General features: G+C 39.2%; 52 protein-coding genes, 4 tRNA genes, 1 pseudogene and 1 other annotated feature. Of the genes and pseudogenes, 10 read left to right on the top strand and 47 right to left on the bottom strand.

Going from position 1 to position 57,671, the window contains the following annotated elements; all coding sequences use genetic code 11:
• Positions 1 to 138: 138 nt before the first annotated feature.
• Positions 139 to 336 carry a hypothetical protein gene (locus tag AC1DEF_RS06170; protein ID WP_014459743.1) on the bottom strand — a complete coding sequence of 66 codons (198 nt, stop codon included), beginning with the start codon at positions 334 to 336 and terminating at the stop codon, positions 139 to 141.
• Positions 337 to 643: 307 nt separating this feature from the next.
• Between AC1DEF_RS06170 and AC1DEF_RS06165 the strand changes: the two genes are divergently transcribed.
• Positions 644 to 1,426, top strand: coding sequence for an SDR family oxidoreductase (locus AC1DEF_RS06165; RefSeq protein ID WP_097823188.1), 783 nt, complete (start codon positions 644 to 646; stop codon positions 1,424 to 1,426).
• Between the two features lie 22 nt (positions 1,427 to 1,448).
• Here AC1DEF_RS06165 and AC1DEF_RS06160 read toward each other — a convergent pair whose 3' ends face one another.
• From AC1DEF_RS06160 to AC1DEF_RS06145, 4 genes are all read right to left on the bottom strand, one after another.
• The gene (locus AC1DEF_RS06160; RefSeq protein ID WP_097823187.1) at positions 1,449 to 2,219 is read right to left on the bottom strand and encodes an SDR family oxidoreductase; all 771 of its coding nucleotides are present in this window, start codon (positions 2,217 to 2,219) and stop codon (positions 1,449 to 1,451) included.
• A gap of 104 nt (positions 2,220 to 2,323) precedes the next feature.
• Positions 2,324 to 3,286, bottom strand: coding sequence for a quinone oxidoreductase family protein (locus tag AC1DEF_RS06155; RefSeq protein ID WP_097823186.1), 963 nt, complete (start codon positions 3,284 to 3,286; stop codon positions 2,324 to 2,326).
• A gap of 119 nt (positions 3,287 to 3,405) precedes the next feature.
• Entirely contained in the window at positions 3,406 to 4,920 is a 1,515-nt protein-coding gene (locus AC1DEF_RS06150; protein ID WP_477727321.1) for an acetyl-CoA hydrolase/transferase family protein, read from the bottom strand.
• A gap of 132 nt (positions 4,921 to 5,052) precedes the next feature.
• Positions 5,053 to 5,697 (bottom strand): LytTR family DNA-binding domain-containing protein, encoded by a 645-nt coding sequence (locus AC1DEF_RS06145; RefSeq protein ID WP_097823184.1) that lies wholly within the window; start codon positions 5,695 to 5,697, stop codon positions 5,053 to 5,055.
• 158 nt (positions 5,698 to 5,855) lie between these two features.
• Between AC1DEF_RS06145 and AC1DEF_RS06140 the strand changes: the two genes are divergently transcribed.
• Positions 5,856 to 6,536 (top strand): DUF421 domain-containing protein, encoded by a 681-nt coding sequence (locus tag AC1DEF_RS06140; protein ID WP_028408225.1) that lies wholly within the window; start codon positions 5,856 to 5,858, stop codon positions 6,534 to 6,536.
• Between the two features lie 33 nt (positions 6,537 to 6,569).
• Here the strand turns inward: AC1DEF_RS06140 and AC1DEF_RS06135 are convergent, their stop codons facing one another.
• The 4 genes from AC1DEF_RS06135 to AC1DEF_RS06120 form a co-directional block, all read right to left on the bottom strand.
• Positions 6,570 to 8,057 carry a DHA2 family efflux MFS transporter permease subunit gene (locus AC1DEF_RS06135; RefSeq protein WP_050690644.1) on the bottom strand — a complete coding sequence of 496 codons (1,488 nt, stop codon included), beginning with the start codon at positions 8,055 to 8,057 and terminating at the stop codon, positions 6,570 to 6,572.
• Positions 8,058 to 8,336: 279 nt separating this feature from the next.
• Positions 8,337 to 8,894 (bottom strand): 3D domain-containing protein, encoded by a 558-nt coding sequence (locus tag AC1DEF_RS06130; protein ID WP_013057420.1) that lies wholly within the window; start codon positions 8,892 to 8,894, stop codon positions 8,337 to 8,339.
• 621 nt (positions 8,895 to 9,515) lie between these two features.
• Positions 9,516 to 10,400 carry a superoxide dismutase gene (locus tag AC1DEF_RS06125; protein ID WP_097823183.1) on the bottom strand — a complete coding sequence of 295 codons (885 nt, stop codon included), beginning with the start codon at positions 10,398 to 10,400 and terminating at the stop codon, positions 9,516 to 9,518.
• Positions 10,401 to 10,540: 140 nt separating this feature from the next.
• Complete coding sequence (locus AC1DEF_RS06120; protein WP_097823182.1) at positions 10,541 to 11,371, bottom strand: glycosyl transferase family 2; 831 nt, start codon at positions 11,369 to 11,371, stop codon at positions 10,541 to 10,543.
• 230 nt (positions 11,372 to 11,601) lie between these two features.
• Between AC1DEF_RS06120 and AC1DEF_RS06115 the strand changes: the two genes are divergently transcribed.
• Positions 11,602 to 12,267, top strand: a complete 666-nt coding sequence (locus tag AC1DEF_RS06115) for a cupin domain-containing protein (protein ID WP_097823181.1) — start codon at positions 11,602 to 11,604, stop codon at positions 12,265 to 12,267.
• 54 nt (positions 12,268 to 12,321) lie between these two features.
• Here the strand turns inward: AC1DEF_RS06115 and AC1DEF_RS06110 are convergent, their stop codons facing one another.
• From AC1DEF_RS06110 to AC1DEF_RS06100, 3 genes are all read right to left on the bottom strand, one after another.
• The gene (locus AC1DEF_RS06110) at positions 12,322 to 12,564 is read right to left on the bottom strand and encodes a hypothetical protein (protein WP_223268895.1); all 243 of its coding nucleotides are present in this window, start codon (positions 12,562 to 12,564) and stop codon (positions 12,322 to 12,324) included.
• A gap of 43 nt (positions 12,565 to 12,607) precedes the next feature.
• On the bottom strand, positions 12,608 to 13,204 hold the full coding sequence (locus tag AC1DEF_RS06105; RefSeq protein WP_097823180.1) for a hypothetical protein: 597 nt from the start codon (positions 13,202 to 13,204) through the stop codon (positions 12,608 to 12,610).
• Positions 13,205 to 13,288: 84 nt separating this feature from the next.
• The gene (locus AC1DEF_RS06100; RefSeq protein WP_097823179.1) at positions 13,289 to 13,996 is read right to left on the bottom strand and encodes a Type 1 glutamine amidotransferase-like domain-containing protein; all 708 of its coding nucleotides are present in this window, start codon (positions 13,994 to 13,996) and stop codon (positions 13,289 to 13,291) included.
• Positions 13,997 to 14,104: 108 nt separating this feature from the next.
• Here AC1DEF_RS06100 and AC1DEF_RS06095 point away from each other — a divergent pair, with 108 nt between their 5' ends.
• Entirely contained in the window at positions 14,105 to 14,608 is a 504-nt protein-coding gene (locus tag AC1DEF_RS06095; RefSeq protein WP_097823178.1) for an immunoglobulin-like domain-containing protein, read from the top strand.
• Positions 14,609 to 14,650: 42 nt separating this feature from the next.
• On the opposite strand, the gene ileS is transcribed toward AC1DEF_RS06095, so the two are convergent.
• The 4 genes from ileS to AC1DEF_RS06075 form a co-directional block, all read right to left on the bottom strand.
• Entirely contained in the window at positions 14,651 to 17,749 is a 3,099-nt protein-coding gene (gene ileS / locus AC1DEF_RS06090; protein ID WP_097823177.1) for an isoleucine--tRNA ligase, read from the bottom strand.
• A 52-nt stretch (positions 17,750 to 17,801) separates the two neighbouring features.
• Positions 17,802 to 18,044, bottom strand: a binding site (T-box leader).
• Between the two features lie 89 nt (positions 18,045 to 18,133).
• Entirely contained in the window at positions 18,134 to 19,120 is a 987-nt protein-coding gene (locus tag AC1DEF_RS06085) for a GIY-YIG nuclease family protein (protein WP_097823176.1), read from the bottom strand.
• Positions 19,121 to 19,222: 102 nt separating this feature from the next.
• Positions 19,223 to 20,104: a phosphorothioated DNA-binding restriction endonuclease gene (locus tag AC1DEF_RS06080; RefSeq protein ID WP_097823175.1), complete on the bottom strand. Its 882-nt coding sequence runs from the start codon at positions 20,102 to 20,104 to the stop codon at positions 19,223 to 19,225.
• A 334-nt stretch (positions 20,105 to 20,438) separates the two neighbouring features.
• Positions 20,439 to 21,731 carry a sunset domain-containing protein gene (locus AC1DEF_RS06075; protein WP_411970505.1) on the bottom strand — a complete coding sequence of 431 codons (1,293 nt, stop codon included), beginning with the start codon at positions 21,729 to 21,731 and terminating at the stop codon, positions 20,439 to 20,441.
• A 677-nt stretch (positions 21,732 to 22,408) separates the two neighbouring features.
• On the opposite strand from AC1DEF_RS06075, the gene AC1DEF_RS06070 reads away from it, so the two are divergent.
• On the top strand, positions 22,409 to 23,365 hold the full coding sequence (locus AC1DEF_RS06070) for a patatin-like phospholipase family protein (protein WP_097825347.1): 957 nt from the start codon (positions 22,409 to 22,411) through the stop codon (positions 23,363 to 23,365).
• 196 nt (positions 23,366 to 23,561) lie between these two features.
• Here the strand turns inward: AC1DEF_RS06070 and AC1DEF_RS06065 are convergent, their stop codons facing one another.
• The 4 genes from AC1DEF_RS06065 to AC1DEF_RS06050 form a co-directional block, all read right to left on the bottom strand.
• Positions 23,562 to 25,274 (bottom strand): TcaA NTF2-like domain-containing protein, encoded by a 1,713-nt coding sequence (locus tag AC1DEF_RS06065; RefSeq protein ID WP_477727320.1) that lies wholly within the window; start codon positions 25,272 to 25,274, stop codon positions 23,562 to 23,564.
• Positions 25,275 to 25,353: 79 nt separating this feature from the next.
• A complete protein-coding gene (locus tag AC1DEF_RS06060) occupies positions 25,354 to 26,262 on the bottom strand; it encodes a phosphotransferase (RefSeq protein WP_097825345.1) in 909 nt (302 codons plus the stop codon).
• 195 nt (positions 26,263 to 26,457) lie between these two features.
• Positions 26,458 to 26,964 (bottom strand): hypothetical protein, encoded by a 507-nt coding sequence (locus AC1DEF_RS06055; protein WP_176521359.1) that lies wholly within the window; start codon positions 26,962 to 26,964, stop codon positions 26,458 to 26,460.
• A 51-nt stretch (positions 26,965 to 27,015) separates the two neighbouring features.
• Positions 27,016 to 27,945: an ADP-ribosylglycohydrolase family protein gene (locus AC1DEF_RS06050; RefSeq protein ID WP_097825343.1), complete on the bottom strand. Its 930-nt coding sequence runs from the start codon at positions 27,943 to 27,945 to the stop codon at positions 27,016 to 27,018.
• A 150-nt stretch (positions 27,946 to 28,095) separates the two neighbouring features.
• Between AC1DEF_RS06050 and AC1DEF_RS06045 the strand changes: the two genes are divergently transcribed.
• Together AC1DEF_RS06045 and AC1DEF_RS06040 are read left to right on the top strand one after the other, a co-directional pair.
• Positions 28,096 to 28,584, top strand: a complete 489-nt coding sequence (locus tag AC1DEF_RS06045; RefSeq protein ID WP_029322303.1) for a DinB family protein — start codon at positions 28,096 to 28,098, stop codon at positions 28,582 to 28,584.
• A 52-nt stretch (positions 28,585 to 28,636) separates the two neighbouring features.
• Positions 28,637 to 29,206 carry a DUF6434 domain-containing protein gene (locus tag AC1DEF_RS06040; protein WP_097825342.1) on the top strand — a complete coding sequence of 190 codons (570 nt, stop codon included), beginning with the start codon at positions 28,637 to 28,639 and terminating at the stop codon, positions 29,204 to 29,206.
• Positions 29,207 to 29,320: 114 nt separating this feature from the next.
• On the opposite strand, the gene AC1DEF_RS06035 is transcribed toward AC1DEF_RS06040, so the two are convergent.
• The 6 genes and pseudogenes from AC1DEF_RS06035 to AC1DEF_RS06010 form a co-directional block, all read right to left on the bottom strand.
• Positions 29,321 to 30,823, bottom strand: a complete 1,503-nt coding sequence (locus tag AC1DEF_RS06035) for a malate:quinone oxidoreductase (protein WP_013083523.1) — start codon at positions 30,821 to 30,823, stop codon at positions 29,321 to 29,323.
• A gap of 761 nt (positions 30,824 to 31,584) precedes the next feature.
• Complete coding sequence (locus tag AC1DEF_RS06030) at positions 31,585 to 32,181, bottom strand: DUF4352 domain-containing protein (RefSeq protein ID WP_097825341.1); 597 nt, start codon at positions 32,179 to 32,181, stop codon at positions 31,585 to 31,587.
• A gap of 235 nt (positions 32,182 to 32,416) precedes the next feature.
• Positions 32,417 to 32,772, bottom strand: a pseudogene (locus AC1DEF_RS06025) (Imm3 family immunity protein).
• 70 nt (positions 32,773 to 32,842) lie between these two features.
• Complete coding sequence (locus AC1DEF_RS06020; RefSeq protein WP_097825340.1) at positions 32,843 to 33,583, bottom strand: DUF4261 domain-containing protein; 741 nt, start codon at positions 33,581 to 33,583, stop codon at positions 32,843 to 32,845.
• A 197-nt stretch (positions 33,584 to 33,780) separates the two neighbouring features.
• The gene (cdiI, locus tag AC1DEF_RS06015) at positions 33,781 to 34,164 is read right to left on the bottom strand and encodes a ribonuclease toxin immunity protein CdiI (protein ID WP_097825339.1); all 384 of its coding nucleotides are present in this window, start codon (positions 34,162 to 34,164) and stop codon (positions 33,781 to 33,783) included.
• Position 34,165: 1 nt separating this feature from the next.
• Positions 34,166 to 35,716 (bottom strand): CdiA family toxin C-terminal domain-containing protein, encoded by a 1,551-nt coding sequence (locus AC1DEF_RS06010; protein ID WP_477727319.1) that lies wholly within the window; start codon positions 35,714 to 35,716, stop codon positions 34,166 to 34,168.
• Between the two features lie 227 nt (positions 35,717 to 35,943).
• Between AC1DEF_RS06010 and AC1DEF_RS06005 the strand changes: the two genes are divergently transcribed.
• Positions 35,944 to 38,076, top strand: coding sequence for a GDYXXLXY domain-containing protein (locus tag AC1DEF_RS06005; protein ID WP_097825338.1), 2,133 nt, complete (start codon positions 35,944 to 35,946; stop codon positions 38,074 to 38,076).
• Between the two features lie 220 nt (positions 38,077 to 38,296).
• Here the strand turns inward: AC1DEF_RS06005 and abc-f are convergent, their stop codons facing one another.
• The 6 genes from abc-f to AC1DEF_RS05975 form a co-directional block, all read right to left on the bottom strand.
• Positions 38,297 to 39,925, bottom strand: a complete 1,629-nt coding sequence (gene abc-f, locus AC1DEF_RS06000; protein ID WP_097825337.1) for a ribosomal protection-like ABC-F family protein — start codon at positions 39,923 to 39,925, stop codon at positions 38,297 to 38,299.
• Between the two features lie 370 nt (positions 39,926 to 40,295).
• Positions 40,296 to 41,618 (bottom strand): alpha-glucosidase/alpha-galactosidase, encoded by a 1,323-nt coding sequence (gene melA / locus AC1DEF_RS05995; RefSeq protein WP_013057450.1) that lies wholly within the window; start codon positions 41,616 to 41,618, stop codon positions 40,296 to 40,298.
• A gap of 26 nt (positions 41,619 to 41,644) precedes the next feature.
• Positions 41,645 to 42,475, bottom strand: coding sequence for a carbohydrate ABC transporter permease (locus AC1DEF_RS05990; RefSeq protein ID WP_014459693.1), 831 nt, complete (start codon positions 42,473 to 42,475; stop codon positions 41,645 to 41,647).
• A complete protein-coding gene (locus tag AC1DEF_RS05985; protein WP_097825336.1) occupies positions 42,475 to 43,407 on the bottom strand; it encodes a carbohydrate ABC transporter permease in 933 nt (310 codons plus the stop codon). Before AC1DEF_RS05985 ends, AC1DEF_RS05990 begins: the two co-directional genes overlap by 1 nt.
• 89 nt (positions 43,408 to 43,496) lie before the next feature.
• Positions 43,497 to 44,756: an ABC transporter substrate-binding protein gene (locus AC1DEF_RS05980; protein WP_097825335.1), complete on the bottom strand. Its 1,260-nt coding sequence runs from the start codon at positions 44,754 to 44,756 to the stop codon at positions 43,497 to 43,499.
• A 311-nt stretch (positions 44,757 to 45,067) separates the two neighbouring features.
• On the bottom strand, positions 45,068 to 46,102 hold the full coding sequence (locus AC1DEF_RS05975; protein WP_097825334.1) for a LacI family DNA-binding transcriptional regulator: 1,035 nt from the start codon (positions 46,100 to 46,102) through the stop codon (positions 45,068 to 45,070).
• Between the two features lie 333 nt (positions 46,103 to 46,435).
• Here AC1DEF_RS05975 and AC1DEF_RS05970 point away from each other — a divergent pair, with 333 nt between their 5' ends.
• A complete protein-coding gene (locus AC1DEF_RS05970; protein ID WP_097825333.1) occupies positions 46,436 to 47,191 on the top strand; it encodes a hypothetical protein in 756 nt (251 codons plus the stop codon).
• Between the two features lie 77 nt (positions 47,192 to 47,268).
• On the opposite strand, the gene AC1DEF_RS05965 is transcribed toward AC1DEF_RS05970, so the two are convergent.
• The 4 genes from AC1DEF_RS05965 to AC1DEF_RS05950 all read right to left on the bottom strand — a co-directional run bounded on the left by AC1DEF_RS05965 (position 47,269) and on the right by AC1DEF_RS05950 (position 51,519).
• On the bottom strand, positions 47,269 to 47,631 hold the full coding sequence (locus tag AC1DEF_RS05965; protein WP_255255825.1) for an alpha/beta fold hydrolase: 363 nt from the start codon (positions 47,629 to 47,631) through the stop codon (positions 47,269 to 47,271).
• A 232-nt stretch (positions 47,632 to 47,863) separates the two neighbouring features.
• Positions 47,864 to 49,000 (bottom strand): glycerate kinase, encoded by a 1,137-nt coding sequence (locus AC1DEF_RS05960; protein ID WP_097825332.1) that lies wholly within the window; start codon positions 48,998 to 49,000, stop codon positions 47,864 to 47,866.
• Between the two features lie 22 nt (positions 49,001 to 49,022).
• A complete protein-coding gene (locus AC1DEF_RS05955; RefSeq protein ID WP_097825331.1) occupies positions 49,023 to 50,291 on the bottom strand; it encodes a GntP family permease in 1,269 nt (422 codons plus the stop codon).
• Between the two features lie 127 nt (positions 50,292 to 50,418).
• Positions 50,419 to 51,519: a sugar diacid recognition domain-containing protein gene (locus tag AC1DEF_RS05950; protein ID WP_255255824.1), complete on the bottom strand. Its 1,101-nt coding sequence runs from the start codon at positions 51,517 to 51,519 to the stop codon at positions 50,419 to 50,421.
• 158 nt (positions 51,520 to 51,677) lie between these two features.
• On the opposite strand from AC1DEF_RS05950, the gene AC1DEF_RS05945 reads away from it, so the two are divergent.
• The gene (locus tag AC1DEF_RS05945) at positions 51,678 to 52,862 is read left to right on the top strand and encodes an iron-containing alcohol dehydrogenase (RefSeq protein WP_097825329.1); all 1,185 of its coding nucleotides are present in this window, start codon (positions 51,678 to 51,680) and stop codon (positions 52,860 to 52,862) included.
• 32 nt (positions 52,863 to 52,894) lie between these two features.
• Here the strand turns inward: AC1DEF_RS05945 and AC1DEF_RS05940 are convergent, their stop codons facing one another.
• The 11 genes from AC1DEF_RS05940 to AC1DEF_RS05890 all read right to left on the bottom strand — a co-directional run bounded on the left by AC1DEF_RS05940 (position 52,895) and on the right by AC1DEF_RS05890 (position 57,596).
• Positions 52,895 to 53,074, bottom strand: a complete 180-nt coding sequence (locus tag AC1DEF_RS05940; protein WP_477727318.1) for a DUF805 domain-containing protein — start codon at positions 53,072 to 53,074, stop codon at positions 52,895 to 52,897.
• A 34-nt stretch (positions 53,075 to 53,108) separates the two neighbouring features.
• Positions 53,109 to 53,246, bottom strand: a complete 138-nt coding sequence (locus tag AC1DEF_RS05935) for a DUF805 domain-containing protein (RefSeq protein WP_255255822.1) — start codon at positions 53,244 to 53,246, stop codon at positions 53,109 to 53,111.
• Between the two features lie 160 nt (positions 53,247 to 53,406).
• Positions 53,407 to 54,408, bottom strand: coding sequence for a DUF3231 family protein (locus tag AC1DEF_RS05930; protein WP_097825328.1), 1,002 nt, complete (start codon positions 54,406 to 54,408; stop codon positions 53,407 to 53,409).
• 255 nt (positions 54,409 to 54,663) lie between these two features.
• Positions 54,664 to 54,942: a hypothetical protein gene (locus AC1DEF_RS05925; RefSeq protein ID WP_028408159.1), complete on the bottom strand. Its 279-nt coding sequence runs from the start codon at positions 54,940 to 54,942 to the stop codon at positions 54,664 to 54,666.
• 462 nt (positions 54,943 to 55,404) lie between these two features.
• Positions 55,405 to 55,815, bottom strand: coding sequence for a hypothetical protein (locus tag AC1DEF_RS05920; protein WP_097825327.1), 411 nt, complete (start codon positions 55,813 to 55,815; stop codon positions 55,405 to 55,407).
• 480 nt (positions 55,816 to 56,295) lie between these two features.
• The gene (locus tag AC1DEF_RS05915) at positions 56,296 to 56,502 is read right to left on the bottom strand and encodes a hypothetical protein (protein WP_016766132.1); all 207 of its coding nucleotides are present in this window, start codon (positions 56,500 to 56,502) and stop codon (positions 56,296 to 56,298) included.
• Between the two features lie 48 nt (positions 56,503 to 56,550).
• Entirely contained in the window at positions 56,551 to 56,898 is a 348-nt protein-coding gene (locus AC1DEF_RS05910; protein WP_025753676.1) for a hypothetical protein, read from the bottom strand.
• A 211-nt stretch (positions 56,899 to 57,109) separates the two neighbouring features.
• Positions 57,110 to 57,181 (bottom strand) — tRNA-Glu (locus tag AC1DEF_RS05905).
• A gap of 39 nt (positions 57,182 to 57,220) precedes the next feature.
• Positions 57,221 to 57,297: transfer RNA gene (locus AC1DEF_RS05900), tRNA-Ile, on the bottom strand.
• Positions 57,298 to 57,366: 69 nt separating this feature from the next.
• Positions 57,367 to 57,459 (bottom strand) — tRNA-Ser (locus AC1DEF_RS05895).
• A 63-nt stretch (positions 57,460 to 57,522) separates the two neighbouring features.
• Positions 57,523 to 57,596 (bottom strand) — tRNA-Pro (locus AC1DEF_RS05890).
• Between the last annotated feature and the right edge of the window lie 75 nt (positions 57,597 to 57,671).

The raw sequence follows: 57,671 nt of genomic DNA, 5'->3' as shown, positions 1-57,671 counted from the left end.
TCACTCCTCGCAATTGCACCTGCTAGATAGTATTTAATGTATACTATACCATAAATAACTATACGAGGCTTAAGCATGCCTTTTAAGCAATTGGTCACAAAATAAAAAACATCTCTTTGGATGTCTTTACGTTATCTTTTATCTTACTTCGTCTTCTTCACCTTTTACATATTTAAAAAATGAATCAATCATTTCGTTTAAAAAATCATTGCGATCTTCAAAATTCATAATTTCTAAAAATTCCACAATATCCTTATCTAAGCTAATAGAAGCGGGAACATAAGCAGCCGCTTCCCTTCTTTGCGGGAATGGAATCACATTATCTTTCTTCTTCATAAAACACCGTCCTTTTTCTGTGCTTTACTAGTGTAAGCTTTCAAGGAACGATTTGCAAGTCCCTCTGATGTAAAATTTTATATAAACATTCTTCTGAAAAGACAGGGTATATCTTTAGCTACTCAAGTAGGCTCATTTGATATTAGCTTTTTCATGTTCTGGCGTCATATTAATAATTCGCCGCTGTTTTCTCTTTTCCTTTTGGCATCTTTTAGCAAATTTAAACACAAATATTTTAAAAGAGGTTTTTATTTCCTTCGTATAGGCTAAAGAAAGGAAACAACATTTTTATATGGAGGGGTTACAAATGATTGCATTAACTGGGAAAGTTGCGCTTGTGACGGGAGCGGCATCTGGAATTGGACGTGCTTCAGCCATTACATTAGCTGAACAAGGAGCGCGCGTTGCTCTTTTAGATTTAGAGGAAGAAAAATTACATGAAGTAAAAGAGACCATCATGTCGAGCGGCGGAGAGTGTATAGCCATTAAAACAGACGTCTCTGACTCTGAAAGTATAAAAGAGAGTATCGAAACGATCAGCAGCCTATGGAGTCAATTACATATTGTTTCTATTAACGCAGGCATCAACGGTACGTTCTCTTCTATTGAAGAACTATCACCAGAAGATTGGACAAAAACAATTGATACAAATTTAACAAGTACTTTTTTAACCGTGAAGCATTCTATTCCTTATTTGAAAGCTCAGGGAGGAAGCATTATTATTACTAGCTCGATTAACGGCAACCGTACATTTTCAAATATCGGCATGAGCGCATACAGTTCCTCAAAGGCTGGCCAAATGGCTTTCGGCAAAATGGCAGCTCTTGAACTTTCTACATACGGAATACGGGTAAACGTCATTTGTCCAGGAGCAGTTGATACAAATATTGAAAGCAATACATTCCGTCAAGAAGACAAATTAAAAGAAGTGGCGATTCCAATTGAATATCCAAATGGCAATCAGCCGCTTGCTAAACGCTCAGCTAAGCCCGAAGAAGTAGCAGATTTAATCTTCTTTTTAGCTTCTGACGCGTCCAAACATATTACCGGAAGTGAAATGTTTATCGACGGCGGAGAATCGCTGCTGTAACGTACAAGCCCCTGCGTCAACGTCAGGGGCTTGTTTTTTTACTTTTATGAACAACGTCTACTCCACCCGAAGCGGATATAATGCTGCCTGTAATCATATCTGAGTTTTCATCACAAAGAAACTCAATAATACGCGCAATGTCTTCTCCCGTACCTGATCGGCCCACAGGCGTTTCCTTGTCTTCTAGTAATCTTGCTTTTATAATATCACTTTCTTTCATGTCCCCTACAATATCTCCGGGACAGACCATATTGACCGTAATCCCGTATTCGGCTACTTCTAGAGCAAGCGATTTGGTCAGAGAAGCTAGCCCTGACTTAGCGGCACTAAAAGCCGCGCGGTACATCCATCCAGGGGTATGCTCTACATCTTGAAAACCGTATGTAATAATTCTTCCAAACTGCTGCTTTTTCATAATAGGAACAACCGCTTTTACAAAGTGAAAAACGGAGCTTAAATTCCCTTCCAGCATTTCATACCATTCACTGTCTGTGTACTCTATTAATTTTTTTCTTTCAAATACATACGGACCTGCATTATTAATTAAAACATCAATACGTCCAAATTGCTCCATAGCCTGCGCAACGACGTGTTCAATATCTGCTTTATTCGTTATATCTCCTTCTACAAACTGTACGTTGTCTTTATATTGATGCCATTCTTCTTGCAGTTCTCGCACTTTATTTTTATCACTTCGAAAATGGACGGTAACGGAATACTGCTTTTTTAAAAACTGTTCTGTTACCTTCTTGCCAATACCTTTATGACCCGCTGTAATCAATGCATGTTTCATCTACCTTCACCTCTTTCACTCTACTTATCTACTATATATATTAGACAGCTCCTTAGTTTCTCCTTTACTAACAGAAAAAAGCCCTTGACTAAAGGGCCTTTCTTTTACGGTCTTAACAAAATTTTCCCTGTACTTTTCCGGCTTTCAAGCAGCTCATGTGCTTTTGCTCCGTCTTTTAAATCGAATACCACGGGATCAGTTAGCACAAGCTGACCTTTACTGATCCACTCAAACAGCTGCTGTGAACGTACTTTGCGTTCTTCATAAGATACAAGCACGTTCCATAAGTCTCCGCCTGTAAGCGTTTTAGAGGTATCCATCAGCATACGCGGGTCGACCGGGGCCGGATCGCCTCCTGCCATTCCGTAAAATACCACGGTTCCGCCTGTTTTTACGGCTTCAAAGCTTTTTTCTAGCGTAACTCCTACAGATTCATAGGCAACATCTGCGCCTCGCTTCGTTACTTCTTTCGCTTGTTCCACCCAGTTATCTTCGTATAAAAAGACATAGTCAGCACCTGCTTGAGCCGCTGCTTTTGCTTTTTCAGAAGATGACGTTAAGCCAATGACTTGTCCGCCTAATAGCTTGGCAATTTGAACTAAAAGCTGACCTACACCTCCAGCAGCTGCGTGAACAAGTACATAATCGCCGGGCTGAATGCTGTAGCTGTCTTGTGTTAAATAGTGAGCCGTTAACCCTTGTAAAAGCACAGAAGCAGCTGCGTCAAATGAAATATCGTCAGGTACGGCAATGATTTTATCTTGCGGCACGGCAACAAGCTCTGCATTTGCAAAAGGTACATCAGCAAACGCAATACGGTCTCCTACGTTAACGTGACTTACTTCTGCTCCTACTTCTTCTACCACACCTGCTCCTTCATATCCTAAAATATACGGAGGTGTACCCGTTAAGTGGTAGTTCCCTTTTCTTCGGTACACATCAGCAAAATTAAGTCCAATTGCTTTTGTTCTTACTAGTACGTCTGTTGGACCAATAGAGGGGTTCGGTATATCTTGATAGTGAAGAACGTCAGGTCCTCCAAACCTTTCAAATACTAATGCTTTCATATATAAGTTACCTCGTTTTCTTTATGTATTCCCTTTCATCGTAATTCAAAGAGATAACAAACACAAGTTTCTGACTCAAGGGAAAAACGCTTTGTCTCCTAAGGAGATAAAGCGTTCTTTTACTTTGTTTGCTCTACAACTTCTCGCATCGTTCCATTTTTTTGATAAGACATATGAAAAGAAAAGGCTTTTTCAAGAACGTGCGGTGTTTGTCCGCCTCGCGTGAGCGCTTCTTCGTAATACGCCATAAGCTGGTCGCGGTACATTGGATGTGCACAATTTTCAATGATTCGTTTTGCTCGTTCTCTTGGAGCGAGTCCGCGCAGGTCTGCGTATCCTTGCTCTGTTACAATCACATCCACATCGTGTTCCGTATGATCAACGTGTGAAACAAACGGCACTATACTTGAAATATCGCCGTTTTTGGCAATAGATTTTGTTACAAAAATACCGAGACGCGCATTTCGGGCAAAATCCCCTGAGCCTCCGATTCCGTTCATCATTTTTGTTCCCATCACATGCGTGGAATTGACGTTTCCGTAAATGTCTAGCTCTAGGGCAGTGTTAATAGAAATCAGTCCTAAGCGACGAATGATTTCTGGATGGTTTGAAATTTCCTGCGGGCGAAGAATGAGCTTATCTCGATAGGCTTCAAAATTAGAGAAAACTTGTTTCATTTTATCCGCTGAAAGCGTAATTGAGCAGCAGGAAGCAAACGTAACTTTTCCTGCGTCAAATAAATCAAACACGGCGTCTTGCAATACTTCTGAATACACTTCTAAATCATGAAACTCTGAATCTAAGAAACCGTGGAAAACGGCATTTGCCACAGATCCAATTCCAGATTGTAAAGGAGCAAGCGATTCAGTTAATCGCCCTTCTTTAATTTCTTCACGTAAAAATGAAATCAGATTTTGAGCCATCACAACCGTTTCTTCGTCAGGTGCTACAATCGTAGACGGTGAATCTAGCTGATTTGTAAACACAATACCCTTTACTTTATCTAAATCAATTGGTATGCCTAATGAACCAATACGATCATCAGATTTTTTCAAAGGAATTGCATCTCTTTGTCCTTGAACGCCCGGATCATATAGGTCATGAATGCCTTCTAACAGCTCTGGCTGCGCTGTGTTAATTTCAATAATAATAGATTTTGCATGCTCGGCAAACACCATCGAATTGCCAATTGACGTTGTTGGAATCATCATTCCGTCATCCGTAATAGAAACCGCTTCCAAAATAGCGAAATCTATTGAATCTAACACGCCTGAACGCACCCATTCAGAAGTATGCGATAAATGCTGGTCAATAAACTGAAATTCACCTTCATTAATTTTTTTACGCATGGTTGGGTCCGCTTGAAACGGCAGGCGCTTGTTTAACATGCCTTTTTCTGCAAATAGCTTATCCACATCTGATCCAAGTGAAGCACCGGTATACACGCTTACTTTTATCGGTTCTGTTTCTGCTCGTTTCGCTAGCGCAAACGGGACAGCTTTGACATCCCCCGCGCGTGTAAAACCGCTTAGACCAAGAGTCATTCCACCTTGAATCCAAGACGCTGCTTCTTCAGCAGAGACAACGCGATTCTTTAGTGCTTCATCCTTAATTCGACTGCAAACGTTTTCCATTCTGTTCACTCCTTGTTTTTGCTCTTTTTTACCATTTTACTGTAAAGCGAGCGTACACAAGAGTTTTTGGAATGAAATGGACAAAAATAGCGATAAAACAGCATATTTGATGATAATTAAGCAAAATGACGGTTAAAACCCAAGGAGTTTTCGAAAATAGCTGGCGTACGACTGACTGACCGGAATTTTTTCTCCGTTGTTCATCACTAATAAAAAAGTTGAATGTGTATCAGGATAAATTTCTTGAATTTGCGTCACATTGACGATAAAAGAACGATGACAGCGCACAAACTCTTCTTTTGGAAGCACATAATCAAATTCATTTAACGTGTATTTATGCGTACCCGTATACTTCTGTGCGTACACATATGTTTTTCGGTCACTCGCTTCTACGTAGATAATTTTTGAGAAAGGAACCGGTATCCATCCCTCGTTCACCTTTAACGTCACAACTGACTTTCCGCTCGTTAACGCGGGAAAAATCGCCGTCACGCACCCTTGAACCTCTCCTTCATCTAAAAAAGGCACGGCCATGCCGTAGTAAGGCGTGCCAAACACGTCTCGGTGAATAAATTCCGATACTTTTTGCTTTCGTTCTAATGCTTTATATGTAATCGTCCCTTTTTTAATTTGATCTCCAGGGCTGATTTTTAAATTAATTCGTTTACTTGCGCGGTAATACACGTACGTTTCTAGATCTGACACGGCAATCGACGCTTCATCAGAGAACAATTCGCTGATAACGTCTAATAATGCTGAAGCTTTAAATGGTTTCATCTTTTCACCTTCTTTTGTCTAGTCAAACACGCTGCTTCTTTATTGTAGCGCAAAAGCAAAAGCTAGTGGGAAAGAAGCATGGAATTTATCTTTTCAACTGCATAAAATTTCTATTTTTTCACAACATAAAACAATGAAATGAAGGAAGGGTGAAATGTATGGGCTATGCTGAATCGACGTTTCGAATCGCCTGTTCATTTTTTGTGCTGCTTCTTTTAACGCGGCTCATGGGAAAAACAGAAATCAGCCAGTTAAATGTGTTTACATTCATTACGGCGATTACGATTGGTAATATCGCTTCTTCCCTCTCCACTGATAAGCGAGTAGAGATTGATAAAGGAGTGTATTCTCTGCTAGGATGGACATTTTTAACGATCGCTATGGGCTATCTTGGAATGAAATCGAAAAAAGCGCGGCACCTTATTACCGGTGAGCCTAAAATTGTGATTAAGCAAGGGAAAGTGATGGAAAAGGCGTTAAAACAAGTCCGGCTAGATATTGAATCTCTTTTAGGCATGCTGAGGCAGCAAAACGTATTTTCCATAAAAGATGTAGAATACGCCATATTAGAAATCAACGGAAACCTTTCCGTTATGCAAAAACAAGATAAAAAGCCGAACTCGTGGTCAAAAACGCTTTTATTCCCCACTTCAACAGGCGTTATTTACGATGGAAAAGCGAATGAAGATGCCTTGAAGGACCTGCATGTAGATAATAATTGGCTGCATAAACAGCTAGAAAAAGCGGGAGTCAACTCAATTGATGACGTCTTTTACGCTGAGGTTCAGTCCGACGGATCGCTTTACATTGACTATAAAAAAGACAAATTTAACTCATAAAAAAAATCCGTACCAAAAGGCACGGATTTTTTATTAGCTTGCTTTTTTTACACGATTTGTAATGGTATCTTCTTTTGGTGATGTTTTACGAATAAAGAAGGCTAAAACAAACGCGATCACACTTAAAATCGTTGCAATCATAAACGCATCGTTAATACCCATTGCCGTACCTTGATTCACAGCTTCAGCCATACTGCCTTTATCTGTCGGCAAAATTTGCTGATTCGTGACGATGTTTTTCACGTGTTTTTCACCTTGATTCATCATAATAGATACAAAGAACGCCATTCCTACAGCTCCAGCAACCATTCGAAGCGTATTAACCATCGCCGTTCCGTATTTATTTAAGCTAAGCGCAAGCTCATTTAATCCTGCTGTAAAGATTGGCATCATGAGCAGCGACATACCAAACATACGAACAGTATAAACAATCATTACATACATAAATGTTGTTGTTGTTTCAAGTTTTGTTAGTTCATATGTTGTTACAACGGTAATCGCTAAACCAATAACAGCAAGCCATCTTGCGCCAAACTTATCAAACAGACGTCCTGTAATCGGAGACATAATCCCCATTACAATTCCCCCTGGCAGTAACAGCAAGCCTGAAAGAAACGGTGAAAAACCGCGTACGTTTTGCATATAAATCGGCATTAAAATCATACCTGAAAACATTGCCATTGTCACAATCACGTTAATGATTGTTGTTAAAGTGAACATACGGTAACGGAAAATACGGAATTCAAGAAGCGGCTGATCGATTTTTAACTGACGGAAAATAAAGAACAGAATCGAAATACCGCCTACAATGAACATAGCTAATACTTCAGTGCTGGTCCAGCCCTTTGTACCGCCCGTAGCGAACGCATACAGCAAGCCGCCAAATCCAACTGTTGATAAAATAACGCCAAGCACGTCTAGCTTCGGTCGGCTTGTTTCCGTCACGTTTTTCACTAAAATAATTGCCGCAATTACGTTGATAAGTGCAATTGGAAACATCATAAAGAATAAAACGCGCCATGAGTAGTGCTCAACTATTAAACCAGAAAGCGTCGGCCCTACTGCCGGTGCGAAGTTCATCGCTACACCAAAAATCCCCATCGCAAAACCGCGTCGGTCAGGCGGGAATAACGTAAAAATAACGTTGGTAATTAACGGAAATAAAATCCCTGCTCCTGCTGCTTGCACGACGCGTCCCACTAAAATAACGGAAAATGTCGGCGCAATACCGCAAAGCAGTGTTCCTACTGTAAACAGACCCATTGCTGTAATATACAGCTGCCTTGTAGTAAATCGATTCATTAAAAATGCTGTAATTGGAATAACAATTCCGTTTACTAACATAAAGATGGTTGTTAACCAGTTGCCCGTAGCCGCCGTTACATGGAAATGATCCATCATTTGCGGAAGCGCAATGTTAATCAGCGTTTGATTTAAAAAAGCGACGAGCGCTCCCATTATCATTACGCCAAAAATAGACCGAGTTCGGGCTTGATCGGACTGTTGTGTTTGTGTATTCATTTTAACAAGACCTTTCCCTTTAAAATTATCTGTATGTAAATCTTCAGATGACAAACAGGTTAAGAATATATTTTATGTGTTCATTCTATTAATTTATGTCACGAATATTTAATGAACTTAATTATATACCGGATAAATATATCCGTTTCCGAAATATTTGTCAACAAATATGATCATTTTCGTAAAACTTTTCCATCAGTATATATAAAGTAGCATGCCCTTTAATGAAGAAAAAAATGAGAGCCCTTCAACGAAGGCTCTCATTTCCTTAAGAAATACTTATTTTAAGATTTGAACTTTTACTGTTTTTCTTCCCCATTTTAACGCTTCTTTTTGAGAAGGAAGAAGAACGTCAATTTTATTTCCTTTAATCGCACCGCCCGTATCAGCTGCGATTGCCGTGCCGTAACCTTCTACGTATACTTTTGAACCAAGTTTAATCACTTTTGGATCGACAGAAATCACTTTTTGATTTGGATTCTTTTTCAAGTCAATTCCAATCGCTGTTTTTCCGCTGCAGCCTTTGCAGTTCGCTGTGTACGCTGTTGCTGTTACTTTAAATTCTTTCACAACGTTTGAAGACTTCGCAGGCGCTGCTTTAGCAGGCGTGCTTGATTTTGCTTGAGATACTTTTAATACTTGTTTAGGATGAATGCTGTCTGACTTTAAGTTATTCCACTGTTTCAGCTGACTAACCGATACTTTATATGTCTTTGCAATTTTGTATAGCGAATCTCCGCTTTTTACTGTATATGTATTTGTTGCAGCTGATGCACCACTTGCCACTCCGAACAGTGACATTAGAACTAAACTGAACGTAATCATTGTCTTTTTCATGTAATTGATTTCCCCTTTATCTACCAATACATAAAAAATAACACATGAATATTACAGTTATATTTCAGTAGCATGTCAATAGTTTGATAGTTTAGTTACAGTAAAAATAAAGATTCTTCCTTTTAAACTAGTAAATTAATCACCTTTACTCTTCAAAAACATACATATTTAGGTATATGACGGTGCTTTTACATACATTTATACTGAATTATTTCATTTGTAATATTTCACTGGTTCTAGAGGCTTATACCTTATTTTATATTGGTTATTTAGAACATAGTTTATTTAAAATTAATAAATGCGTTAAAGGAGCTTAATATACATCACTTTTTACACCGCTGTTGATTTCCGTGCAAGACTTCGCTTTCGGCGGGTGGCCGATGAGCCTCCTTGTCGCTTGCGCTCCTGCGGGGTCTCATTCATTCCACTATTTCCTCAGGAATCTTCGTCTTGCTCTCCAATCAACTGCTAGAAACGCATACATACATGATCGCCATAACAATAAAAAAATCCGAACGAGTTGGATTCTCCATCAAGAATCTCAATTCATCGTTCGGATCTTTCTTCAACTAAAATGCTTTTATCATAGCCTTTTTATTTAAAATTAAGATGCCTTACTTATTAATACGGCTGCCACTGAAGCATTCTGGCTGCTTCGAATCTTTTTTCTACGTTCGGCCAGTAAACTATTTTCCACCAATTATCCACGTACGGATCACGTTCATTTTTGTACTGTAAATAATACGCGTGTTCCCATACGTCTAATACGAGCAGCGGAATCGTATCCCACTGCGTGAGAAGCTGATGGCGCTCAGCTTGCAAAACTTCGAGCTTGCGCGAACGCGGCGACCATACTAAGATAGCCCAGCCAACACCTTCTACTTTTTTTGCAGCTTGAGAAAAGTGCATCATAAATTTCTCATAGCTGCCAAAGTCTTTTTGAAGCTGCTGCAGCAGCTGTCGTCTCGGTCGTCCTCCTCCTTCTGGACTCATAATTTCCCAAAAGATTGTGTGCAAGTAATGACCGGAGCCATGAAAAGCAGCTTCCCGTTCCCAATGTTTTATGAGGTCAAAATTATTTGTATTACGGGCTTGCTGCAGCATGAGCTCTGCTTTATTTAATCCATCTACATAGCTTTGATGATGCTTGCTGTGATGAAGACGCATAATTTCCCGGTTAATATACGGTTCGAGAGCTGAATAGCTATAGCCAAGCGGCGGCAGCTCGTGCTGTCCTGGCGCTATTGATTCTCGCTCCCTACCGTCGTCTCCAAGCCGCTCTTTTAAAACTTTATCAATATGCCGCACTGCATTATTGATTTCTTCTAACGTATATTCGTTGACATCTTCTTCGCTTAAATATTCAAGAACGTCTTCTTGCGTGCGCGTTATATATGACGTTATATCTACTTCTGTAATGGCTTCTTCAAATACAGGATCACATACTTGTTCAAGCCAGTTCTGAACTTCCATCAAGTATCTTTTTCTCTCATCTTGATCGGCCATACTTTCCCTCCTTACACCTCATCTTCACTATCATATTCAAAAGAAAAAGCAACATAACTGCCTACTTGTATCTATTGAGTTAGAAAATTCGACATAAAAAAGGCAAGGGTTCCTTTAAGCTTGAACTCTTGCCTTTTTTATTATATCTTCTTTGCCATATTTACATAATCAATCGTTTCTTGCTTGCTAACAGCCGCGTGCTTCAGCTTTGGATTATAATAGAGCTCGACTTTTATATTATTGATTTCACAGTCATCTGGCATATCCTGCAAATCCGTTAAAAATGGAAGCAAGTGATTGTTCATATCGTATTCAAACGCCCCGTTTTGTAAATAATATATCTTTGGCACATAGTTAATATGGCGAAAAAACTTCACTACGTTGATTCGCTCACCGTATGAGGCTATCACTTCCTCTTCTGTGAGGTTAGGATAAGATAAATTAAACACTTGCCGAACCGGCGTTTTCAGCCACTTGGTCAAGCAGGTCTGCGGATTATTGACAAGCGCTTTTGCTCCTTTTACGTACCCCGCTAAAAACATCGACATAAAGCCGCCGCCCGATGATCCGTAAAATAGCACATTAGACGAACTCACCTGTACTTTTTTCATGAACTTTTCAATTACAACCGCAATGTCTTTTAAATAAAAACGATCGCTTGTCCCTTGTCCCCACGCAAGCGACACTTTTCCTAAATAAAGCGTAGGATCGTTATAGTAAATAATGGAATCTTGGAATTCATTCATCCACGAATGCCTCTGAAAATATGGAGGTCCTACCGGCATTTCTTGACTTGCCCCTCCTCCTGAGCCAAACACAAGCAAATGAGAAGACTCTCTTTTCAGCCTTATTAAAAACTCAAACAGCACTCCGTTCCACTCGACCGCGACTAAAACGGGCTTATTAAACGGCAGCTGAAGTTCGTCCAGCTTCTCATACGTACTAGTTATTTTTTCATATTGATCAAGCAACAGCTCTGCAACTCACTTTCCTTAAAATGATACGTCATATGTGTCTGACATTGATCATGGTTCTGTGAAAAAAGAACCTGTCACAGTATATGAAAACCAACGGGCAAATGATTGTACACTTCCTCCAAAAGAGGCGGTTACCTACATCTTCCTGGGCTTTTGTCACGAAATAAAACTCTCTACATACGATACAGCATCATAAAAAATTCAAGGATAGGAGCTGGAGACCCTTGTCAACGTCCTATATGGATTATAACAATCCAAATGTACAGTACTTTTCTGATGTGAATAAAAACAGACTTAACACGAGAAACGATCAAAATTACATTAACCGATTAGGCCGGGATGTGCTGAATACACTAGGAAATGTGTCGTTACTTGATATTTACTTAAGCAAAAGACGCGTAGTCGAACCGCACTATCACCAAAATGCTGCTGAGCTTGTCTACTGTATTTCAGGTTCAGCTGTCGTTTCATTAATCAACCCGTTTAACAATGAAGTGACAAATATTCCAATTGCTCCGGGGCAAGTAGCCAATATCCCTCAAGGCTGGTGGCACTGGGAAATTGCGTCTGAAGACAATACGCATTTACTTGCCATTTTTGACGCTCCGTATCCGGAATACATTTTTGGATCGGATATTTTAAATAAGACGCCTATTGAAGTACTTGCTCATACGTACTGCTTAGATCCGGAGCAGCTAAAGAAAACGCTGGCTCCGTTAAAGAATCAAACTATCGTGATTGGACCAACGGACGAATGCGTAGAAAAAGGGCCTTACAAACAGAAAAAACAAGCAGGCTCCGCTAGCCACGAGACGCCTCCTTATAAGTATCCTCCGCCTCAGAATCCTTATTACTCCCCTCAAAACCCCTATCACTATCGATATTGGTAAAGACAAGAAAACCCCGCTGCCAATGCAACGGGGTTTCTTAACGAATACATAACATTATTGTTCTTCTATATACGTGCTATGAAAGGCTGCTTCAATATATGCAACTTGGAAATGATAATGTCCAATTAAATATTTCACAATGTCCACCTGGTCGATTTTGCCGGGCTTATCGACCATCGCTTCTTTTACCATTTCTTCGAATGTACCTTGATCAAACTGTTCTTCATGGACAACAATTGTCTCAGAGTACATTTCGTCTTGTCCTTCTGAAATGCGATAGTAATACAATTTTTTCACCTCGATTTATTCTAAATATATGTATACCCCTAACTGAAAACCTTCAAACATTTTTTCGTCGTTCTTTTTCCACTTTATCATAGGCTGCAGCTTTTACTTTTACAAGCAGCCTTGTAACCCAGTACGCCACTAGCGTTATTCCTATATCAATAAGAAAAATATAAAACAAACTCATTCCTTTTCCTGAATCAATGAATTTAAAATGATGTTCAAGAGGCGCCAGTCCAAACGAAAAAACAGCGCTCAAAAGAATTGTATACAGATAAAAATTCTTTTGATGATTTGTACAATATTGATAAAGCAGCAGAAATCCTACCGGCAAAATAGAAGCCGTAATATTTGTTGCGTTCGGAAGCAGAGGCGTTAAGAAAAATGTATGCGTCAAATAACCGCTTCGTCCAAGTGCAATATCAATATATGCCCAAAGCATATGCACTGTGTAACCGAAGAAAAACACCTCAAAAATCCGCGTCCGGTCTACGGTAAAATACAACAACACAAGAGGAAGAACGAGCGAAGCAAGCACCACCCAAAACTGCCAGTTTCCAAAATCTGAATACTGATGCCAATACGACGATAATAACTCCTGCAGCTTATCGCTTTGTTCATGTATGTTTCCCCAGTATCGTTCATAACTCACTGAAGTAACCTCCTATATAGAGTCTCTGCTTATGTATGTACGAATAAGCTCCATTTTATACAGAGAAACACGGGAAGCGGCCATTTATTGCTTGCCATCACCTAAATACGTCACCGGTAGTTCATGCTCAATGACTTTACTTGCTTTTCGATTAGCAGCATACGCTTTTGCTGTTGGTCTTGAGCTAACTGATGCGGATAGCTTCTCATCTTTAAAATGCAGCGCGACTCCATCATCTACAGCATAGCCTTCTTTCATTTCCCCGCTTGCAATTAATTCATGATACGAAGGTCTTCGATTGCTTTCTCCGTCATAGTGAGGACAGTTGCTTCCCGTTAAAAACCCTAAACAGTCGATTTTAGACAGTTTGTTGTTCATTGAATCGGTGACGCCTTCTTCAAACCAGCAAATTGAACCTGCGCTTATTCCTGCCAAAATAATTCCTTTTTTATAAGCTGCTTTTAAAATCGTATCCAGTCCCCATTCTTTCCATAAAAGAAGCATATTCCTTGTATTACCGCCGCCTACATACAAAATATCTTGCTGCAGTACATATGCTTTTAAATCTATAAAGTTTTGAGAAAACAGCGATAAATGAGACGGTGTGCATATTAACTTCTCAAACGCTTCATAAAACCTTTCTACATAATTATCCGCATCTCCGCTTGCTGTAGGGATAAAGCAGATCTTCGGTACATCCGTATGAGCTTGTGAAAGTATGTATTGATCCAGCAGCGGGTTATCCGGCTCCATTGAAAAGCCTCCGCCGCCCATGGCTATAACTTGTCTCATTCTAATCCGTCCTTTCAGAAAGGTAATATAAAAAATGTAAATTTATACTATTTCCAAAAGATAATTTTCCGTATAATGGAAGAGTGATAAAAAGGTGGTGTAAAGCTTTTGAAAATAGTACGAACCCTTTTACTAATACTAGGCATTTTTATTATCTTGTTTTGTATCTTCGGCTATATCGATTATAACGGTCAAAAAATGGAGCTGGGCACCAAACAAGAAAAAAACATTCCTTCTTCCATCAACACGGACGGAGGAACCATTACGCTATCTGCTGTCAGTAAAAAATACGATAAAACGCAGTTTGGCTTTTTTGTTATTCAAAACAATTCGACGCATACCTTAACAATTCCTTACGAAAATACGGCGGATCACTTAAAAGACGGCAAGTGGTACAAAGTTGTGCTAAACGGATTAGAGTTTCCTGATAAAACCGTCACGCTGAAGCCAGGGAAATCATTCAAACAAGATATCGCAACTCCTAATTACAAGGTAGGAAAATACCGTTTTGTGCAGCACTTTAAAGATGAAAATGGAAAAGAGTATGTATTAGCAGCTCCTTTTGAAATCGTTTGGCCGAGTCTTAAAAATGTTCTCGGGCAGTTTGATTAAAGGTAAAAAAGCACTTACCCGTTATGAGGTAAGTGCTTTTTATCAGTTCTGATTTAAAACACGAAGCGTAACTTGCTTTGTTCCGACTTTTACCGTCTCTCCGTTTTCGATAGCTTCTGTCACACGTAGACTGTGCAGTAAAAGATTTTCTTGAAGCAGCGTTTCAAACTTCGTGACGGCTTCCTGCACTTCTTCGTCTCCGCTAAGCTCCAAATCAATACGTAAATTCACAGGTAAATCCAGCTTTTTACGATAGTCTTGAACTGCTCGAATTACTTCACGAGCGACTCCTTCCTGCACGAGTTCTTTAGTTAACGCCGTATCCAACACGGCGGTATACGTCCCGTTTGATGCAACCGCAAATCCTTCTTTTGGCACTTTTTCAACGAGTACGTCAGCCGTTTCAAGCGTTAGGTTTTCTCCTGAAGCAAGCGTAATATTCAGCTTCCCTTGTTCAACAAACTCTTTTCCTTGATTTTCTGAAAGGTTTTTTAACGCTTGGTTGACCTCATTTACTCGTTTTCCAAACTTTGGTCCAGTCTGTTTAAAATCGAGTTTTAACACGTACGAAACAAGCTTGTCGTCGTCTTGCTCCACGTTAAAGTTCTTTACATTAAGCTCATCTTTGATTACATCACGATATGCTTTCCACTCTACATCTTCTTCCGTTACCACAAGTGAAAGACTTTGCAGAGGCTGCTTTACTTTTAACGAATGCGTATTTCGGATGCTTCGACCTAGTTCCACTACTTGAAGCACCGCTGCCATTTCTTTTTCCAGCTTTTCGTTCACTTTCGTTTGATCATACACAGGATAGTCTGCCAAATGAACGCTTTTCCCTGTTAGATTTTCATGAACATCATCCGCAACAAACGGCGTAAACGGTGCTAACAGCTGACTTAACGTCACTAACACTTCATGAAGCGTATCGTAAGCCGCTGCTTTTTCTCCGTCCATTCCTTCTGACCAAAAACGATCGCGGGAACGTCGCACATACCAGTTGCTTAGCTCTTCAATGAATACTGCGATTTCACGAGCCGCGCTTGTAAACCCGTAATCTTCAAGATGTGCTGTTGCTCGCTTAACCGTGCTGTGCAAACGTGAAAGAATCCACTCATCCAATTTTGTTTTTTTCAATTCATACGTTTGCTCAGGATCATAGCCGTCAAGCTTAGCGTATAACACGTAAAAGCCGTACACGTTCACAAGCGTATCGATGACTTTTGATTTCGCTTCTTGCACGACCCGCTCTGAAAATTTCTTCGGGTTCCAAGGCGCACTGTCTGCTAAAAGCGCCCATCTAAGCGCATCGGCACCAAATGTATGAATAAGATCCACCGGGTCCAGCGCATTTCCTTTACTTTTAGACATCTTTTGACCGTTTTCATCTAACACGTGTCCAAGAGACAAAACGCGCTTATAAGGTGCTTTTCCCGTGAACAGCGTTGAAACTGCCATTAAGCTGTAAAACCAGCCGCGCGTTTGATCAATTCCTTCTGCGATGACGTCTGCTGGAAACTGTTTTTGAAACCGTTCGCTGTTTTCAAACGGATAGTGATACTGCGCAAACGGCATCGAGCCGCTGTCAAACCAAACGTCAATCACTTCAGGCGTTCGCTTCATTTCTCCGCTGCAGACCGGACACGTCAGCTCCACGTCATCTACATACGGCTTATGCAGTTCAATGCTGTCAGCAACGGAATGAGACGCATGTTCCTGAAGCTCTTTGATGCTTTTTGGAGCTACTTGATGTTGACATTCCCCGCATTCCCATACGTTCAGCGGCGTTCCCCAGTATCGCTTTCTGCTGATGTTCCAGTCCACCATATTTTCTAAAAAGTTGCCAAAGCGGCCGTGCTTGATATGATCCGGATACCACGTCACGCTTTCATTGTTTTTCAAAAACTGTTCTTTTAACGCCGTCGTTTGGATAAACCAGCTTTCATTTGCGTAATAAAGAAGCGGCGAGTCGCATCTCCAGCAAAACGGATAGCTGTGCTCATGCTTTTCTTTATGATACAGCACGTCTTGATTCGCTAAATAACGCACGATATCAACGTCGCAGTCTTTTACAAAACGTCCTTGAAACGGCGGCACTTCAGATGTGTACTGTCCTTTTTCATCCACTACGTTCACAAATGAAAAGCCGTTTTCTTTTACTACTCTGTAATCATCTTCGCCGTAAGCAGGTGCTAAATGAACAACTCCTGTTCCGCTTTGATCCGTTACATAATCAGCCGTTACGACTTCGTGCCCTTTTTCCACTTTCACAAAATCAAACGGCGGCTCATATGACATCCCTTTTAACTCATTTCCTTTATGTTGAGATAAAACGGTATATTCTCCCTTTAACACTTTGTCTGCGAGTGCTTCTGCCACTATATACACGCTGTCGCCTTGCTCGGCGCGAACGTAGTTCATCTCTTCATGCACCGCAAGCGCCACGTTTGACGGAAGCGTCCAAGGCGTTGTCGTCCAGCCTAGAAAATACTCATTATCACGGTTTTTCACTTTAAATTTCACCGTTACCGTTAAATCTTTTACATCTTTATACCCTTGCGCTACTTCATGCGAACTCAGCGACGTTTGACAGCTCGGGCAGTAAGGTGATACGCGGTGGCCCTTATAAAGAAGTCCTTTATCATGAATTGTGCCAAGCACGTCCCATACACTTTCAATGTATGAATTCTCCAAGGTGATGTAAGGGTCTTCCATATCAACCCAATAGCCAAGCTGCTCCGTGAACGTGCGCCACTGCTTTTCATACACAAACACACTTTCCTTACACTTGTTGATAAAAGCTTCTACGCCGTATTTTTCAATGTCATGCTTCCCAGATATCCCGAGCTGCTTTTCAACACCTAGCTCAACCGGCAGTCCATGTGTATCCCAGCCTGCTTTTCGAATCACTTGATGCCCCGTCATCGTCTTATAACGAGCCACAACGTCTTTAATTGTCCGGCCTAATGCGTGCCCGACGTGAGGAAGACCGTTTGCTGTCGGAGGCCCTTCATAAAATACAAACGAAGGATGCCCTTCTCGGTTTTGAACCGACTGCTGAAACACATTTCCTTGTTGCCACTGCTGCTGGATACGCTGTTCGCGCTCTTGCGAAGACTCCCTTACATTCACTTCTTTCATGTGATACCACTCCTTTTAAAGTTAAAAGCACACAAAGAAACCCGTCCCTATGACTAGGGACGGGTTTTAACCGCGGTACCACCCTGGCTTCTATTGATCCGTTCATCAATAGCACTCAGCAACGTACAATCATACGCGTTCTTTTTAACGGTAGACTACCGTTCAAACTTACTTATAGGTTCAGTTTGACTTCTCAGAGAGGATATTCCCCTGCCGCTTGAACACTGGCTTTCAGCTATCACCAGCTCTCTGTGGAACAAACTTGCAGCGTACTGATTCTCTTCAACGAATTTGTGTGCTTTTATTAGTAGCTATTGTATGCGTTTTGGAAGGGAATGTCAATGTTTTGAAATACTTATTGAGCTCAAAAGGTTTAGATCTAGGTTATTTTGTTTCTACACTTAACATTTGATCAATTTTATTACGCGCTGTTATCCCGTTCTTATCTTTCCATTCAGAAGTTCCACTGCTTCTTCGCTGTGTCACAAACACTGCCGCAGCTGAGATAGAAGAAAAAATTTGATCTTGTACCAGCACGTATCTACCATCTTTTATTTCTAGTACACCGTTTTCTAGGAAAGTATTAATATGGTCTTGCTGCCTTTTAAGTTTAGCTCCTTCTAGCTGCTGTTCGCTCGCAAGCAAAGCTCCTTTATAGACAAGAAATCCATCGCTAACATATTTCCCCGTCGCATACGCATCTCGGCGTTTACAATATAGAACGTCCTCTACTATTACTGATTTTATATCTTTTGACAAATGTGTCTCAACTTGAATAACCTTTTCTATCGGTTGCTCTGCTTCAATCTTTGGTATGTCACCAGACTGTACAGCTTCGCTTTCATATTCTATTCCATTTGAAGCATCCGCAAAAATTGAAAAGCCTAACCCACCAAGTAAAACTTTAATAACATTAAAGATATCTGTCAGGTCGTCTCGTCTAAATTCACGCACAAACGGTTTTGTGGGAACGGTTTGATTAATATCATATGTACCAGAGCGCATGGCTGCTAGATAAGAAATATGCTCTAAATATTTTACATCAACTTTATCTAATTGATCTTGAGAAGCATTAGAGACAATTAACACGGCCACATCCCAAAAGCTTTTACCTGTTGATGGACTAGCATGCTGCCTTAAACGCTCATATCCTACTTCTGCCTCTCCAATATATGCCTTTTTATCTTCTCCAAATAAAAAATAAATGCCGGGCTTTTCTACTTCGCTTTCACCCTTTAAATCTTTCAAACTATTTCTAGGAATGAATACAGCCTGTATCGTTGTATTCGGCACCTCAGATACTTTAATCCCATTTGGATCTTCATCGTAAAACCAAGTCTGTATTCGTTTCGCACCGCTTTTTCGTAGCATCTTTCTTCCTCCGTTTATATCTTCTTTAGCGTCTTTTAACTGACATCACAATATGTAAATCACTTCCTAGTTATAGACGCAGCAATCTACCCCTCACAAAAATTAATTTATATTACCTGTTTGATATCTAGGAGGACCTCTAAATACCTCTCTAACATGCCACCCAAGAAAATCTTCGCTCGGTTGATACGCCGGATGAATAGGATCTCTAAGCTTTTGCCCGTGAAATTTCATAAGCCATTCTTCAAATCCATTCGTCCCGTGCGCTTGAGTTGCCACTAACAGCTCATTATGATCGGAAAAAGTAAAAACTCCTCGATCAAATAATTTATGATGCATTGAACATAACGCGATTCCGTTACTTTCAATATCTGGACCTCCCGCTTGATGCCACTTAATATGAGCAGCCTCTACACCAACTAAATTATGCCCAAGCCGAACGTTGAAACCACAAACAGCGCAGCTATATCCGTAAGCTTGAAGAATTTTCTCTCGAAACTTTGGATCTCTCTTTCCTTTTAACTGTGTTTCAAAATCCAGCCCTACGGCTCTTAATATATCTTCATGGATCGTGTCCGGAAAATGTTCATTTAATAAAAATTGCGCGACGTCTTGAAGCAGCGTAGGGTCATTTGCAAAAAGGTTATAAACATCCTGTCTAAAACCGCCTACTATATTTGTACTCAGCAAATTTCTATCTGTAAAGCTACGCTTATCAACTTCTTCACTTAGCTCCCATATTCCATCTCCTGTCAAACGAACAAAAGGATGCTCTGGATGGTAGGAACTCCGAGAAGGTCCAAACTCCATAAGCAGCTCTTTCAAAGGAATTTTCACCTCGCTATACGGCAGGTGCATTCGTTGCTTGGCCTGCAGCTGACCTAGGGCATACAGTATCAACAATGGTTTGTGCGGAGCTCTTTGATCCCTTTTTTTCCAGACATTTAAGCTCTTTATTTTTTGTAGTACTTCTTCTCTGTTCATAAGCTTGCTTTAACTCCCATCTATAAAACTATTTAAAACCTTAGAGCTAAGACCGTTTTTGAAAAAGTATTAATAAATGTAAGTATAATAGCTAATTCTATTATATGACAGCATCAGATGAACAAGGGAACTTTATTTGCAGACGCGTTTACAAAACGCTACTTTAAGCTTTCTTATCCAAGTTGTTTTATTCAAAGAATTCTTTTTTCATATCTTCTCTGCTTTTAAAACTTACTCGTTCTGTGCCTTTAATACCTACATTAAATAATCTCTCACAAAGAAAAAAGCTCTCCAAGAAACATATAGGAGAGCTTTTAAAGGTTGCATACATTTTTTATCGTTGGGATTCTCTATATCCAGCTGCCTGTGCATCCGCTTCTGAACAAAACCAAACAATGTTATCTTGAGTTCTGTCATAATAAGCTCCGCCAGGTACGTGGTAAATTTTCGAGTTTTTGTTACCTTTGATTTGCCCCGAACAAGACATATTAGACTGTTGATCATCACTCGGATCATTTTCAAATGGCTTATAATTTCCACTGCTGCTAGTAGAACTGCTAGTTGTAGCCTGTTGACTAGCTGCTTGTTGAGCTTTACGCTCTGCTTCTTGTTTTGCCGCTTGCTCCTCAGCTTTTCGTTCCGCTTCTTGTTTTGCCGCTTGCTCTTGAGCTTTGCGTTCTGCCTCTTCTTTTGCCGCTTGCTCCTGAGCTTTTTGTTCTGCCTTTTCTTTTGCTGCTTGCTCTTCAGCTTTTTGTTTTGCTTCTTCTTTTGCTGCTTGTTCTTCAGCTTTTTGTTTTGCTTCTTCTTTTGCTGCTTGTTCTTCAGCTTTTTGTTTTGCTTCTTCTTTTGCTGCTTGCTCATCGGCTTTTCGTTTTGCTTCTTCTTTTGCTGCTTGCTCATCGGCTTTTCGTTTTGCTTCTTCTTTTGCCGCTTGCTCCTCAGCTTTTTGTTTTTTCTCTTCTTTTACTGCTTTATCACTATCATTCTTTTCAACTTTTTGCTCGCTGCTATCAGCACCATCTTTTTTAGATGCAACAGTGACACTGTTTTGCGAAGAACTTACTTGCGTTGAGGCAGGGGTAGAAGTTGATTCTCCATCACTAAAGACTCCGGCAATAAAAAAACAACTAAGAATTAAATATAGATAAAAAAATAATACACGTTTTCTTGTTTTGACTTTAAATTTAGGCAATGCCCACTTTGGCTTTATTAATCCAATAAATAAGCCTATGATGCTTAAAAACAGAATTAGTAAAGCTAGTCCCATAATAAAATTATGAGTAGCTGCTGGTAATAAGGCATGTAATATGAATAAAAGAATTAAGGTGTAAACAGTGGAAGCCATAAACATTTTCAAAGTTGTCTGTGAACGATATCCTAATACCTTAGTCCAGACAGGTCTTTTTACTACGTTAACTTCCATAGAAGAGTGGTTACGAATAACTTGCTCTACTTCCTTTCCTTTTACCTCTATTGTAATATCACTATTTTCATCATGACCTACAAATGTAAATACTGATTTTGCAATGCTATGGTCAATTGTAACGCTAGAGAAATCAGCCCATTCATACCGCTCAATTAACATTAAATTCTGTTGAGCGTTGTTGTTAAATTCATAAAAATTCATACCTTTATCGTCTACTGAAGAGTAGCATACATTTGAACTTTTTTTCCCATAATTAGCTTTTGATACTAGCAACAGCTTATTCTGACTATTTGTATAATCGTTCTCTATATAAGCTTTTGCAATTGCTTCATTGGATTCTTTTTGGTTCTTATACCTTGTCTTAGACATTTTGACCTTTCCCTCACTCTTTCTTGATTCCTTACACTAAAAATAGATAAGTTAGTGTGGACCTACTAATATTCGATTCATATGCAACTAATCTATCTTACAATAAAATGTTGTATAAACGGGTATTATATTTCCTTTAATTTCTTTAAAAGGGCTATTTTAGATTTGACCTGCACTTATAAAGGGAATGAAAAGATTAAAAGAAGGAACGAAATGTTATGAGTATAATATTTTCAGCTTCATTTCCATTTTCATACTCTTTCTTGTTCTCATTTTTGTAATTAAGCAAGGAAATGTTCCTTATTAACAACATCTACTCAAATAAAACCATCGGCTAAGATTTAGCCAATGGTTTGGTTCGTTGGAGTCTTTATTTATTTCTAAGAATGTTCATCTACATAACCTGGCTTCTAAAGGAGCGGTAAAAGAGATACTCATACCTCTGCAACACATCAAATAAACATATACAGAATGATACCTCTGATGGGATTCGAAAGGAGAAATCACCTTTGACAAAATATCGGATTATGACCTTTGATGGAGGCGGCACTTTAGGTGCTTTAAGTTTACAACTTTTGAATAGATTGGCTTATCAAAACCCTAAGTTAATTAGTGAAACCAATGTTTTTTCAGGAAATTCAATTGGTTCATTTACTGCTCTTGCGTTAGCAAGCGGAAGATCACCAGAAGAGACGTTTCAGTTTTTCAAAGATCACATCTTACCGGCGTTCAGCGTTTCCCGACCGGGCGGACCTGTTTTTAACCAACAACTACCCTATTCTGGTTTTATTAAAGCCATACGAACGTTTTTCCCCCGAGACCTTCGCCTTAGAGACTTAAAGAAACGAATTGTTGTGCCATCCTTTCACTTATTTTCACCGGAGCTGAATCGTTGGAATCCTGTGTTATTTCATAATTTTCCTGGTTCTCCCTATCTTAATGAAAAAGCAAGTGACGTAATACTAAGGAGCAGCGCTGCTCCCGCAACGCAAAGAGCTTATCAAAACTACGTAGATGGTTATACAGTAGCAACTAATACTAGTACAGCTAGTATCGCGTTTGCAGTGGGAAAAGCAAAGCAGCCGTTAGATCAAATTGCCGTATTATCCATCGGAACAGGTGAGCAACCAACTCAATTAAGAAGAGATACAAAGGGATGGGGAATGGTGAGTGCCGATAACATACGACCTGAAGATATGGAAGACCTTCCGCCAAATTGGGGAGTACTTTTAGACCGGTCTTCTAATGAACCCTTGCTGCCGTTTCTTCAGATTATCTCTGGTGGATCGAGCTACTATGAATCAATGGTTAGCTCTGAGCTTCTTGGGGATCAGTTTTTCCGGTTGAATCCGCGAATTCCTAATTTCTCTAAAACGGATCCTTCGGTTGTTCCCGCTCTTATTTCGATTGCTAATAAAACGAATTTACGACCTGCGTTTCAATTTATAAAGAGAAACTGGAATTAATATGACCGTACTTTAGATTAATTTCTTGTTTCTATTTGAAGTATTTAAAATTTTATATAACAAGATCTCCACGCTGGCAGCGTAGCGGTCATCCTACGCTCAAACAATTCAACTAAACCTCTTCTCTCCCCCCAACCACAACAACCGCTAGCTCCAAAAAGGAACTAGCGGTTATTCATAATCTCTCAGAAACCATTCACTCTTCCACCGGCTTCTGTTCATCTGTTAACGTATCAATTTTAGTAATTTGAAGTTTGTCTTTGCCAGCAGCTTTAACATGATAAATTCGTTCTTTCTTAAACTGCGTGCTTGCATCATATGAGTCGGTGAACGTATATACTTCGTTTGTATAAATGTCGTAAGTTCCGTCGTCATGTGATTCTGTCTTTTTCACGAGAAACTGATCGTTAGCAAACGATACGTTTTTTCCGGCGAGTGATGTGATATAGCTTTTTAGCTGCTTGTATACTGGCTGATTCGAGTCGATATAAGGCGCCATCCCACTAAAGTCTCCGCTGTTTAAGCTTGAAAAGTAAGCAGCTTTATAAGAAATAAAAAAGTTTTCAAGATCCGTTTTGCTTACAGAAGCTGGTTTAGTCTGTTCATTTTTTAACGGCTTCGTACTGGCCGTAGCTTTTACATCTGAGCTTGTTTCTGCCGTTTGATTGTCACGATTGATATATACAATCGCCAGTAATAAGACAAGGACGATAGCAGCTCCTATTAAAATAGGAAAAGTGCGCCGTGATGATTGCTGCTTTTTGAGCACAGGAAAGTCTGCGTAGGATGGCAGCGTAACAGGTTTTATATCTACCTTTAACCGAGCTAATGGCCTTGGTATTTCCGTACTTTTTACACTACCAAGCGACTGAAGTGCTAAAAGTTCTTCGTATGTAACAATAAACTCGTTTACTGCTATTCCTTTATACATGCCGTAAATTCGGTTCCACAGTTCTCGACATCGAGTAGCCTTTATATCTTCACTCAGTTCGTTAAAAAATGGTCGTGATTTTTTAATAAAAGCCGCTAACCACGTTTGATGAGCGTCGACTTTGTGGACTGTATTTAGGTCGTTAAGTGATTGCTTTAACTTGGCGTGTTCATTTGCATCGTTTTGGCTAATCACTTCCATACTGCATTCCGTTTCTTTTAATACAGTAGAAAGACTCTTACTCATTTTTTCTTGTAGCGCATCAAACTGGCTGCGAACATCAGGCCAGTGCAGTTCGAATAACTGTTTTTGTGCAGTCGTGGCTTTTCGAATGCTTTCATTTAGCTCATGCTGCTTTGTGCGAAAGGCGGTTGCTTTTTGTTTGGTCACTACTTTATTTTTGCTTAGCTGCTTCCACTCTTGCTTTAAGCTCTTGTCTTCTTCGAGTACTGTGGCGGTCGCTTGTTTTACATGTTCATGCTTTTTTTGAAAGTCAACGAACGCCGACAAATACGTATTCCAGCTTTCCTTGATTCCTTTTAATGATGACGTGTTAGCGTGTTTTTCTGTTAGTTGAAAAAAGTCGTTTCTAAACGCTACCATATCCGCTTCGGAAGAAAGTTTTTTTTCGAAAAGCTCTGTAATACTTCTATGTATGCTTGTTAACTGTTGGAGCTGTTTCATATTGCTTTGACGCTTGTTTATGTACTCCGGATAATCGTTTGAAAGAAACGTCACCATTGTATATTCAATGTTGCTCATATTATACTCTGTACGTTCTTTTTCTAGTTCGTTATACACTTTCTGCAGATGACGTTCTACTATGGAGAGAAATTTTTCTTTATCCATCCCCTCTACTTCTTCTTTTAGCATGTTTAAAGATTCCGTTTCTTCAATAAGAAATGTTTTTTCTTTATATAACTGTATCCATGCTTCTAGCAGCTGCGCTGCTGATTCATTCCAGTGGCTTGTATTCATTGTTTGCTTCACCTGTTGTTTTTATTTTTATCCTTTTTTAACTATACAGGAATTTAACAAAAATTCTATTACAGTTTTATTACTCTTGAAAAATCAGGTTCAAGCTTTCAAGAGCCGCTTCTAGTGTTTGTTTGTCTCCTTGATCGTAGCTGTGTGCCACTAAGACTACAGTTGTAAATACAGCTTTCCATTTTGCCAGTCTGTACGTTTCTTCGTCTACTTTTCCGTATTCTTTAAAAAAACGTGCTCTTCCTTTAGGAGGTAAAAAGCTGTAGGCAATCGCTAGGTCAACTGCTGGGTGACCAATATGAACATCTCCCCAGTCAATGATGCCTGAAACAATGCTGTTTTGATCGACAATCATGTTTTTAATATGAAGATCTCCGTGAACCAGTACGTTTTTTTCTTGATAGTGAATTTCTTGTATGTCATTTACGTAGTCTTCGAGAATAGCTTGTTTTGAATAAAGACTACGCTCTTTCATTTGCTTGACATATTTCTCTAGCGCCGGCTTTCGCTTCATCATATCAAGTCGATTCAGCTCATCAAACGGCACACCGAGCTCTTGGGCTTTTAAATGAGGATAGTGATGCAGTGTGCGAAGAAATCTTGCTAGTACAGAAGCAGATTGTATGCGTTTCTCTTCTGTTAATCTCGCAGGCGGAGTTCCTTGCACGTAGTGATAGCCCGTAAAAGGCCAAGGATAGCCTGCATTCGGCTTACCGAAAAAAATGGGCTCTGCAATCGACAGAGGCAATTGAGAAGCAAGACTTGGTAAAAGCTGATTTTCTGTTTTTAATAGTCCTACTGCGAGTTCTCTTCTTGGAAACCGAAACACAAAGCGGTCGTTTACTTGATAAACCGTATTGTCAAAGCCGTAGCCAAGCAGTGAAATTTTAGCGGGCGCAAGTTCTGGAAACTGCGTCTCGATTAGCGTGTTGGCAAGCGGTGCTGATACAATTTGTTCTGCATCCCATGCATTTGGCACTGTGATCACCTTTCTTTAACGTGAAGTTTGTATGTAAAGTATACTATAAATAATTTTGACCATAAAAACCCTCTGACGCAAAGCCAGAGGGTTTCAGTGAATATATGTCACGCCATCTTTTTACATAAATAAGATAGAGGCCTTAGAACGGTACAACCAGCCTCTGAGTTAGTAGCCTCCATGTACGTTTACTACTTAATACGTACACCAAAACACCTTATCGGCTGTGTCTTCAACGTGCTCCACCTTAATAAAGTTCAATACAAGATCCGTTTGGTCATTTCCTATATACTCATTTTTGTCAACATTATAAAATTGAATAAGCTCGAGCTTGTACATACCATTTTTAATATCAATTCTATACTTAGAACAGTTTTCATCAGGTACTAACTGATCTTCAAACTGGGCGGCCATCGTAAGGCAGTCATAATCTACGAGATAAAGCTGATGATTGGTTACATTTATATAACCTGTTGCTTTCCTAAAGTATGTATCTATATCCGACTCTGTTCCAATCTTCACTTCTACGTTCCAAGAGTGTTCAATTCCTTCTTCTGTCATTTGACATACTAGGATATTTCTCTTTTTCATTTCACTGCCGAAGTGGTTCAGAAGCTGGTCTAGCTCCCAATCCTCATCGACAAATGATTGATATTCTTTTGCGTTGGCTACTCCAATAAAATTGGTATCGCCAAAACTCATACAAAACTTCACTTTATCTCCTCCGAACTTTAAAGTAATTTTTATGATCCGTTAACATATATCCGCAAACTTCTTACAAGCTTTCTCTAACTCTTCTTTTTTAGCAAGCTGAAAAATCCACTCTTCAGGAATGCCATCCAGCCCATAATATACTCCTGCCACAGTACCCGTAATAAAGCCTATTGTGTCTGTGTCTTCTCCTAAATTCACAGCGGTAAGTACAGCTTCTTCGTAGTCGTCACTTTGAAGAAAAGACCAAAGCGATGCTTCTAGCGAGCTGACGACATATCCGGTTGACCCGATTGCATTTCTCGCTGCGTGCGGCAAGCTTAGGTTTAACAATCGTTCGTACGCAGAAAACTCTGCTTCATACTCCGTACCTGTTAAATGTTTTTGGCAGAGGTTTACCGCGTTTTCATATGCTTCAAAGGGCTCGTCGCCGTGAAGGAGATGAATAAGCAGCTCCACATATATAATACAGCCAAGCGTAGAGCGCAAGTGGCGGTGCGTGACGTGCGCAATTCTTTCTATTTCTTCTTTTCTTTTTGTAAAGCTAGTTTCATCACATAGTGTAAACGCAAGCGGAGCAATACGCATAAGCGCTCCGTTTCCGTTATCGTATTCAGCGCTTCCTCCCCACTCTTCTTTAGGAAGTCCGCTTTTATAGCGGCGAATCGCTTCGCTTTTTGCGATGCCAATATCAAACATTTCTCCGTACGGCGTCCAGTAGCCATCCGACCAATAGTTCGCAAACTTTTGCATTAAATCATACTCATCTTGTTTGTCTATTAAATTATCAATTAAGCACATCGTCAGAGATGTATCATCTGACCACGTTCCTTTAGGCTGGTTGTATGTACCGTAGCCGGTCATAGTCGTAATTTGAAATGAATCGCGTTTTTTAAACTCAACTGGAACACCTAAAGCGTCTCCGACAGCTCCTCCTAGAATCGTAGAAAGGACTTTTTTATGTAGCGTCATGTGATCAACTCCTTTCTATTATTGTAATTGTTTGATTTTGGAATTTGCAAGAGACACCCTGCCTAGGCGCTTTTTCTTCTTTATAAAAAGGTATTTACCAGCGTTCATCTAATTTAAATAAGAGGTAAAAAAACATGTGAGGTGCGGTAGATGATTCATTTTTTTGAATATAATTGGCAAGTGAGAGATGAATGGTTTAGCTGGTGTTATCAACTTTCAAGAGAAGAACTGTTGAAGAAGCGGACTGGAGGAATGAGTAGCATTTCACAAACTTTTTTTCATATTATTGATGTGGAATACAGCTGGATACGTGCCATCCAAGGTAAACAAGATATCGTTCTTTCTTTTGAAGAACACGATACGCTTGAAAAGCTTCAAGCGCTCTCTTCTGCACATAGACCTGACATTGCCGACTTTCTAAGCCATTTGAATTTTTCTAACAAAAGGTATATAACAGTCCCTTGGGATTCTACTTCTTACACAGAAGCTGACATCTTACATCACATCATCATTCATGAAATCCATCACATCGGTCAGCTTTCTATTTGGGCAAGAGACGTGAATAAACGGCCTATTTCTTCTCACTATGTAGGAAGAAACATAAAAGACATTTCTTCGTACTTCTCTAAAAACAATTGACCAACAAGAACAAATGTTCTATATTTTTTGTAAATATATGGAGGTGAAAACAATGAGACCAGAATTTTCAAAAAACTTATCTATCACTGACTTTACGGATTTTTACTGGCTCAAAACCGAGCTGCAGCAATTTTGCCGAGAAAATAACATGAGCCCGTCTGGATTTAAAATGGAACTTTCAAAAAGAATTGAAGTGTTTTTAACAACCGGTGAGACTCAACAATCAAAAACACCGTCTAAAAGACGCTCGTCCTCTAAAACGCAAGCGCCACTAACATTAGATACCGTCATTGGGAAAAATCACCGCTGCAGTCAAGAAGTACGGGCTTTTTTTAAAGAAGCCATTCATCCTACATTTCATTTTTCCACCTATATTCAAAACTACTTTAAAGAAAATGTAGGGAAAACCTATCGAGATGCGGTAAAAGCGTGGTATGAAGAAGAAGAAGAACGAAAAAAGCAGCCTTCCTATCAAAAAGAAATTGCGCCTCAGTTTGAATACAACCGCTTTATCCGCGACTTTTTTAACGACCCGAAAAACAAAGGAAAAGGCCGCGATGATGCGATTGCAGCGTGGAAACAGTTAAAACTTCAGCCTGGAAGCAATCAATACCGCTCTTAAATCAAACCCTACATATAAAGATCATTAAAACACCACCTCAAGAAAAGGTGGTGTTTGTGCACGCCTGTAGATTTCTTCACATACACATGTGCTGTTTGTTACGCCGTAAAATCTTTAGCTATAAACAGACTCTTTTTTAATTAAACCCAGCGTCTGTGAAGTAGATGCATGAATTTCGTTAAAGAAGTCTGGATGATCAACTAACGACATGCCATAGGAAGGAATCATTTCTTTTATTTTTGGCTCCCACTTGTTCATGTTTTCTGGGAAGCATTTTTCCAATACTTCAAGCATAACGTGAACCGCCGTTGACGCACCAGGAGAAGCGCCAAGAAGTGCAGCAACAGAACCATCAGCGGCACTTACGACTTCTGTACCAAACTGAAGCGTTCCTTTTCCTCCAGCTTCCGTGTCTTTGATTACCTGCACACGCTGGCCTGCTACGACGATATCCCAGTCTTCGCTTTTCGCGTTCGGGATAAATTCACGCAATTCTTCTACACGTTTTTCATTTGATAACAGCACTTGCTGAATTAAATATTTTGTTAATGCCATTTCTTTGACGCCTGCTGCTAGCATGGTTAAAATATTATTCGGCTTTACAGAACTGATTAAATCCAGGTTTGAACCTGTTTTTAAGAACTTCGGTGAAAAGCCAGCAAATGGACCAAACAACAGCGTCTTTTTGTTATCAATATAGCGTGTATCAAGGTGCGGAACCGACATTGGTGGAGCTCCGACTTTTGCTTTTCCATATACTTTCCCGTGGTGCTGCGCAATTACTTCAGGGTTATTACATACCATAAATAATCCGCTTACCGGGAATCCTCCAATATGCTTGGATTCAGGAATACCTGTTTTTTGAAGTAAAGGCAAGCTTCCGCCTCCACCACCGATAAAGATGAATTTTGCCGTGTGGTACTCAACTTTGCCGCTGTCTACATCTGCGACTTTTACTTCCCACATACCGTCACTTTTACGTTTAATATCTTTTACACTTCGTTTGTAATGAACGTGAACCCCTTTATTCTTCAGATGGTCAAACAACATGCGTGTTAAAGCACCGAAGTTTACGTCTGTTCCCGAATCAATTTTAGTTGCGGCAATTGGTTCATTTGACGTGCGCCCCTTCATGATTAACGGAATCCATTCTTTTAGTTTGTCAGGACTGTCGGAATACTCCATTCCTTGAAACAACGGATTGTTTGACAGCGCTTCAAAACGCTTTTTCAGAAACGATACATTTTTTTCCCCTTGTACCAAACTCATATGCGGAATTGGCATGATAAAATCTTGCGGATTGCGAATCAACTTGCTGCTTACCAGATAAGACCAAAACTGTCTTGACAGCTGAAACTGCTCGTTAATTCGGATCGCTTTTGTTATATCTATAGATCCATCAGCTTTTTCTGATGTATAGTTTAGTTCGCACAGCGCAGAATGGCCCGTCCCTGCATTATTCCATTCGTTCGAGCTTTCTTCCCCTGCGTCTGCGAGTTTTTCAAATACTTTAATGTCCCATTCAGGTGCTAACTCTTTGAGTAATGACCCCAAAGTTGCGCTCATGACTCCGGCACCAATTAAGATAACGTCTGTTTTTTTCTGTACGTTGCTCATTATAACCTTCCTCATCCCCTATATTTGTAAAAAGATGTAGGCGCTCCTGCTTACGTAGTAAAAAAATTCAGGTGCGACCTAAGAACACACCTTTTTCTGTCTCACTTATAACTATATCACAGTATAATTGTCTGATGATTATAAACTATTCAAAAATGATAAGAAAGTGAGAAAATCGCCCACAAATTCTAAAAAACTTATTAAATTCCGTCTGCATTTTCTTTTATTAGTAAACTTTTATACCTACTTCTAAGTGGCAAAGCATTGATTAATAAAATAACAAACTATTCCAAAAATTCAGATCAAAAACCAAAATAATTTTCTTGAAAATTTCACCTACTATAACTATACTCATTCGAAAGAACAAACAGCACTATAATTAGAAATGCCTTCATTCTTTTTGACTAGTTATACGTAGATGTATCCATATATGTATAGAGCACCGGCTCGTCCAGGTGCATATTTAGAGAAATAAGTATATATTATAACAGCTGATTTTCAGCTCGTATTGTAAGTTACAATATCTATGTCATATAACATACCATGAAATAAGTGAATAAGTAAATGATTATTCAGAAATTTATGTTATAAAACCTAACATGTATGTTGACTTTTACATAGGACATACTTGTTGATAAAGAGAATAACACTTTACATGCTCCTTTCATTTTAAAGTTGTTTAATTGCCTTGTTCATGCGCCATGGTTGTTGCTGAGTTCAATCAAAATAAGCCACGATTAGCACGTGACTTGTTTTGATTCTTATTGAGCTGGTTGAATATCATCTTGTGTAAACGTCCAAATACCACGATTTTTACTAAAACCGCTAAATTCAAACTTAAAATCGCCTTCTTTTGGTATATCAAACGTTGCAATCCCGCTTTGTTTTTCTCCTGGTGAAATGTTTCCGTTCAAATGATTCTCTGTGGCACCAGAAACAACCGTAGCAAAGTATTGAGTGTCTCCTTTTTGAATATCAAAATGAAGTAGCTCACTTATTTTATGATTTTTCTTTCCTTTATTCTCAATCGTAATATTCATTTTGATAAACTGTCCGTTTTTGTTTTTAGATAGCTCATCATCCGGTACGACTTGTGGAGAGTCTACTGTAATCGTAAAATCATCAACATTAGCAGTTTCACCTAATTTTTTGGTAACCGTATTGTAGAATTTATCTGTTTTTTCTTTATCAAACTTCGCATCAGCATTTAGCTCTTTATCGTCTGATTTCTTTTCTGATGACTCAGCTGAGTGTTTCTCATTTCCACTAGCTTTTTCTGATTCTCCGCTCGAACAAGCCGCAAGCCCTAATACTAGGAAGCATGTACTTGCTCCTATTAACCATTTTTTCTTACTCATTACGGGTTCTTCCTTCTTTCGATTAGTATTTTATGTATAAAGAGTTAAATCTACGTAACTCTTAATCCAAAAATAGGATATACCAAATACTAACAGTCTGTCAAAAGTAAATATATTACAACTGTTCTATATATTAAATAAGGACCTTCTGCTCAACACTCATTCATTAGACAATAGCGGTACTCATATACCTTAGCAAATTGCCTTTCACCAAGTATTTAAGTAATGTTTGTTACTATTCCACTGAAGGGTTATGATCAGCTTTTACATGCTTTAGTCCTTCTATTACTTTATTCATTCGTGGCAATAAATCTTTTATTTCGTCTAATGTTAGCTCGTCTTGCGCTTCTTTTGGGTTAAATTCCCCAACCTTTCTGTTATACCTCTAATGCACCCAACGAAAACTTGCTCATGGGTAATTGCAATTTCTCCAATAGCAGTGTCCGCAATAAAATCTTCTACCTTGCCTAAGTTATCAAATTCATCCGCTAGTTTTGCTATAGCATATCTATACCCTCTGCCTTCATCTACCAACTCTTCATACGTCTCCTGAATTGCATCAAATATTTCATTATACTCCCAATCTTTCATGGTATTACTCCTCCTTTATCTCCGATTAACGCTTAAAGGACAAAGTTTTTCAACCTTGTCCTTTAAATGACTAGCTTATTTTATTTAACCGCCAAACCCCATAAAGGTTATAAAAAGGATCATAACTTTCAAACAGCACACACGATTCTGCTCTTAATTGAAAAACAGGAGCTTTAGGGTCGACACTAAATGTTTCTCCACTATTAAATACGGGATTTTCAATTAACGTATATAGGCAAAAGGTTTGAAATAACTCTACTGTTTCAGCTGGATTGGTATTAGATGTAGATGTTAGTAAATCTTTATAGCCGAAATTATGCATACCACAGGTGTAAAACACATCTTCTTCTCTGGACATTTGAACGAAAGCAGCAAATGCTCTGTTCTCTGTACCATTGTTAACGTATTCTATCCAATTATCTTTGGTAGTGGCCTTTCCAGATGACTCAACGTTCACTGCTAAACCGCCCCATTGAAGAACTGCCTTTGCGACACTCATAATTTCAATAACTTGCTCAAGTGATCCACCTTCTGCAAGAATATACACCATACTACGGTGACTTTGAAGAGTTTCAATATCACCCTTTGTAAACGATCCATTTCCACCAAGCTCAAACGCTTCAGCTACATAAGGAATATGTTCGTCAACAAATTCTATTTGATACAAATATTTAGGCGTCTGTAATTTACCTATATGATGTTCCCCTAGGTATACAAACTCTTGTTGACTTTCATTAAATTTTTCTTTAAATGCTTGTCTATTCTGCCATATGCCCGGTATTCCCAAAATAATTTTCGAGTTATTTTCCACGCTCTCACCCACTTATAATAAATTAATTTATTACTAGCTGTTCTTCAACAATAGCTCAATTTGCTTAATTTGAATAGCATGCATAGATTCTTCTTTTAGTTTTTCGAAGTTCTCTTGTAATTTGTCTAATGATTTTTATAGTTCTCAAGAAAAAAGCACTTCTGGATTTATTCAGAAGTGCTTTTACTATCATTTATTTAATAAGCATATTTGCCTTTAATTTTCATCAACAACTCTTCAATAATCTCTTTCTTTTCAGAATTTTCCCCTATATAAAATTCACATGCAGCACTTAAATACTGGTACAGTTCGTCATAATTCACAATATCATAGTCATCATCACCATCACCAGAATAAAATAAAACTTTATTTTGTCCAAAATACTCCTCATCATCTTGTTCATATTCATCTGAATAAATAACTCCATTATATTCCCGACGCTCTCCCTCTTTATTTTTAAAATCTTCTAAGTGTTGTAAAAAGTTACGTCCATTTACATATATATTCAAAACATCAATAACTGCCTCTTTATTTAAATTGTTCTGTTTCATTATCTCAATAAACTCTTCATATACGTTCATACTAATCCACCCATTCTACTACTGGATAAGCATTCTCTATCTCTCCAGTTTCGGAATTCATAATACCTTCAAATTTCAATATTTTTCCATTATAGTCTGTTTGTCCTTGTATTTTTATCTTCTTTTGTTTTAATAGTGGAATTTCTCTTTTATTGTTTAAACCCTCTTCCATTGCCTTTTTGCTAAAATCTATTATTTCATCATTTGAAATAATTTTTGGATCATACACTGTCTTTTTATACATTTTATCTCTATTAGGTATTACTTTGTATTCACCAGTCCCGTTTTTTCCTGTATAATCCATTTTTTCATATTTTACTTTATATTCTATCTCAAAAATTCCATCTATATCTGGATGTTCCTTTTTAACAACAGGTCCTAACTCATATTTGTTAGAATTACTATTAAAATAATTTTTAAACTCATCATAATTATGTCCACCACTAATACCATTACGTTCAGTAAACTTTTCAACTGGCCCTATTGTATGTTCAACATAGTAGCCTTCTTTAAATTTAAGATTACCCGTACCCTTAGCGACAGCCCCCTGATCATTGGCCCCCTTAACATTCGCCTTACTACCCGACTCTTCCACTTTCTCCAACGCTTTGGACTGACCTTTCGAGACATTTCCCATCTTATACGTCGTTAACCCATTTAACGCTTCCCCAAAGGTCTTTCCAGGTAACGCCTCTCCTATCCCTGACAGTTGAGGTTGAGGACGTAAAGTCGGTATCTCAGCATCTAGTAAAAGTTGAAACTGCTTCTGAACAGGTTCATACACCTTTTTCGACCAATTGCTTGCTGCTTTTGCGCTGACGACATTCCGCATATCACTCAATGTTTTGGTTGCTTTATGGGCAGGTACACGCGGAACGTTTGTTACTTTTGGAACGGATTTTACGGCGCCTGCGGGTTTCGCTCCTCCAATTACGCTCGCAAACAGAAACATGCTGCTTTCCCAGTGCTCTTTTGAGAGAGGTTTGTCAGGATTAAGCGCCTGCTTTCCTACATCTAAGAGTCCCATTGTTGCGTGATTGACAAAGTCATACGGTGAATCCAAAGAATTTTTCCCTCGTTCATTCAGCCCCTCTTTGAAGGCAACAGCTTCATCAAATCCGCCCATCGTTATATAGTTTCCAAAGTCATACAAGGAGTTGTACCGTTTATCTGCTCGCTCTCCCATACCGGCCCAAATGTCTTGTGCTACTCCTTTATTACCCGTAACTGTGCCTTTTGCTAAAGTTATAGCACCTTCTCCTACGTCTTTGACTACAGCTTTTATACCGGTTTCTTCTTTTTTAGCCGCAGGGTTCTCGCAGATTTCTGTAAAGTCAAAGGATTCAGCAGTTTTTTCAGGTGCCACATCTCTAACCTGCCCCTGACTTACCACCGACTGCATAAGCATTCCCTCAACGCCCGTAGCGTTTTGAAGAATCTGTTGAGACGTTAGCATGCCCACAGCGGAAGAATCGTTGAGCGCCTGCAGATATGGGCTTTTTTCAAGTTCCACTGCTTGCTCTGCAGGTGACAGTTCCGCTAGTTTTTTCATGTTAGCAGGTGCTGTATCCTGCTGGATTTGCGTTAGCACTTCTCTTATGTAAGAAAACTATCTTACCATTGACAATTTATCAAGATTTTTGGACTACTTCACTTGTTATTTCCACGCCACTAAAAGGCCTTTTTACACAATTTTTTTGTTAAAACGCATTCATTCTTTCTATTTCCAAATATTTAAACATGCGCTAGTATATACATAATATAAAGAGGAGGTTGAGTATGAGAGAAAAGCTCGTAAGACTCGGTTATTTACTGGGGTTGGCTCTTGTTTTGTCCGGCATTTTATATTTCTTTGCATCGAACTGGCAAGGCTTTGACCGCTACACTAAAATTGCGCTGAGCGTGGGGCTGATGCTGCTGTTTTACGGAAGTGCATTTGCGGTGCGAAAGCTGCTTCCTCAGCAGGCGTTTTTAAGTCACTGGACGCTTTTGGCCGGCGCTCTTTCATTTGGATTAAGCATCGCGCTTCTTTCTCAAATTTACAACACGCACGCTGAATCGTACTGGCTGTTTTTAATTTGGCTTGTGCCGGTTATTTTGTTTAGCTTTTTTACAAAGTATCAGCCATTTTACGTGTTATCGTTTGTTTTATTTCAATTCACCATGGCTTTTTTCATTTCACCAACAGGCGCAGTTTCACAGCGAGGCGAGCAAGAGACGCTTTTACTTTACGCAGCAATGGCGTTTGTGAACTTACTCATCTTTTGGATCATAAAAAAGAAACACCTCTCGTCTCCTGTGATCATGTATGCGGCGTTTTGTTTGTTTCACTACATTTTTTTAACTGTTTCCCTGCCGGATTTTACAGGCAGCTCTAGCTTACGGATTGGTCTTATTATTTTTTATTTGCTGTTTTTACTAAGCTCCTTTTTTTATTTTTCAAAAGTGGAGCCGCAAAGGTCATTTTTAGGGATTTCCATCGTGGCATTTGCTTTATTTGTTATTGAACAGTTTTTCTCTTTTATTTTTAAACACTACGCTGAATGGTCGCTTTTTTTAGCGTTAGGATTCGTGATTTTATTTATTGGTGCAAGCGTGTGGTTTGTCAAATGGCTCACTGCCAACACGTCAGCACAAAAAACCTCGCTCCGCGTAATCAAACGAATAGCGGTAATTGGGATTACGGCTATTGCATCGGTGATCGGCAGCAGCTCTTTAGGAGGACTCATCACACTTATTACAGGAACATACCCACCGAACGGAATGCTTGTGATCGGCGTTTTGTTGATTGTGGCATGTTATTTGATTAAAGCAGATATTCCAACGGTAAAATATACGCTTTTAATGATGGGCGTATTAATTAGCGGCGGCGCTTCTTTTTTTGTGAACGACATTCTGTTTTTTATCTACGTCATCGCACTTGTAGCGCTTTTAGTATTCACTAAACATACGCCCGTTCGCCTGTTGCTTTTTGTGCTAGTGCAAGGGCTTCTGTTAATAAAGGTTCCGACTACTTACTATGACACTATCAAAATAGATTATGTGCTGCTCGCTTTGTTTCTATTAAATGCCGCTGTATACGCGATAAACGTACACCACGCGTTTAAAAAAGCAGCGCTGCTTCTTGCTTTTATCTTTTTACTGTCGCTGACTGAATTAAGCGAACCTTCTTTTTTAAATATCATTTACTGCACGGTGTTTTTTGTGATTTCGACTGTCTTCTTATTTGTGACGGTACGAAAAGAGCCAAAATATGATTTTATTGTCGGCATGATTTTCTGGTTTGTTTTTTTAGCGATGAAATATTACGACTTTGTGTGGGATTTATTTAATAAATCACTTGTGCTTGTTATTTTAGGTCTTATCTTTCTTTTCCTAAGCAGGAAATGGGACCTGTCAACGCCTGATCAGCCGCAGCCTTCGTTTCTTGACCGCAGCCGAACCGCTGTATGGATCATCATTCTTGTTCAGCTCATTATTCTGGGCGGCATTTTTACCAAAAACGAAGTGCTTCTTCAAAACGGAAAAGAAATTAAGCTCGCTTTACAGCCGATCGATCCGCGCTCGCTGCTGCAAGGCGATTACGTTGAGCTGAATTACGCCATTGCGCACGTTACATTACCTCATGTAAAAGACGGTGAAAAAGTGAAGCTCGTTCTTCGCCCTAACAAACAAGGCGTGTATGAATACGCAAAAATCTACCAAGCGGATGATGACTGGAATAAGCCGTATACTTCTAAAAAGAAAGACGTTGTCATTACGGGGACGTATCACGAATGGGGAATTCAGTACGGAATTGAGCATTACTTTATTCCAGAAGGAACCGGCAGCAAAGTGGAAAGCGAAGCTCGTTTTGCTACTGTACGAGTTGGAAAAAACGGAGATGCGATCGTTACAAAAGTAGGCAAATAAAAAACGGCCGCTTCAGTGTTGAAGCGGCTGTTTTTTATTTTAATTGATAAATACGCCGATGATCATCGTTAGAATAAGGATCACAAAGAAAATGATGATTCCATAGCCAATCCATTTTATTCTTTTGGGCGTTCCTTTTACATTCATATCCGTTATTTTTCCTTCAATACGCTTTTGATGTTCAGTAACGTCATCGTATTCATTATTAGGCGAAGTGATATTATCCTTCCTTTCTATTTAATCGTTTTCTTTCTTCTAACAGCTCTTCATATCTTTTTTCAAGCCGCTGCTTTTCTTTTCCTTCTGGCGTGATAGAAAGCTCGCTAATTACTTTTGTTAATTCTAGTTGAAGCGCAAGTTTCTCGGCTTCATTTTGCTGCTGTGACGCTTTTTTGCTTTTACCCGTATCTTCAATCGCCGCGAGCTCTGCTTTAGACTGTTTTAACGTCAAAACATGCGTCGCAAGCTTTTTAACAAAGTAACGGTCGTGCGTCACAAATAAAATCGTCCCTGGATAAGCTTTTAACACTTCTTGAAGCGCTTCTTTTGTATGAAGATCGAGATAGTTGGTCGGTTCATCTAAAAGAAGAACGTTGTAGTTTCCTAAAAAGACTTTTGCTAATGCCGTTTTCACTCGTTCTCCTCCGCTTAGCATCTCTACTTTTTTATACACGTCTTCACGTTTAAAAAGTAAGCGCGATAGTACCGTACGAATAAACTGCTCGGTGTACGGGCTGTCTTCTTTAATGTTTTCTAAAATGTTTTTAGCGGGATCTAGATTTTCAAGACGCTGATGGAAAAAGCCAAGTTTTACAGGCTTCGCAACCGTGATGCCTTCTGTTTGCTGCTCAATCATATTCAGCAGCGTAGATTTTCCGGCGCCGTTTTGACCGACAATCGCTACTTTCGCGCCTGGCTTCACACCGCCTTTTAGGTTTTGAAACAAGATATGGTCACCAGCTGATGCTGAGACTTTGTCAAAGCTTAGTACCTGCTTGCTGTGTACTTGGTGAAATTGAGATAAATCAAAATGAATTTCTTCCATTTCTTTTGGCTTTTCTTTTTTCTCTAGCTTTTCAATTCTTGTTTCAATCGCTTTTGCGCTTCTATCTAGCTTGGCTTTTTGTTTTCCGACCGCTCGTTTATGAAGTCTCGCTTCAGAGTTCCCCATACGGCTCGGCGCTTTTTTAAGCGACTTTGATTTTTGGCTTTTTTCTTCAGACGCCAGTTCAAGCCTCTGCTTTTCTTTTACATACTGCTCATACTCAAACTGCTGTCTTTCAATTGCATGTTTTTTTTGCGTCACATACTCTTGATAATTGCCTTCATAGCAGTGAACTTTGCCGTCTTCTACTTCCCAAATAGACGTACAGAGGCGGTTTAATAATTCTCGATCATGTGAAATCAGCAGCAAACTGCCTGTAAAAGCCTTCATTTCTTCTTCAAATTTCTCTACGCCTTTTACATCTAAGTGGCTCGTTGGCTCATCGGCTGCAAGTAGTTCCGCGCCCGATGAAAGAGCAGCAGCAATTTTCTTTCTGGTTTCTTCTCCTCCGCTAAGAAAGTCCGCTTCATTTGGCACGTTCCACTGACTTTTCATCTCGGGAGATACAGCTCCTGTAGGTTGAACGTCAAGCTGCGGAATCAGTGAGGAACAGCCATACGTTTGCACAATTCCTTGATCCGGACTCATTTTTTTCATTAAAATATGAAGCAAAGTCGATTTGCCTTCTCCATTTTTTCCAACAATTCCAATTCGCTCTCCGCGATGTACTTGAAGCTTCTCTGCTTGAAACAGCAGGCGGTCTCCATAGCTTTTTTCAATATTTATAGCTTCTAACAATAACATAAAAAAACCTCCCTAGGATTTCTAGAGAGGATTAGAGGTCATAATTAGGCATACGCAAATATGCACCCTTTTATAGAGTAAAAAAAGGGAGAAATCAATTCATATAAGACATATAGAAATGGCACCTAAAAATGTACAGACTAATCCTATCTAGACAAATGTTCATTTAAAATAAAGTTTTAAAAGAATGTCTAAAAAAATAGGATTACTTATCCATTGTCTACGGTACCTTTCCTTTCTTAGTATGAAATGACTTGCTTCTTACAGTGTATGATGAAGTTTTTTAAATGTCAATATCCATTTGGATGATATTCCCTCCTTTTCCTAAGCACAAAAAATCCTCAGCCGATCACAGCCGAGGATTCTTTTATTACACGTATTGGTTCACTTTACCTGTAAAATCAGGCAGCCACTCACCGTGAGCTTCAATTAAATCATCGCACATACGAATGATGTCATCCATGGATAATTCCGCATTTGTATGAGGATCTAGCATCGCAGCTTGATAGATGTGCTCTCTTTTTCTAGTGACAGCTGCTTCAATTGTTAATAATTGAGTATTAATATTCGTGCGATTTAACGCCGCAAGCTGCTCTGGTAAGTCTCCTACATAAGTCGGCATAATGCCGCTTCGGTCTACAACACATGGAACTTCTACGCACGCTTTTGTCGGCAGGTTACTAATTAAGCCTCCGGTATTTAATACGTTACCGGCAAATTTAAACGGCACGTTTGTCTCTATCGCTTCAATAATTCTAGAGCCGTACTCATGTGAACGTGTATGAGTTAGCTGACTGTTGTTGACCATTTCTTCTCTCATTGATTCCCAATTGCTAATTTGCTCTTCGCATCGGCGAGGATATTCATCAAGAGGGATGTTAAACTGATCAACAAGATTTGGATATTTATGTTTAATAAAGTATGGATGATACTCTGCATTATGCTCAGACGATTCGGTAATATAGTAGCCGAACTTATCCATTAGCTCAAAACGCACCATATCGTGATGCTTTGTCTTTTGCTTTTCTTTTGCTAGACGCTTGATTTCTGGGTATAAGTCTTGTCCATCTCTTTTTACTTCTAGCAGCCATGCCATATGGTTAATGCCTGCGATTTTCTCTTGTATTCCTTCATGATCCATTCCGAGAGAATCAAATAAATCTTTTGTACATACTTGAACACTGTGACAAAGGCCTACCGTCTTTACATTGGTATAGCGCAGCATTGCACCCGTTAGTGTTGCCATTGGATTGGTGTAATTTAAAAACAGCGCATCTGGACATACTTCTTCAATGTCTTTTGCAAAATCAAACAGCACTGGAATCGTGCGCAGTGATCTGAAGATTCCTCCAATTCCTACTGTATCTCCAATCGTCTGACGCAAGCCGTATTTTTTAGGAATTTCAAAATCAATGACGGTGCTTGGCTTGTATCCGCCTACTTGAATCGCGTTAATCACATACTTTGCTCCTGTTAAAGCTTCTCTTCGGTTTAAATAGGCTTTAACCGTAATATTCACTTTATAGTTTTCTTTTAAATTGTTTAGCATATTTTCCGAATCTCTTAAACGCTCAGCATCTATATCGTATAGCGCAAATTCAAAGCCAGCTAAAGCAGGCACAAACATGCAGTCTCCTAAAATATTTTTTGCAAAAACTGTACTTCCCGCTCCGATAAATGTGATTTTAGACATCGTCATCTTCCTTCCTCGTATTGGTTTTATCCTTTCACAGATCCTGATGAAAGCCCTGCAATAAAGTATTTTTGTAGCACTAAAAATAAAATGGTCATTGGAAGCATCGCAATAATCGCAGCTGCTCCTACTAAGCTAAGATTATTTTGATTTTCGGCAAAAAAGCTTGCTAACGTAACGGTTAATGTATGCATTTCCTTATCTTGAAGGAAGAAAATTGCAAACTGATAGTCGTTCCAAATATAGACGCTAGCAATAATTAAAATGGATGCAGTAACAGGCTTTAGCAGCGGAAATACGATTTTAAAGAAAATCGTTAACGTACCGGCACCGTCAATTCTTGCTGCTTCCTCGAGCTCTTTAGAAATAGTGGAGCGAATGAAGCCCGCATACAAAAAGATCGTTAGCGGCAAAAATGCTGCGACATTATTTAAAATGGCAATTTGGTACGTGTTCATCATTCCCATATTCACAACCATTTTGTACAGCGGAACTAGCGCTGTTAAAGGCGGTATTACCATCACGGCAATAAAGATAAAATAGACGTACTTATTTAATTTCGTTTGTCGGCGCGCTAAAGGATACGCAGCCATTGATCCTAAAAAAATAAGCAGAATCGCCGAAACGAATGTAATGATAAATGTATTAACAAAAGAGTTTCCTAAGTTCGCTTGCTCCCAAGCCGCTGTGAAATTTTCAAGGTGTATGCTTTTTGGAAATACCCATTTGGAACTAAAATCCCCGGTTGCTTTTAAAGAAGTCGTAACTAGAATATAAAAAGGGACAATATGAACGAGCGTTATACAAAGAGCTAGAAAGGTAAAAAATCGTTTTTTCCGTTTGTTTGTATAGTCCATCACGCTTCTGTCTCCTTTCGTTTAAAGTACACAAGTGCTGATAAGCTAATGACTAAGATAATAAGCGCCATGCACACACCTTGAGTTGCTGCATAGCCGGCGTCTTGTCTTCTAAAATATAAGTCATACATAAAAGTAGACATCGACTGTGATGCATCTCCAGGTCCTCCTCCTGTCAGCGCAACAATGACGTCAAACAGTTTTAAACCCCCGATAATATTTAAAACGACGTTAATTGTAATAGAAGGCATAAGCAATGGAAGAGTGATGTTTTTAAACTGCTGAAGAGCAGATGCTCCGTCAAGCTGCGCTGCCTCGTAGTAATCTTTTGAAATACTTTGCAGCCCCGCTAAATAAATAATCATCGCAATTCCAACAAATTGATACGTATTGACGAACACGATAATCCAAGAATTAAGCTCCGGAGTTCCCAAAGCATTAATCTTCTCAAAGCCTAAAAATACAAGAAGGTCATTTAAAGCGCCTCCTTGGTAGGCAAAAAAGAAGTACCAGATATACCCCATAATAATTGGGCTGATAATAACCGGAAGGTAGACAATTGTTCTTGTTACAGCTTTCATTTTAATGCTTTGATTCAGAAGCAAAGCGTATAACAAGCCAATAATATTTTGAAAAATAGTACTGCCTATTCCGTAGAGCAGCGTATTTTTTATCACAAGCCAAGTCGTTGGATCTGCAAGCAAACGTTTATACTGCTGGATCCCAATCCAATCGTACGTTTGTGAAAATCCATTCCAATTAGTAAAGGAAAGTCTAATTCCGTTAATAAAAGGATAGATAATAAAAACGGTGATAATTACTAAGCCGGGAAGGTACATCCACCATAAAGAGGATTCTGTTTTTAATTTTTTCTTTCGTTTTTCCGTATCTCTTACTACAGAAACTGGCTCTTTCCTGACTAATTCATTCATCGTGTTCACTCCTATTTCAGCTTGTGTTGAAAAGAAGCAGGAGCCTATCTCCCTGCTTCTCGGCGAACAAGGAACTTTTGCACACTATTCTATTGTTTACTGAGACGCTTGTACTCTTTTTCCATCTCATTTGATAATTGCTTTGGCGTTAAACTTCCCGCTAGGAATTCTTGACCTGTAGAAGACATTACTGCCCACATGCCGCTCGGTAAATACTTTCGGTCGAAGTATGGCTCAACTTTAATATCGTTATACTTATCGTAGTATTCAGAGTAGTAGTTTTGGGTTTTATTGTTTGTCAGAGCCGATGCTGAAGACGTTCCTTCTGCAATTTTTTTGGCAACTTCCGGCTGTGACACAAATTCAATAAATTTCTTGGCTTCTTTAAGGTGCTTAGAATCTTTCCACGCAGCAAGAGTAAAGCGCTCTCCGCCGATCCAGCTTTGCGTACCGCCTTTATGAATAGCAGGCACCGGTATCGTTCCTACTTTTACTTCAGGATTTAATTCTGTTGCATCCGGCCCAAGAGATCCGCCAACAAATGTAAAAGCAATTTTATTTTGAGCCATTAATTCTGTTGCTTGAGATACTTTTGCGGTTAATACATCTTCATTCAGCAATCCTTTTTTCTTCATTTCTGCCATTGTTTCCGCTAGCGGCGTGTAGTTTGACCAATTAAATGTTCCTTTTTCCAACTGCTTAGCGTAGTTCTTATTTTTTGCTGTAATAAGCTGAGGTGTAGCCAGCTGATCAAACACTTGAGCAATATTGCCATTTTCTCCTCCTGGGATCCATAGAGGCGCTACTTCTCCTTTACTTTTCTTCTTTACTGTTTCTAACGCTGTTATAAATTCATCTATTGTGTTAGGAGGCTTTATTCCGTATTTTTCTAATAGCGTCGCATTATAACTAATTCCGTCTTTTGCTTGATTTAAAGGATACGCATACACTTTGCCGCTTTTATCTTTTAAAATTTGATTCAGCGCCGGATCTAAATGCTGAACCCAATCCATATCTTTTAAATCTGCTACATACTCCCCGTAGCGAAGCTGAGACCAGCCGTGCGTATCAAATAAATCGGGCATATCATTTGCACCCATTTTCACACGAAGCATATCTTCATAGCCGTTACCCGGAAAATTCGCATCAATTTTAATATCTGGATTTTGTTTTTCAAATTCTGCAATCGCATTTTGAAGCGCTTTTCTCTCCCCTTTATTACTCATCGTAGAAAAAAGCGTTAGCGTTGTTTTCCCATTTCCGCCTGTTGCCGCTTCTTTATTTCCGCAGCCCGCTGCCACAACAGAAAAGACTAGTAATAGAACGAAAAGATACGTAAGCTTTTTCATTTATCTTTTTTCCTCCTTATACTCTATCAAGACATAAATAACTGAATATTCAGTTATTTATACATAGACAAATTCATTGCACAACGAAATAAAGTCACTTATAATTTAATCCTATACTTTTACAAAGGTTCAAAGAGTCCTAGAGATGAAAAAGCTTTTTCATTTACATACTTATCTGCCAATAAGTATGTAGTTTCTAGGGCTTTTTAACCTGCTTTTTCTATGGTTTTTTCTATTTTTCTTCCCCCTCATCACTCTTTATGTATGAATTCTTCTTTTCTATCACCCCCTTTCAAGTTATAGCTTTTAGGCTACTGTTTTTTGAGTAAGGCTCCGCAGCTTTCACGATAAATTAATTTAGTCGGCACCATGACTTTTAAAGGAACGGATCTGCCGCTTAACCGATCTACTAGCATTTTAACAGCCTGCCTTCCCATTTCTTCAGTATATACTTTAACCGTTGTGAGCGGCGTGCTCGCAAATGCTGCGATGTCCACATCATCAAAGCTTACAATCGCTACGTCTTCAGGAACCTTTATATTTGATTGCTGCAGGGCACGCATTGCTCCTATCGCCATTGCATCACTTGCGATAAAAAATGCCTCCGGAAGATTTCCTTGCTTAATCGCTTGTCCCATCAGCTCATAGCCTTCAGTCATTGAGTACTCTCCTATATAAACTTTCTCAGAATCGAGCAGGCCTTTTTCATGCATAACGCGTTCAAAAACCGTTTGACGCTGATCTTCAATAATAGAACTTCCATTGATATAATGTTCTCTTTCTGTCCCTCCGATATAGCCAATTCTTTTATAACCGAGATCAAATAAATGATTTAATGCGTGTTTAGTAGCTTTCTCAAAATCAATCATGACCGAATCGTACAAATCCTCATCCGCTTTGTGATTAATAAAAACAATAGTATCTAAATGATTGCTCACTTCTTGAACCGTTTCTGGACTAACTCTTCCCACTACAATCACTCCATCAAGATCCTGCAACAGCTCTTCTTGCTTCATGCCTTTTAGCCTAAATGACTTTACTGTAAAAATTTCTTTTTCTGCGCATTCACTTTCTATTCCATGGCGAATAGAGGAGAAAAAAGGGTCTACTAACTCTTCTTCAAGGGATTGAGCAAAAATAATACCTATTTGAGGAGCTTCTATATCCTTTCCGTTTGCCGTTCCTTTTCGTATCTTCACGGGCGTATATTGCAGCTCTTTGGCTGCATGGAGAATGCGTTCACGAGTAACCTCAGATACAGAAAGCGTATGATCATTATTTAGTACTCTGGATACAGTTGAACTGGAAACATTAGCGTACGCCGCTATATCTTTTAAAGTTGCCATCTTTTTACCTCTCTATTATAATCTTCTATTTTTACTAAATATTTATCTCTTATATTGGAAGAATAGCACATTAATAAAACGCTTTCAATAAATAATTTTAAAATTTCAGTAAATTTATTAAAATATTCTCCAAAATCCTTCATTTCTTTTGTTAGTTTCGCTGTTAAAATGACAAAAACGCTGCTATTACTACTTTGTTTTTATCAAACCGTACTAAAACTTAAGTAAACTTTTAGTAAATATTAATTTTCGTAAGAATTTGTTCATATTTGATATAAAACGGTTTGTTGGGGAAAATAAAAGAAGAAATAATGATAAGGAAAGAGAGAGCCTATGATTAGCCAACATTCTTATTTTCAACAATGTCTGCCTGCCCTTCAACAATTGCATAATATGAATTTTACGAAAGAACAGCTGTTGCAAAAAGACTTTTTAATCGCTCAAGAACGTGAATTAAGCATGTACTACTCGCCTCATAACGATTACATAAATCCAGACGCTCATATTGTCATTGCCGGCATCACACCAGGCTGGTTTCAAATGAAAACCGCTTTTAAACAATGCGTTTCCAGCCTGTCTCATCATCATCAGCTTGAACAAGTCCTGTACGAAACAAAAAAAGCAGCTAGCTTTAGCGGAACGATGAGAGTCAATTTAATAGACATGTTAGATCAATGCGGAATTGCAAAAGTCATGGGCATTAACGGTGCCGCTGAGCTATTTGCTTCACAGAGAGATTTGCTGCATACAACGTCCGTACTGAAATATCCTGTGTTTTATAAAGGAAAAAACTACACGGGGCACCAGCCGCCAATTGAACGCTCAGCCCTTCTTTCTCGCTATGCCTTTGAAGTGTTTCCACATGAATTGAGCGAAATAAAGAATCCATGTTTAATTGTTCCACTAGGAAAAGCGGTTGAGAATGTTTTAAGAAAGCTTTCAAATGAACCTTCGTTTTCTAGGCATACGTATTTATTTGGCTTTCCTCATCCATCCGGAGCAAACGGACATCGAAATCGGATATTTGAAGAACACCTAGATGAATTCACGGGAATTGTGGAGGACTGGGCTGTAAAAAGAAAGAGCTGAAAATAGTTTCAGCTCTTTTTTTGCTATAATTATGTAAAAATACGCCTACACGGAGGTCCGTTTTTATGTTAACAAATTTAGAAGAATACACTATTTTCTACGGTACGTTTTTTATCCGTAATGTCACTCCATCCGTATCCAAATGGTTCTACTACCACAACTTTATTATCCTTCGACAGTTCATTTACTAAAGGTTCAAAATCGAGTGCAGGCGCAGTCGTTCCCAAGCCGCTTAGTAGTACAATTGTATTTTCCCCTTTACCTTTTGTATATACATGAATATCTCTGCCATTAACCTCTACTAATTGACCAATAGGCGGGTACTTTTTCTTTTCTACTGCCGTTATAACTTGATTCGTTACAACCCAAATGATGCATCTCCCTAACATAGCTACTATCATGTTTCGTAAAATTCTCAAGAACCTAAACTTTTTTTGCACGTTTACCTCTCCTTTCCGTAAGTAGCATTTAACAAGCAGATGCCCATGCTAGCGAATCTTTGTAACTGCTTACTTACTATGACGCTTCAGAAAACGTTTAGTTCTATTTCCTATATAAAATTCAAAAGAATGATAGCAGCTTACTTCAGTACTAAACGAAAAAAAGGCCTCTTCTGATGAAAGAGACCTTTTACTATTTATTAAAAAGAGAACAATAAAAACTGTAACTTCTTCACTTGATGCCTAAGCGTATAACTGACGCCACGTTTTTAGCGGTTCTTTCAATGTTTTCAACGGCTTTTGCCAGTGCTTCTGACAGGTCGACCGCCCCGGGCACGACGCTGAATAAAGCAGAAATACCGTGTTCATACACAGCTTCGCTTCCCGCTCCAATGCTCCCTGCTATCGCTATCACGGGAACGCTATGCTTTTTTGCTGTTTTTGCTACGCCAATGGGGGTTTTTCCGTAAATGGTTTGTCCATCTATTCTTCCTTCACCGGTAATGACAAGGTCAGCATCTTTAATATAGCTTTCTAGCTGAGTAGCTTCAATGACAATGTCTACACCTGGCTTTAACTCCGCAGATAAAAATGCCAGCAGGCCCCCTCCTAGTCCTCCTGCCGCCCCGGCACCAGGAACGTTCTGAATATGAATATCCATTTCTTTTTCAATAACTGCTGCGTAATGAGCTAGATTACGGTCAAGCTGTTTAACTATATCAGGAGTTGCGCCTTTTTGAGGGCCAAATACCGCAGATGCTCCGGTTTCACCCGTTAACGGATTGTCTACATCGCAAGCCACTTCTACTTTGACTTCAGCAAGCCGGGAATCCAAGTTTGTCAGATCAATAGCAGCTAACTGGTTTAAACTGCCGCCTCCTTCTTTTATTTCTGCTCCGTTAGCATCAATAAGCTTTGCCCCTAAAGCTTTTGCCATACCGGCTCCTCCATCATTTGTAGCACTTCCTCCGATGCCAATAATGATATGCTTCACTTTATGATCTAACGCTTTGAGAATGAGCTCACCGGTTCCTCGCGTTGTTGTGATAAACGGATTGCGTTTATCCACCGGAACATGATGAAGGCCTGAAGCGGCTGCCATTTCAATAACAGCCGCTTTGCCGTCTCCAAGAATTCCATAAAAAGCTTCCACCTCTTTACCTAAAGGTCCCGTTACTTTAGCTTGTATGATTTGTCCGCCCGTCGCGTCCACAAGCGACTGAACGGTTCCTTCTCCTCCGTCTGCCATAGGTACTTTACTAATCTCCGCGTTAGGAAAATGAGTTCTTATTCCTTTTTCAACCGCTTCACAAACGTTCAGAGCTGTTAAGCTTTCTTTAAATGAATCCGGTGCAATCACAATTTTCATGCGTAAACACTCCTTTTAGTTTTTAGCCATATAGCTTTAATACACCAAATATCAGCGTGGATACAATTGCCATAATGAGTCCAATAAGCGATTCGTAAGGGATTAATTTTAAACGTTCTTTTATTTTCATATTTACACTTCCGCCCGTTGCGTGGAAAAAGCTTCCGTGCGGGAGGTGATCAAGTACGGTCGCCCCGGCATGAACCATAGCAGCTCCGGCTAAAGCAGAAACGCCTAGCTCTAAAATTGTCGATCCAAAAACTTGGCTTGCGACTGCTGTTCCTGCCGTTGTCGAAGCGGTTGCCGCTGACATAAAAATACCTGAAACCGGAGCTAAAACATAAGCGGGCAATCCAATGGCAGACAAGCCTTGAATAATAACGTCTTTTAGCTGGGAGTTAGCAATAATACCTGCTAATGTCCCCGTTCCAAGTAGCATAATGGCTACACCTGACATTTTTCCTAATCCAGAAATAGCATATGTATTAAGCTGTTTTCCTTTTTTCATCACAATAGCACCAACAATTCCTCCTACAGGAAGCGCAACCATTGGATCAATATTAAGGTCAAAAAGCGGTCGCAGTGCCAGCAGCACGATGGTAACAATGGGTGCTATGATGGCTGTTAAAAACAGCGGCAAGCTGCTTGCATCCACTGTATCTATTTCTTCAGCTTGAACCATTGTTCCTTTTTTCACTAATCGTTTGGCTACTAGATAAGTGACCGCTACGCCAAATACAGCGGGAATAATTCCTGCAGCCATCACGGATGTAAGCGGAATATTAAATGCATCCGAAGCAGCAATAGCGTTAGGATTAGGAGACATTAAATTTCCTGCCTTTCCTCCTCCAATCATTGCTAATAAAATAGCAGGCTTTGACATACCCGTACGTTTAGCAATGGCTAAAGCAATAGGCGCCACTGTGATCACAGCCACATCAACAAACACACCTACTGTCGTAAGAATGAGTGTGGCTAGCGCTAGAGCTAAAAGCGCTTTTGTTTCCCCTAGTTTTTTTACAATGGTTTCTGCTATAACCGCTGCAGCACCCGATTCTATTAATACCCCGGCCAATATACCAGCTGCAAGAATCCGCAGCACTGCGGGAATGATGCCTTGTGCCCCTTCAATCATTAAATTAACGGTATCAGCAATATTAACTCCGCCAATCAGTCCGCCAAGTAAAGCTCCGGCTATCATTCCGTATGCGGGAGCTACTTTCTTTAAGATTAATATAATAGCAATTACTAATGCACAAATCGCGCCTAACGCGCTTACTTGAACGTCCATAAAGCCATCCCCTTTCTTATTTCTCCTGTCCCTAATGTTAATTGTAAGCGCTATCTTATATTCTTTCATTAGTCACTTCAACAGAAAAAGACCTCACTATCGCAAGATCTTTTATGCACGTGCACAGTTATGAAATTTTAGATAGCAGTAGCGCTACATACAGTTCAAGAAGGTCTTTGACTTTTCTTGGATCTTTTCCCGTAATGCTTTGGATTTTATCTAGACGGTAGCTTAGCGTATTTCGATGTATAAAAAGCTTTTTAGCTGCTGTGCTTCCTTCGCCATTTTCTTCTATGTAGACCGTTAACGTTTCGATAAGTTCTTTTTTCTTATCGTATTCCTTCAGCTTTTCATAGTGATGCAACAGATCATGATTTTCTTGAAAACCGGCGCTTTGACGTAACAGCACGGGAATTTGATAATCCGAATAGCAGTAGAAAACAGCTTCTGGGTGAAGCTTTGAGCCGACGGCAAGCGTATCTTTTGCCTGCTGATAAGATACATGAAGGCCTTTAAAGTCAGCTTGAACAGATCCTGCCGCTAACTTACACACCATACCAGACGCCCGAAGCTGTTTTTCCAGCTGTTCCGCATAGCTGCTAGCGCTGCCTGCTTCTGTAGATTTTAATATGACCACTCCGTCTGGAAGCATAGCGTATAGGTCATTGTTAGCTATGTATTTCTTTACAAGCTTCATAACTTCATGGCGATTGTCCGCTGTAACAATCACTGCCACTCGTGGAAGGTATAAATTAACATCAAAGCGATTCGCCCGGTCAAAAAATAAAGAGTCAAACGGCTCTTCTTGCTGAAGAAGCTGATGAACCACCTCTTCTTTTAATCGCTCATCCCATTGAATTTCCTCTATTAAAATCATTTCTTGAAAAATCATTTCAGCCGCCATGCGCACGAGTTCTCCGTAATTACGAATCTGTTCTGGCAGTCCTGTTAATCCCACGACTCCAACAATTTCTCCGTTAAAGAAAATAGGCAAATTCACGCCCGGTTTAGCCCCGCGCAGCGAGTCAGCCTGCTGTTGAGTAATTTCGTAGGAACTGCCGCTTTTTAATACCATCAACGCTCCTTCGTGGATTTGATTCATTCGCTTTTTGTCACCCGAACCAATAATGACTCCTTTTTCGTTCATCACGTTAATGTTGCAATCAATAATCTCCATCGTTCTACACACAATTTTCTGAGCTAATTCTTTTGTTACGTATCTCAACATTTCCCCATCCTTTGCCTCTGTGAAGTAAAGCTCAATTTTTTCGTGACAGCTAATTTGTATTCAATGAAAAATTTGCGATACTTCATTATAATATACGTAGAAGCAAAACCACATCTTTGAAACCGCCAACAAAACAGTGCCTATAGGAGGATAAAAGAATGACTGTGTCAAAACTAGTTTTTACCCCTCTTAGCTATACAGGATGGGGATCACTTCAGCAACTGCTTCCGGAAGTAAAAAAATATCACCCTGCTCATATTTTAATTGTCACAGATCCCGTGTTAAAAGACATTGGACTTGTGGATAAAGTGAGTTCTCCCCTCATTAAAAATGGATACGAAGTAGATGTATATGCAGATACGGCACCAGAACCGCCTTTAGCACTCGGTGAAAAACTCGTATCCTACGCAAAAAGCCGAAAATTTGATTTAGTCATTGGGGTTGGCGGCGGCAGCGCGTTAGATTTAGCAAAACTTACGGCCGTTTTAGCCGTTCACGACGGCGCTGTAGAAGAATACTTGAACTTAACTGGTACAAAACAAATTTCAAAAAAAGGTCTTCCTAAAATTTTAATTCCCACAACTTCCGGCACGGGCTCAGAAGTAACGAATATTTCTGTATTATCTCTTGAAAGCACCAAAGACGTTGTGACCCACGACTATTTGCTTGCAGACGCTGCGATTGTAGATCCTGAGCTTACGCTAAGCGTGCCTTCTAAAGTAACGGCGGCTACAGGGGTTGATGCATTAACTCATGCCGTTGAAGCTTATGTATCAGTAAATGCAAATCCAGCAACCGATGCCTTAGCACTAAAGGCTATACGCATGATTAGCTCTTCTTTGCGAACAGCTGTAGAAAATGGCAAAGATAAAGAAGCGCGAACTCAGATGAGCTACGGAAGCTATTTAGCGGGCCTTGCTTTTTTTAACGCTGGTGTTGCTGGTGTTCATGCGCTTGCTTATCCGTTAGGTGGACAGTTTCATATTTCACACGGTGAATCAAACGCCGTATTGCTTCCATATGTGATGGGTTACATACGCAGCAGCTGTGTGGAAAAGATGCGAGATATTTTTGAAGCACTGGGCGGAAACGCTAACTCTTTATCAACAGAAGAAGCTTCTTATCAGTGTGTAAAACAGCTGCAGTCACTTGTCGAAGACGTAGGCATTCCTCAAACCCTTCGCGGATTTGATATTCCAGAAAGTGCCCTTCAAAAGCTAACAGAAGATGGCGTCCAGCAAAAACGAATTCTTGCTCGCAGCCCTTTGCCTCTTCATGAGAAAGACATAAGAGCTATTTACCAATCGGCTTATGATGGCGCTATAGTAGAACCTGTCCACTAAAAAACTCCCCCTTACCTAAGGGGGAGTTCTAATTATGCTGCTTTGGCCATTGTACCGAAACGATTTTCTTTTGGATCGCTAGGCTGACAGAATAAAATAATCAGCCAAATACCGCCAATCAGTGGAACCAATGTAATAAGCTGCCACCATCCGCTTTTTCCCGTATCGTGGAGTCTTCTTGCTCCTACCGCTAACGAAGGGACTGCAATCAATAGCGAATAGATTACCGGCAGAAAAAGAGGCTTATCAATAACGAGCTGAATGAATGAAAGAAAGAATAAATGAAATAACAAAGTTGACCAATACAAACATCCAGTATTCAGTTCGGCTTGCTCTGCCAGAAAACGTCCCGTAATTTTTCAACACTTTTATGTACCACTTCATATGCAACAACCTCCCTTTTTAGTATAAAATTGTAAATTTATAGTTTATATATCCTTTTTATTCAAAAAACAAACCGTTAAACGAACAAATAACGACATTTTTTATGCAAAAGAAAAAACTTCTTTCAAAAAAAGAAGTTTTCGTAATGTATTATGCTTTTCTATTTAATCAAATCATTTCGGTCTTCCATACTTGGCGGTTCTTCAAGCCATCCGTTTTTAGCCATGATTTTTCCCCCGTCTTGCCCGTATGTTAAAATGTCTTTGGCGGTACTGACAAGAGTAAGAGGAAGATCTCCACGTAAACTAAACGCAGTGCCTAAAGCGTTGCTTCCTAGCCCGAAACTGCAGAATAAACTCACGCAGTACATCATTAGTTTATCTGAAAAGGGTGCTACTTTTGACTCGGTCGCTTTCGCTCCCCACGTCGCAGGCGTCTGAATATCGCTTTCCAAAAGAATTTTACTATAATCACTTACAATTTTTTTAGCCAGCTCTTTTCCTTTTACAAAGTACTTCTTCACTTGAGGCTCACTTGCTACTTGAGCGAACCCTGTGATCATTTGCATGCCAAAAATGTTGCTTTCAATTGCGTAATAAATATGTGCTACCTCTACAGTATTTAATGCCCGTTTACTCGAAAATAAATGGATTCCATTCATGTAATCTGTGCCTTCAGCAAACTTCGCTTTTTTAGGTACGGAAACAGCTGGAGGCCTTGGAAGCACGTTTTTATCCTGAAGATAATCTATACATTTGTCATAGCCATTTTGCGTGAAAGCGGTAAGCTCTTTATAGAGAGAGATTATGTCTTTTCTGTAGGACATGGTTAAATGAAGCGTATGTAGCCCCATACTAATTTCTTTTAAAAGGCGAAGAAACATAATATCAAACATCTTATCATAGAGCTTAGGAACGCCTATATTTACATCTTTTTCTGTATATCCTACTGGTATGGAAGCCCCTTCATTCTGTAAAATTGTTTTGATATCTTCAATGTAGTTCACCACTTGCCTATGCGTATCTTGCATAATTTCTTTTGCCCCGTCATCTTCTGCGTGCGCAATAAAATATTCTAAAATTCTTCCGATCATTGTCTTTTGCTGATAGGTCATCCAAAGAGTAGCAATTTCACTTGAACTTAACGGTATTTCTTGACTCATGCACTCAACCTCCTGCTAGGGATACATACGTAAATCTTCATTTATTCAAGAGTGGGTATCTGTAATGAAGACTTTATGCTAGACCTTAACATTCGCCCCCGCAGTCAGATACACAACTCTGTCTCTTCCTCAATTAATTCTGCTTCATTTACTATGCACAAATTGGAAGAATTCTATGTATTTACCCTCGCTTTTAAATGGAGGAAACAAAAAAAGCCCCCTCTCATTAAAGGCGCTTTTTCAAAGAAAACGTTTTTATTCCATCGTATCAGAAATCCTTTTGTAGCTTCCGCATTTTTTTAGATATTGAATAATATCTTGATCTTTTACACGCTGAATAGCTGATCCGAACAGTTCTGCTGCTACCTGCATGCGTTCATGTTTATGTTCAATGGTCATAATATATCGAAGCGCATCCACAACCGGTGCATTGTGACGTGTACGACGAGTTATGTACTCGTGAATGGCTTCATTTAACCCTTCCGATTCCGCTTGTTGAAACTCAGGTTTTCTTACTACTTGACTATATACCACTTTTTCGCCACTCCTTCTCCTCATTTTTAATCATTTTTATCTTTCTTTTATTTCCATTTCCCTAACAAAAAGGAAACAAAACATGCAATGTTAACTTTTTTTAGAGTTTTCTAGCAGATGCATTTAAAGAGCATAGGTTTGATCCTTATAAGGAAACTATGATATATTTTTTGTCTATACAGACTATACACAGTAAGGAATGAGGTATTTAGATATGAATAAAGCTGAATTTATTGATGCTACAAAGGCTCCAGCCTTTAAGCCAGGAAAAGAATTTAAAGAAGCTGTTAAATAAAGAATCTAATGCTGGGTATAAAGTAAAACAAGCAGGCTCTTAATAATTAAGAATCTGCTTGTTCTGTTCTATATAAAGGCTATTTCAGTAAGTTATTTTATTTTTTCTAAAAAGATACATATCTAACAGCATATTAACAAGCAATAGATTAAGCTACTACATTTATTTTAATATACAGTTGAGCTAGATAGAATATCTTTATGAAAACGTACTGTTTCAGAACTATAAGTCGTCATATTTAGTACACTTTTTATAGAATATGAGATGAGGATACCCCCATCTTCCAGTGTACTCACCCAATAAGGATGAAAGGGTATTAAAAAATAAAATCGCTTATCAAGTTTTTCTAAAACAAATGGTTCGGTAACATTTTTAGTTTCTAAATTACCAACAGAGACATCAATTTTATCACCTATTCTCATCCCACCATAACCCTCTATACAAATTTCAATAAATCCAGTTTCTTGAAGTAATTCTAATTCAGCTTCTCCGACGTAATCATATCTTTCTAGTATGTTCGTTCCATTTTTAATTGATTGACGTACGAAATCCCCGTCATAATAAAAAACAAATGGCAATTCTAAATCTTTTAAGTCAATAAGATTTTGTATGGTGATAGTACCAACTCCTTTATACCAACTTGTTTATTATTATAACATTATTGGCTATTCCAACGTTTTATCTCATATTCTTGATATGTGCTTCCCTTTTAAATGTAGTCTACATGGGAATCAAAGCAAACTTATTTAGAATTAGCATTGTGAATCCCATTCAAAGCATAGCCAAACTACATACTCGAATGCAGCTACTCTGTCTTGGACTGTATTTTATCTTCCACTTTTTCTTTTAAATCAGAGGTAGGCATGAAGAAAGAGACATTTTACAATAAGGTAAAAGTATATGAGGCAAGGAAGTAAAGTTTTCTTCGTTTCCTAATTTTATTGGACGTCCTAACAAAATAAGTGACTCAACAGTTTGTTCATAATCAAGCTTATAGCTTCAATAAAATCACAGTTTTTTTAAAATACGTTGATTAAAAAAACACCCTGAGAGGATGTTTAATAGTTAGCTTGTAAAGCTTCACTCTTTTTCTTTAGTTTTTGACTTTCTTCTTCTAACTCAATAATTTTATTTTGGAGCTCTGTATTATCAAAGTCTTGCTCTAACTCTTCAGATAGCTTTATTCGCTGTTTATGAATTTCAATTCGTTGTTTAGCAATCGCTTCTACTTCTTTGTTTAATTGTAATTGTTCATATGGATTCATATAAATTCCTCCCTTACTTTCACTTTCAACACAAGAAGACAGATTCCTTTAAAATAAAGTCCAGTGAGTGTTCCCTATAAACATGCTAATGGCCCCAAACGCACTAGCAATAAAACTAAAATTCCATACAGTGCGCATCCAAACTGCTAAAGAACCATATGTCTTTTTAAAGGCTACTTCACGCATAAAGATGAGATAAAGAACTGTAAACCCATATACACCAAATGCTACCCATTGAAAAGTTTCTTGAATTTGTGGAACTATTAGAACAACTGCTACTAAAGCTACGGTGAAAATGAGGTTCACAATCATAAAGAAGCTGACGAAACGCATCCACTTAAATCCCTTTTCGTCTAGTTCCGCAGCACCTTGGTTTTTTCGCTTTAATTCCTCCATTATTCATTACCCCTAGTATTCAGTTTTATCCATTATAGCACGTTATCCTAGTGTTATTCTTAAAGTACTAGTATCGTTATGTTCAAATTTCAGAGATTAGACTCAAAAATTTTGAAGTTTTCACATTAGAATTTTATACAGTCTCAATCAAAATCTGTAGTTATCTAACATAAATAAAAGAGCAGTTTGCATTTGCAAACTGCTCTTTCGATGACCCGTACGGGATTCGAACCCGTGTTACCGCCGTGAAAGGGCGGTGTCTTAACCACTTGACCAACGGGCCGTGATTGTTTTTTAAGTTTAACTTAACGGTTTGTTATACTGGTGGGCCTAAGTGGACTCGAACCACCGACCTCACGCTTATCAGGCGTGCGCTCTAACCAGCTGAGCTATAGGCCCATAATCCTCATATGTATCTAAAATGGCAGGGGCAGTAGGAATTGAACCCGCGATGATGATAAAAATAAATGGAGGAGGAAGAGGGATTCGAACCCCCGCGGGCTTTGACACCCCTGTCGGTTTTCAAGACCGATCCCTTCAGCCGGACTTGGGTATTCCTCCGATATTGTAACTGATGAACCTTCTACTCTAAACAATTAAACTAAGGTCCTATGATACTTCTGATCGGGAAGACAGGATTCGAACCTGCGACCCCTTGGTCCCAAACCAAGTGCTCTACCAAGCTGAGCTACTTCCCGTTYATGGCGCGCCCGAGAGGAGTCGAACCCCTAACCTTTTGATCCGTAGTCAAACGCTCTATCCAATTGAGCTAC

It is taken from the genome of Priestia sp. 10L35 (assembly GCF_056395685.1).
Note: the sequence above shows the minus strand (reverse complement) of the source record. Positions and strands in the feature narration are given on the sequence as shown.

What these genes read in the sequence shown, in the direction of transcription:
- AC1DEF_RS06170 (WP_014459743.1), bottom strand. Translation starts at nt 336, where the DNA reads ATGAAGAAGAAAGATAATGTGATTCCATTCCCGCAAAGAAGGGAAGCG.
- AC1DEF_RS06165 (WP_097823188.1), top strand. Translation starts at nt 644, where the DNA reads ATGATTGCATTAACTGGGAAAGTTGCGCTTGTGACGGGAGCGGCATCT.
- AC1DEF_RS06160 (WP_097823187.1), bottom strand. Translation starts at nt 2,219, where the DNA reads ATGAAACATGCATTGATTACAGCGGGTCATAAAGGTATTGGCAAGAAG.
- AC1DEF_RS06155 (WP_097823186.1), bottom strand. Translation starts at nt 3,286, where the DNA reads ATGAAAGCATTAGTATTTGAAAGGTTTGGAGGACCTGACGTTCTTCAC.
- AC1DEF_RS06150 (WP_477727321.1), bottom strand. Translation starts at nt 4,920, where the DNA reads ATGGAAAACGTTTGCAGTCGAATTAAGGATGAAGCACTAAAGAATCGC.
- AC1DEF_RS06145 (WP_097823184.1), bottom strand. Translation starts at nt 5,697, where the DNA reads ATGAAACCATTTAAAGCTTCAGCATTATTAGACGTTATCAGCGAATTG.
- AC1DEF_RS06140 (WP_028408225.1), top strand. Translation starts at nt 5,856, where the DNA reads ATGGGCTATGCTGAATCGACGTTTCGAATCGCCTGTTCATTTTTTGTG.
- AC1DEF_RS06135 (WP_050690644.1), bottom strand. Translation starts at nt 8,057, where the DNA reads ATGAATACACAAACACAACAGTCCGATCAAGCCCGAACTCGGTCTATT.
- AC1DEF_RS06130 (WP_013057420.1), bottom strand. Translation starts at nt 8,894, where the DNA reads ATGAAAAAGACAATGATTACGTTCAGTTTAGTTCTAATGTCACTGTTC.
- AC1DEF_RS06125 (WP_097823183.1), bottom strand. Translation starts at nt 10,400, where the DNA reads ATGGCCGATCAAGATGAGAGAAAAAGATACTTGATGGAAGTTCAGAAC.
- AC1DEF_RS06100 (WP_097823179.1), bottom strand. Translation starts at nt 13,996, where the DNA reads ATGAGACAAGTTATAGCCATGGGCGGCGGAGGCTTTTCAATGGAGCCG.
- ileS (WP_097823177.1), bottom strand. Translation starts at nt 17,749, where the DNA reads ATGAAAGAAGTGAATGTAAGGGAGTCTTCGCAAGAGCGCGAACAGCGT.
- AC1DEF_RS06085 (WP_097823176.1), bottom strand. Translation starts at nt 19,120, where the DNA reads ATGCTACGAAAAAGCGGTGCGAAACGAATACAGACTTGGTTTTACGAT.
- AC1DEF_RS06080 (WP_097823175.1), bottom strand. Translation starts at nt 20,104, where the DNA reads ATGAACAGAGAAGAAGTACTACAAAAAATAAAGAGCTTAAATGTCTGG.
- AC1DEF_RS06075 (WP_411970505.1), bottom strand. Translation starts at nt 21,731, where the DNA reads ATGAATTTTTATGAATTTAACAACAACGCTCAACAGAATTTAATGTTA.
- AC1DEF_RS06065 (WP_477727320.1), bottom strand. Translation starts at nt 25,274, where the DNA reads ATGAATACAAGCCACTGGAATGAATCAGCAGCGCAGCTGCTAGAAGCA.
- AC1DEF_RS06055 (WP_176521359.1), bottom strand. Translation starts at nt 26,964, where the DNA reads ATGAGTTTTGGCGATACCAATTTTATTGGAGTAGCCAACGCAAAAGAA.
- AC1DEF_RS06050 (WP_097825343.1), bottom strand. Translation starts at nt 27,945, where the DNA reads ATGACGCTACATAAAAAAGTCCTTTCTACGATTCTAGGAGGAGCTGTC.
- AC1DEF_RS06045 (WP_029322303.1), top strand. Translation starts at nt 28,096, where the DNA reads ATGATTCATTTTTTTGAATATAATTGGCAAGTGAGAGATGAATGGTTT.
- AC1DEF_RS06040 (WP_097825342.1), top strand. Translation starts at nt 28,637, where the DNA reads ATGAGACCAGAATTTTCAAAAAACTTATCTATCACTGACTTTACGGAT.
- AC1DEF_RS06035 (WP_013083523.1), bottom strand. Translation starts at nt 30,823, where the DNA reads ATGAGCAACGTACAGAAAAAAACAGACGTTATCTTAATTGGTGCCGGA.
- AC1DEF_RS06030 (WP_097825341.1), bottom strand. Translation starts at nt 32,181, where the DNA reads ATGAGTAAGAAAAAATGGTTAATAGGAGCAAGTACATGCTTCCTAGTA.
- cdiI (WP_097825339.1), bottom strand. Translation starts at nt 34,164, where the DNA reads ATGAACGTATATGAAGAGTTTATTGAGATAATGAAACAGAACAATTTA.
- AC1DEF_RS06010 (WP_477727319.1), bottom strand. Translation starts at nt 35,716, where the DNA reads ATGAAAAAACTAGCGGAACTGTCACCTGCAGAGCAAGCAGTGGAACTT.
- AC1DEF_RS06005 (WP_097825338.1), top strand. Translation starts at nt 35,944, where the DNA reads ATGAGAGAAAAGCTCGTAAGACTCGGTTATTTACTGGGGTTGGCTCTT.
- abc-f (WP_097825337.1), bottom strand. Translation starts at nt 39,925, where the DNA reads ATGTTATTGTTAGAAGCTATAAATATTGAAAAAAGCTATGGAGACCGC.
- melA (WP_013057450.1), bottom strand. Translation starts at nt 41,618, where the DNA reads ATGTCTAAAATCACATTTATCGGAGCGGGAAGTACAGTTTTTGCAAAA.
- AC1DEF_RS05990 (WP_014459693.1), bottom strand. Translation starts at nt 42,475, where the DNA reads ATGGACTATACAAACAAACGGAAAAAACGATTTTTTACCTTTCTAGCT.
- AC1DEF_RS05985 (WP_097825336.1), bottom strand. Translation starts at nt 43,407, where the DNA reads ATGAATGAATTAGTCAGGAAAGAGCCAGTTTCTGTAGTAAGAGATACG.
- AC1DEF_RS05980 (WP_097825335.1), bottom strand. Translation starts at nt 44,756, where the DNA reads ATGAAAAAGCTTACGTATCTTTTCGTTCTATTACTAGTCTTTTCTGTT.
- AC1DEF_RS05975 (WP_097825334.1), bottom strand. Translation starts at nt 46,102, where the DNA reads ATGGCAACTTTAAAAGATATAGCGGCGTACGCTAATGTTTCCAGTTCA.
- AC1DEF_RS05970 (WP_097825333.1), top strand. Translation starts at nt 46,436, where the DNA reads ATGATTAGCCAACATTCTTATTTTCAACAATGTCTGCCTGCCCTTCAA.
- AC1DEF_RS05960 (WP_097825332.1), bottom strand. Translation starts at nt 49,000, where the DNA reads ATGAAAATTGTGATTGCACCGGATTCATTTAAAGAAAGCTTAACAGCT.
- AC1DEF_RS05955 (WP_097825331.1), bottom strand. Translation starts at nt 50,291, where the DNA reads ATGGACGTTCAAGTAAGCGCGTTAGGCGCGATTTGTGCATTAGTAATT.
- AC1DEF_RS05950 (WP_255255824.1), bottom strand. Translation starts at nt 51,519, where the DNA reads ATGTTGAGATACGTAACAAAAGAATTAGCTCAGAAAATTGTGTGTAGA.
- AC1DEF_RS05945 (WP_097825329.1), top strand. Translation starts at nt 51,678, where the DNA reads ATGACTGTGTCAAAACTAGTTTTTACCCCTCTTAGCTATACAGGATGG.
- AC1DEF_RS05935 (WP_255255822.1), bottom strand. Translation starts at nt 53,246, where the DNA reads ATGAAGTGGTACATAAAAGTGTTGAAAAATTACGGGACGTTTTCTGGC.
- AC1DEF_RS05930 (WP_097825328.1), bottom strand. Translation starts at nt 54,408, where the DNA reads ATGAGTCAAGAAATACCGTTAAGTTCAAGTGAAATTGCTACTCTTTGG.
- AC1DEF_RS05915 (WP_016766132.1), bottom strand. Translation starts at nt 56,502, where the DNA reads ATGAATCCATATGAACAATTACAATTAAACAAAGAAGTAGAAGCGATT.
- AC1DEF_RS05910 (WP_025753676.1), bottom strand. Translation starts at nt 56,898, where the DNA reads ATGGAGGAATTAAAGCGAAAAAACCAAGGTGCTGCGGAACTAGACGAA.